This is a genomic window from Pseudomonas sp. NPDC087612 (genome assembly GCF_044743505.1).
Classification (GTDB): Bacteria; Pseudomonadota; Gammaproteobacteria; order Pseudomonadales; family Pseudomonadaceae; genus Aquipseudomonas.
In genome coordinates this window covers 194867-251247 of record NZ_JBIUWO010000008.1, presented here as the reverse complement: position 1 = coordinate 251247, position 56381 = coordinate 194867, and the positions used below count along the sequence as shown (strand labels likewise).

Here is a 56381-nt window from a genome sequence, read left to right as displayed (position 1 = left end):
CGTGCGGTTGAACATCGCCGCCATCATCAGCGCGGTGCGTCCATCGGCGGACGCGCCATCGACCTCGGCGCCCTTGTCCACCAGCAACTGGACCATCTCCAGGTTACCCTTGAAGGCCGCGCCGGCAATCGGCAACTGGCCCTTGTCATTGGCGATCTGCGGGTCGGCGCCGTGCTCGAGCAGTACCGCCACGGCATCCAGGTGCCCGTGGTAGCTGGCAAGCATCAGCAAGGTGTCGCCATTGCCATTGCGCAGGTTCACTGGCAAGCCGTTTTCCAGCAAGCGCCCGAGTATCACCGCGTCGCCCTTGCGCGCCCGGTCGAAGACCTCTTCGGCAAACGCTGCCGCCTCGTCGTCGTTCATCGGCGTTGGCCTGCGTTGGTCAGACATGGGGAACCTCCTGGCTATCGGAAAGGCCCAAGTCTTGATCAGGGAGCGCGGCGGGTCAACGGTGGATAAGTCATGGCCATGACAGAAGAAATCTATTGGCCAAGGCGATACTGCAAAATGCACTGTGCAAAATGCACGACCATGCAGAATGCACGGCACACCTTTCCCAACCAAATCCTAAGCCATTGATTTATAAAGATTTTCTAAAATCAAAAAGCTGGCACAGTCGCTGCACCTGTCACTCCATGTCTGCCACTAACAGTCAGGAGCTGATATGGACCTCATCCAGGAAAAATTCGCCTCGGTATTCTCCGCCTACGATGTCACCACCCAGGCGCGCCCCGATGGCGGAATTCTGCTGACCCTGCGGGCAGCCGACGGTACCCAGACCAAGCGCTCGATTTCTTATGCCCAGCTGCATAGCGCCGAACAACTGTCGTGGGCGATCAGTGCGATTCGCCGCGACCTGGCTGAACAGGCCAGTGAGCTGCCGGTGATTTCGATGCTGCAAAGCCAGCAGCGGTTTGCCTTGCCGACTTATCGGTAACTTCGCGGGGGCAAGCCCGCTCCTACCTGTAGGAGCGGGCTTGCCCCGTGATGGCGTTTATCAGTCGTCAAGCCGCGGGAACATCTTGGCAATCGAATCGCCAGTAAACCGTACAAGCCCACCTTCCGGCCGGTTGAACACCCGGATCGCCACGAACCGCGGCTCCTCGCCCATGTCGAACCAGTGCCGAACCCCTGCCGGCACGCCGATCAAATCGCCCTTCTCGCACAACACCGCATAGATGTAGTCCTCGATCCGCAGGCTGACCAGCCCGCGCCCGGCGGCAAAAAAGTGCAGTCGCTCTTCAGCACAGGTGTGCTCATCGCGCAGGCTGGTATCCGCTTCGCGGCTTACCTCGACACGGGCGTAACCGGTCTCGGCTTTTAGCGCATCGATACTGGCTTGATAAGCGCCGATCAGTTGCTGGTCGCTGGCGCCCGCCTGAATCGGCGCGCCAGCCTGCCAACGGGCAAAACGCACGCCCTGCTCTTGCAGGGTCGCGGCGATGTCCTCCAGGTGAGTCAGTACCTTGTTTGGGGTGTCCGGGGTGGACTGGTGATACACGCTAAGGCTGCTCATCGGGGCAACTATCCTCTTTCATTCGAAGCGCAATGATAACGGCTGCAGCCAGGGCTGCGATGCTGGCAATACTAAAGGTGGTAGCCGGCCCCAGCAGGTTCCAGCTGTAACCCGAATACAGGGCGCCCAAGGCGCCGCCAGTGCCGGCCAGTGCGGCATATAACGCCTGCCCCTGACCTTGCTGGCGGGCCGCGAAGCTGCGTTGCACGAAGGCGATGGCGGCCGCGTGAAAACTGCCAAAGGTGGCCGCATGCAAGAGCTGGGCGAGCAACAGTATGCCCAAATGTTCGGCAAAATTACCGAGCAACGCCCAACGCACTGCCGCCAGGGCAAAGCTGGCCAGCAGCACCCGGCGCAGCGATACCCGCGCCAGAATCCAGCTCATGGCCAGGAACATCAGCACCTCGGCCACCACCCCCAGCGCCCAGAGCATGCCGATGGTGCCGCGGCTGTAGCCCAGGTGCTCAAGGTGCAGAGTCAGAAAGGTGTAGTACGGGCCGTGGCTCAGTTGCATCAGCGCCACGCACAGGTAAAACGCGGCAACCCCGGGGCTGGCCAGTTGCTTGAGAAAGCCGCCGCCGCTGGCTCGCTCATTCTGCCCCGGCGGCTGGGCATTGGGCACCCAGAGGCTGGCCAGGACGATACCGGCCATGATAATCACCAGCGCCAGCGGGTAGATGTCCAGGCTCAGCCAGTCGAACAAGCGGCCAAGCCCGACTACGGTGAGGATGAAGCCGATCGACCCCCACAGGCGGATCTGGCTGTAACGCGCGGTCTGCCCCTGCAGATGGGCCAGGGTGATGACTTCAAACTGCGGCAATACCGCATGCCAGAAGAACGCATGCAGGGCCATTACCAGCGCCAGCCAGGCGTAGCTCTTGGCGAAGAAGATCAGCGAAAAGGTCGCCAGGGTCGACAACGCCCCCAGGCGCACGATCAGCAGGCGCTGGCCACTGCGGTCACCCAGCCAGCCCCACAGGTTGGGGGCCACGCAACGCATCAGCATGGGAATGGCGACCAGCTCGCCGATGCGCGCGCTGGAAAAACCCAGATGATCGAAATACAACGCCAGAAACGGCGCGGTCGAACCAAGCAAGGCGAAGTAGAACAGGTAGAAGCTGGACAGCCGCCAGTAGGGAATCGCCGCCACGGCTCAGCGAGCCGCAGCGCGATTGGCCGGGGCCGGCATTACAGCTGGCCCAGCACCGGGGTGTTCACGCGTACCTCGGCGTTCTGCCCGCGATGGCGCAGTAGGTGGTCCATCAGCACGATGGCCATCATCGCTTCGGCGATCGGCGTGGCGCGGATGCCCACGCACGGGTCGTGACGGCCCTTGGTGATGACCTCGACCGGGTTGCCATCGACATCGATGGAGCGGCCCGGGGTGGTGATACTCGACGTCGGCTTGAGGGCCAGGTGGGCAACGATCGGCTGGCCGGAGGAAATACCGCCAAGAATGCCGCCGGCGTTGTTGCTGAGAAAACCCTCTGGGGTCAGCTCGTCACGGTGTTCGGTGCCGCGCTGGGCGATGCTGGCAAAACCTGCGCCGATCTCCACGCCCTTGACTGCGTTGATGCTCATCAGCGCATGGGCAAGCTCGGCGTCCAGGCGATCGAAGATCGGCTCGCCCAGGCCCGGCATGACACCTTCGGCGACCACGGTGATCTTTGCCCCGACCGAATCCTGGTCACGGCGCAGCTGGTCCATGTAGGCCTCAAGCTCCGGGACTTTGTCCGGGTCGGGGCTGAAGAAGGCGTTCTGCTCCACCGAATCCCAGGTCTTGAAAGGGATTTCGATCGGGCCGAGCTGACTCATGTAGCCGCGAATGCGAATACCCTGGCTGGCCAGGTACTTCTTGGCGATGGCGCCGGCGGCCACGCGCATGGCGGTTTCGCGCGCCGAGCTGCGGCCACCGCCGCGGTAGTCGCGCTCACCGTACTTGTGGTGGTAGGTGTAGTCGGCGTGGGCCGGGCGGAACAGGTCCTTGATCGCCGAGTAGTCCTTGGACTTCTGGTCGGTGTTGCGAATCAGCAAGCCGATCGAGCAACCGGTGGTGCGGCCTTCGAACACACCCGAGAGGATTTCGACTTCGTCGGCTTCCTGGCGCTGGGTGGTGTGGCGGCTGGTGCCGGGCTTGCGCCGATCGAGGTCGTGCTGCAGGTCGGCCAGGGAAATTTCCAGGCCCGGCGGGCAGCCATCGACAATGGCGACCAACGCCGGACCATGGCTTTCGCCAGCGGTGGTGACAGTGAACAGCTTGCCGTAGGTATTGCCGGACATGCAGGACGCTCCGCGAATCAGCCAGATTTGAACAAGGCCGCCAGTATACGCAGGCTAACCATTCAGTTCATCCCTGACGGCGAACCTTCTGCGCTGGCCCCGGTCCAAACCGCACTCTCTCGATAGTGGCCTGATGATGTTGCGTATTGTTGCAGTAATCGCCCTGCTGTTCAGTGGTCTGGTCCAGGCTGCTGCCCCCGTCGTGTTCCAGCGCCCGCTCAGCCTCGATACCGGCAGCGGCGTGCTGCACGGCAGCCTGCTGTTGCCGCGCACCGAGCAGCCGCCACCGGTGGTGCTGATCATTGCTGGCTCCGGGCCGACCGATCGCGACGGTAACAACCCCTACGGCGGCAATACCGACAACCTCAAGCAACTGGCCCTGACCCTGGCGAAAAACAATATCGCCAGCGTGCGCTACGACAAGCGAGGCGTCGCCGCCAGCCTGGCTGCTACGCCGGATGAGCGTGACCTGACGGTGGAACGCTATGTTGCCGACGCGGTGGCCTGGAGCCAGAAAATCAAGGCCGACCCACGCTTCGGCCGCCTGGTCCTGCTCGGCCACAGCGAAGGTGCGCTGATCGCCAGCCTTGCCGCCGAGCACAGCGGCGCCAGCGCGGTGATCAGCATTGCCGGCAGCGGCTGGCCGATCGACAAGGCGCTGCGCGCGCAGATGTTTGACCGCATCCCCGGGCGCTACATGGCCAGTGCCCACGACATCCTTGACCGCTTGAAAAACGGCAAGACTTCTTCCCGCGTGCCGCTGCCACTGCAGGACGTCCTGCGCCCGAGTGTGCAGCCCTACCTGATTTCGCTGTTCCGCCAGGACCCGGCCGAGGCCTTCGCCAAGGTCAAGGTACCGGCATTGATCATCCAGGGCACCCATGACTTCCAGGTCGGTGTCGATAACGCCGAGATCCTCAAGGCGGCCAAGCCGGATGCCGAACTGGCGTTGATCAAGGGCATGAACCACATGCTGCGCATCGCCCCCGAAGAAATGAGCCAGCAACGCGACAGCTACCTTGACCCGCAACTGCCGCAAGCAGCCGAACTTGGCCAGCGCGTTGTCGACTTCATTCAGCGGTTGCCCGCCAGCTGAGGCCAATTCGCAGAAATTACGCCTCCAGTCCAGGCCAATCCTGCCGATAAAGCGGTGCTGGCATCGTCAATGCGACCAGCCCGCTGCGCACATGAGGATTGCCGTGATGACCGAAGCCGCCCCCCAGGACACCGCCGAGACGACTGCCGAGCAGGCAGCAGCGGAAGTTGCCCCCCTGCCCTGGGCCGATGTTACCCCCGAACATTTCCAGATGCTGCGCCTGGCGCCGTTGCCGACCGACCGCAACAGCGGTGCGCGGCCGCTGCGCTTTGTCCAGTACGGTTATGCCGAACGCCACAGCAAGCAGACCAGCCTGCTGCGCATGGCCATCCAGCTGCCGGCGCAAAAAGTGCGCAAGGAACAGAACCACCTCGATGTGTGGGTCGACCATGAAGAAAAGCATGTGACCTTCACGCCCGACACCGGCTTGCAGATCGAGCCGCTGAACCGCGGCCTAGGGCGCTTTCTGCTCAACCAGGCGGTGCAGTGGGCGCAGCGCAAGTGGCCGCACTACCGGGTCGAAGGTGCGGCCCTGCCAAGCAAGGATGCGCTCAACGAAGACACTCGCCTGCGCCGCGACCATGTGCTGCGCAGCCATGGCCTGGAGGTCGAGTACGCTGATGCCCAGCACCTGAAGGGGCGCTTCGTCGATGTCCAGGTTGGCGAGCTAAAAGGCGGCTGGAACACTGACAAGGTGCAGCGGGTCGAGATCCTCGATGCCGCGCAGATGCTGCAACAGGCCGAGCAGACCTTGCAGGAAAAAGAGGCGCAACTGCGCGAGCGTGACGAGCGGGTCAGCAAGTACCGCCGTGAAGACAGCGGGCTGCGTTTTACCATCACTTGCCTGGTGGCCTTTGCGGTGTTTCAGGCGGGGTTGTTGATCTGGATTGCGACTCACCGCTAAAAAGCATCGCTGGCAAGCCAGCTCCCACAAGGGCAATTGTGGGAGCTGGCTTGCCAGCGATAGATTCACTGCAAACCTGAAGCCTTACACCTTCGAAGCAAACAGCCCCTGGTGCTGGCGGCACTGCTCAGCCGTGAGCATGAACACCCCGTGGCCGCCGCGCTCGAATTCCAGCCAGGCGAAATCCACCTCCGGGTACAACGCCTCGACATGCACCTGGCTGTTGCCCACCTCGACAATCAGCAACCCTTTGTCGGTCAGGTGATCGGCCGCTTCGGCCAGCATCCGTCGCACCAGGTCCAGGCCGTCGTTACCGCAGGCCAGGCCCAGCTCCGGCTCGTGGTGATACTCCTCGGGCATGTCGGCAAAGTCTTCGGCATCGACGTACGGCGGGTTGGACAGGATCAGGTCGAAACGCTGACCCGGCAGGCCGGCAAAACCGTCGCCCTGCACGGTATACACACGCTCTTCCAGGCCATGGCGCTCGATGTTCTGGTTGGCGACTTCCAGTGCCTCGAACGACAGGTCGGCCAGCACCACTTCAGCCTCGGGGAACACTTCGGCGCTGACGATGCCGATGCAGCCGGAGCCGGTGCACAGGTCGAGGATGCGCGCAGGTTCGCTGGCCAGCCACGGTTCGAAGCGTTTTTCGATCAGTTCGCCGATCGGTGAGCGCGGAATCAGCACGCGCTCGTCGACGATGAACGACAAGCCGCAGAACCACGCCTCGCCCAGCAGGTAGGCGGTCGGCACGCGGTCTTCGATGCGGCGCTTGAGCATGCGCTGCAGGTTGACCAGCTCGTCGTCTTCCAGCTGGCAGTCCAGGTAGGCATCGGCGACTTCCCAGGGCAGGTGCACCGAGCCCAGCACCAGCAGCCGCGCTTCATCCCAGGCGTTGTCGGCACCATGACCGAAAAACAGGCCATGCTCGTGGAAACGGCTGACGGCCCAACGGATATGATCGCGCAGGGTGCGCAAGCGAGAAGTGATCACAACAGACTCCTTGAAAGACGACCTGCGATTCTAACAGCCCGGCAAAAGAAATGATCGGCAAAAACACCCTGTAAGGATATCGCCAGGGTGGCTGCAGGCCACTAACGACGCTGCTTGTACGCGAAGCGATTCACATAACTGCTCAGGCAGGGGACAATAGGGTAAAAGCCCTATCCAAAGGAGCCCTTGATGTCTGTTCCAACGACGATGTTCCACCTCAGCGGCCGCGGCTATCCGCCGGCCAAGCTGAACAACGCCAGCCTGGTGATTATCGATGCGCAAAAGGAGTACCTCAGCGGTCCCCTGGCGCTCTCGGGCATGGACGCGGCCGTGGCCAACATCGCTAAAATGCTCGAGGCGGCCCGCAAGGCCGGGCGCCCGATCATCCACGTGCGTCACCTGGGTACCGTCGGCGGCATGTTCGACCCGCAGGGCCCACGCGGCGAATTCATCCCGGGCCTGGAGCCTGTGGGCGATGAAGTGATCATCGAAAAGCGCATGCCCAATGCCTTCAAGAACACCACCCTGCACGAGACCCTGCAAAAGTACGGGCACCTGGACCTGATCGTCTGCGGCTTCATGAGCCACTCCAGCGTCAGTACCACCGTGCGCCGGGCCAAAGACTACGGCTACCGCTGCACCCTGATCGAGGATGCCTGCGCCACCCGCGACCTGCCGTTCAAGGACGGCGTGATTCCGGCGGCGCAGATCCAGCAGAGCGAGATGGCGATCATGGCCGACAACTTTGCCTGCGTGGCGCCAACCACCAGCCTGATCTGAGCGACCGCCCGGCAGCCGGGCGGAACCACCTCAAGGCTTTTCGGTCCAACGCCGGATATCCATAGAGGAAATCGGAATGAAAATATCCGATGGTTTTGATGCCAAACGCTTGCGCCCACGCACGCCCCGTAACTGGGGCATGCGCCTGGCGGCGGCGTTTTCGGCGTTGCTGGCAACCGCCGGCGTGCTCCTGGCCATGGCCGGCGCCGCCAGCCTGCTGGGCCACCCCGCTGCTCTGGGCGAGCTCAACGCCAACCCGGCCGGCGCCAGCGTCCTGCTGGGCCTTGGCCTGTTGCTGCTGTACCTGGGTGTGTGGTTCTGGCGCCGCAGCCGCTTGCGCCTGCGCCGCAGCCGCGAGCTCAATCTGTCACCGCACCTGATGAAAAAACACGATTGACTGCACGCTTTGGGGGAGTCGCGTAAACTACGCCGCCCTGGCGGAGGCTTACATGCAAGACGACGATTTTTCCCTGTTCAAAAGCGAGATGCGCGGCGTCAAGCCGATCACCCATGATCGCGCCGAAGTCGGCAAACCCAAGGCCGACCGCAAGAAACTGGCAAGCCTGCGCCAGGCCGCGACGGTCCGTAGCGACCAGACCGTGGTCGATGGCCTGTCGGACCAGTTTGTGATTGATGTCGGCCCCGAAGACGATCTGCACTGGAGCCGTGACGGCGTCCAGGAAAGCCAGATGCGCAAGCTCAAGCTCGGCCAGATCGGCTTCGAAGGCAGCCTCGACCTGCACGGCATGACCGTCGAAAAGGCCCGGGAAACCCTGTGGGCCTTCCTTGCCGAAGCCACCCGCTTCGAAGTGCGCTGCGTGCGCGTCACCCACGGCAAGGCAGTGCGCCTGGATGGCAAGCGACCGATGATCAAGAGCCACGTCAACACCTGGCTGCGCCAGCACCCGCAAGTGCTCGGTTTTACCTCATGTCAGGCCCGCCATGGCGGTACTGGCGCGGTGTATGTCATGCTCAAGCGAACCATGCTCGAAGGCCGTGACGAGTAACGCCGTACTTGCAGCGCCGCCGTCGCCGCCGTACCCTTCGCGTTTGCGATAAATCCCACAGGTAGATCCATGTCCCTGGAACAGAACTACACCGCGATCCTTGGCCAGCTTGGCGAGGATGTCTCCCGCGAGGGCCTGCTCGACACGCCCAAGCGGGCTGCGAAGGCCATGCAGTACCTTTGCCGCGGTTATGAGCAAACCCTGGAAGAAGTGACTAACGGCGCCCTGTTCAGCTCCGATAACAGCGAAATGGTCCTGGTCAAGGACATCGAGCTGTACTCGCTGTGCGAGCACCACATGCTGCCGTTCATCGGCAAGGCCCACGTGGCCTACATCCCTGACGGCAAGGTCCTGGGCCTGTCGAAGGTGGCGCGGATCGTCGACATGTACGCACGCCGCCTGCAGATTCAGGAAAACCTCAGCCGCCAGGTCGCCGAAGCGATCCAGCAGGTCACCGGCGCCCTGGGCGTTGCCGTGGTCATCGAGGCCAAACACATGTGCATGATGATGCGCGGTGTGGAAAAACAGAACTCGACCATGATCACTTCGGTGATGCTCGGCGAATTCCGCGAAAACGCCGCGACCCGCAGCGAGTTTCTCAGCCTGATCAAGTAATCGGGCCAGACTGCAAGCCGACCTTTCGTGGTCGGCTTTTTTTATCCTTTGGAGTTGCCATGATCGTCAAAGCACTGCGTGTGGGCCTCGGCCAGTTGATTGTGTTCGGTGACTGGATCAGCCGCCCGGCCAAGCTCAAACGCGACCCGGCCGCCCAGGCCCTGGTCGAGCAACAGGCCAAGGGCCTGAGCCTTTACCAGTTTCATGCCTGCCCGTTCTGCGTGAAAACCCGCCGCACCCTGCACCGCCTGAACGTGCCGGTGGCACTGCGCGATGCCAAGAACAACCAACAGGATCGCCAGGCCCTGCTTGCCGAAGGCGGCAAGATCAAGGTGCCGTGCCTGCGTATCGAGGAAGACGGCAAGACCACCTGGATGTATGAATCCAAGGTGATCATCGACTACCTCAACAAGCGTTTTGCCGCCTGATCGCTCAACCGAGCATGGTCACATGACGGGGATGGCTGGCCACACGCTCCAGCCATGCCTGGATGCCAGGGTAGCCGTCGAGGTCAAAGCCGCCCTGGTGGGCGACATGGGTGTAGGCGTACAGCGCGACGTCGGCGATCGAATAGCGATCACCCACCAGGTAAGGCGTTAGCTGCAGTTGCTTCTCCATCACCCGCAGGGCCTTGTAGCCGCCTTTGTGCAGGGTCTTGTACTCCTCCAGCCGCTCTTGCGGCAGCCCCAGGTAAAACTGGATGAAGCGTGCCACGGCGATGTACGGCTCATGGCTGTACTGCTCGAAGAACTGCCATTGCAGCACCTGGGTGCGCAAGCGCGGTTCGGTGGGCAGGAACTCGCTACCATCGGCGAGGAAGTTGAGAATCGCGTTGGACTCCCACAGGTAGGTGCCATCCTCGAGTTCCAGCACCGGCACCTTGCCATTGGGGTTCATGGTCAGGAACTCAGGGGTTTCCGTCTCGCCCTTGAGGATATCCACCGAATGCCATTCATAAGGCAGGTCGAGCAGGTGCAACATGAGCTTGATCTTGTAGCAGTTGCCCGACTGGTAGTCGCCGTAAACCTTGTACATCGCTCCCCCTCTTCGTAATGCTGAATCGAACCCGCGCCCATAGTTGGCGACTGTACGGCTAATTGCAATGCCTGCTGTATGGCAAAGATCAACAGTACGCACGGTAGTCTGAAAAAACTGCTTACATCCAGAACAAGGAATGCCCCCATGCCCGACGCCACGTCCGCGCAATTGCGCCCTTTGGCCGACTCCTCGCCGTCTGCGGTGGTGGCAGGCTTCATCGCCATGCTCACCGGTTATACCAGCTCCCTGGTGCTGATGTTCCAGGCCGGCCAGGCTGCCGGCTTGACCACGGGGCAGATCTCGTCGTGGATCTGGGCGCTGTCGATCGGCATGGCGGTGTGCAGTATCGGCCTGTCGCTGCGCTATCGCACCCCGATCACCGTCGCCTGGTCGACCCCCGGCGCGGCACTGCTGATCACCAGCCTGGGCGGGGTCAGCTACGGCGAAGCGATCGGTGCCTATGTCACCTGCGCGGTGCTGGTGGTGATCTGCGGCATGACCGGCAGTTTCGAGCGCCTGGTCAAACGCATTCCGGCCTCGCTGGCCTCGGCATTGCTGGCCGGGATCCTGTTCAAGATCGGCAGCGAGATTTTCATTGCCGCCCAGCATCGGACCGCGCTGGTACTGGGCATGTTCTTCAGCTACCTGTTGATCAAGCGCGTTTCGCCGCGCTACTCGGTATTGGCAGCGTTGGTGGTCGGCACGGTGCTGTCCGGGGCCATGGGCCTGCTGGATTTCAGCGGTTTCAGCCTGGAAGTGGCCACCCCGGTGTGGACCACGCCGAGTTTCTCTCTGGCGGCGACCATCAGCATCGGCATTCCGCTGTTCGTGGTGGCCATGACCTCGCAGAACATGCCCGGTGTCGCCGTGCTGCGCGCCGACGGCTACCAGGTGCCGGCCTCGCCGTTGATCACGGTGACCGGCCTGGCTTCATTGCTGCTGGCACCGTTCGGCTCCCACGGCGTCAACCTGGCCGCCATCAGTGCAGCGATCTGCACCGGCCCGCATGCCCATGAAGACCCCAGCAAACGCTACACCGCGGCCGTCTGGTGCGGGATTTTCTACGGCATCGCCGGGGTCTTCGGCGCCACCCTGGCGGCGCTGTTCGCCGCCCTGCCCAAGGAGCTGGTGCTGTCGATTGCCGCCCTGGCATTGTTCGGCTCGATCATGAATGGCCTGACCGTGGCGATGAACGAGGCCAGGGAGCGCGAGGCGGCGCTGATCACCTTCATGGTCACCGCCTCTGGCTTTACCCTGTTCTCGATCGGTTCGGCATTCTGGGGGATCGTCGCCGGGGTGCTGACCTTGATGATTCTCAACTGGCGTAAATAGTCGTAGGGACGCCGCTCCTACAGGCGAAAATGCCCGACCATCCCCTTCAAGTCATTGCCCAACTGCGCCAGCTCGATACTTGAGCTGGCGTTGCCCTGCATGGCCAGCGCCGACTGATCGGCGCTGCTGCGGATCTGGGTGACGCTGCGGTTGATGTCCTCGGCTACCGAGCTCTGCTGCTGCGCCGCTGCGGCAATCTGCTGGTTCATCTGCTGGATCAATGAGACTGCCGCGGCAATGCTGCCCAGGGCGCTTTCGGTGTGCAGGGCATCGCTGACGGCCAGCTTGACCAGCTCGGCACTGCCCTGGATCTGCGCCACCGAGGCCTGGGCACCGCTGCGCAAGCTGCTGACCAGGCGCTCGATCTCCTCGGTCGATTGCTGGGTACGCCGGGCCAGTGCCCGCACCTCGTCGGCGACCACGGCAAAACCGCGGCCCTGCTCGCCGGCCCGCGCGGCCTCGATGGCGGCGTTGAGCGCCAGCAGGTTGGTCTGCTCGGCGACGCTCTTGATCACTTCCAGCACCTGACCGATGTTCTGCACTTCGCTGCTGAGGTTGTCGATGCTCTGGCTGGCTGATTCAGCAGAGCTCGCCAGTTGCTCGATCCGCTGCATGCTCTGGCGCACCACCTGCTGACCGCTCTCGACCTTGTCGTCCGCCGTTTGCGCCGCCAGGGCAGCCTCTTCGGCGTTGCGCGCAACATCATGCACGGTAGCGGTCATCTGCTGCATGGCGGTAGCTACCTGCTCGGTCTCATCCTTTTGGCTGTTGACCTCGCGGTTGGTCTGCTCGGTGACTGCCGACAGCGACTGAGCGTTGCTGGCCAGTTGTTCGATACCGTTTTGCAGGCCACTGACGATGGCGCTCAAGCCCGAGCCCATCTGCTGCATGGCCAGCATCAGCTGACCGACCTCATCACGCCGATCGATACTGATTTCACCACGCAGGTCACCGGCGGCTATCTGCTGGGCGCGGCCCATCACCTGGCGCAGCGGCCCGACCACCGCACGGGTGATCAACCAGGCCGCCAGCACCCCGACCAGCAGCGCCATCAGCGCAGCGCCAAGGATCAGCACGGCATTGCGCTGCAGCTCGCCTTGCATGGCCTGGTCTTCAGCGATCCGGGCCTGGTCGACCTGGCGGGTGACCTGTTCGGCACGCGCTTGCAATTGCTGCTTGAGCTGCTGCTCACGGCCAAGCAGGTCGGTGTATTCAGCAAGTTTTTCAGTGAAACTGGCGATGTGCGTGCTGACCTCGCCGAGCACGGTCTGATAGCCAGCGTCGGTCACCGCGGTTTTCAATTGCTCGACCAGTGCTGCTGCCTGCTCGGTCTGTTCGATGCGGCCCTGGCGGGCATCGTCGGCGCCCTTGCGATTCTGCTCAAGACGCACGCGCGCTTCGTCCATGGCCTGCAGCATCAGCCGTGCGACTTGTGCCACCTGCCCGGCTTGCTCGACGAACTCGGCGCCCTGCTGGCCCTGGGTGTCCTTCAGGGTATAGGTGCCGTCGTCGGCGAGCCCGGACTGCAGCACATCCAGGTTGTTGGCCACGCTTGAGACCGACCAGCTGGCCATGTCCAGCGCCAGCTCCTTGGCCTGGGTCAGTTCGACGAACTGGTCAAAGGCCTGGCGGTAGTCGTTCAGCGCCTGTTCGACGCCGCTCAGTTGCACCAGCGTCCGGGCTTGCTCTTGCAGGGCGTCGAGGCGCTGGTGCACCGCGTCTACCGACTTGGGATCGGAGCGCAGGGCGAATGCCTGTTCCTGCAAGCGGGTATCGAGCAGTGCGGTATTGAGCGCCGCCATCTGCTTCAAGCCATCGAAGCGCTGCCCGACGCCGTGCAGGGCGGCAACCCCCGCTGCCGCCACCACCGCCGTCAGCAGTAGCACCAGGGCAAAGCCCAGCCCGAGTTTGCGGGCCATGCCCAGGTTGGCGAAAAAACCACGCTTGGCCGAACTCATCGCACTACCCCCTGCTGCCCGCAAATGCATCAAGCCTCAAGAGTGGCAATGGCACGGCCAGCGGCACAAGATCCCGGCGTCGGAATAATGGCAAAAAGCTACAGTTGCGTCGTTTTCAGGACTGCCGAGGTCGTCCGGCGCGCTGAAAGAACGCCTGCGCGCGCTGGTCCTGGGCATAGGCGACATTAATCCGCAGCCAGTCACAGGCAGCGCCCTGGGGGTCAAAGGCACTGCCCGGCGCCAACAGCACCGAACAGGCCTGGGCCTCGCGGCTGAGCTCGGCAAAACTGCGTCCCGGGCAGCGCGCCCAGACAAACATGCCGCCATAGGGCTCGGTAAACACCTCCCAGCCATAGGCCTCCAGTTGGCCCAGCGCCTTGGCCATGTGCTGGGCCAGGCGCAGGCGCAGACGCGCCGTGCTTTTGCGGTAGCTGCCGTTGCCGAGCATTTGCGCCACCACCTGCTCGGTAAACCGCGAAGTCCCCAGGCCACTGACCATTTTCAATTCCGCCAGGCGCGCAACCAGTTCCGCCCTGGCCACCAGGTAGCCAACCCGCAGCGAACTGCTCAGGGTCTTGGAAAAGCTCGCCAGGTAAATCACCCGCTGTTCAGCGTCCAGGGTTGCCAGACGCGTCACCGCACCGTCCTGAAAGTCCGCGTAGATGTCGTCCTCGATGATCAGCAGGTCATGTTCGCGTGCCAGCTCCAGCAAGCGATAGGCGACCTTGGGCGACAGGCTGCTGCCGGTGGGGTTCTGGTACAGGCTGTTGATGTACAGGCAACGTGGCCGGTGCTGCTTGAGCAGCGCCTCCAGCACCTGCAGATCAGGCCCCTGCGGGGTACGCGGCACTTCGAGCATGTCGACGTGATGCTGGCGCAACAGGCTGTAGAGGTTGTAGTAGCCCGGGCTTTCCACCAGCACCTTGTCGCCGGGCTTGAGCAACGTGCGCACCAGCAAATCGAGGGCATGGCTGGCGCCCTGGGTGGTGAGGATCTGCTCGGGCGCGGCGTCGATGCCGATCTGCCCCAGGCCCTTGTGCAACTGGGTACGCAGGCTGGCCAGGCCCAGCGGCGGGCAATAGTCGATCAAGTCCTCGACCGCGCCGCGGCTGACCTGGCGCAGCGCCTGGGCAATAGCTTCGGTAGCGCGCCAGCTGGAAGGTACCCAGCCACAGCAGAGCTTGAGCAACTCGCCGGGGTCATCGGTGAACTGCTGCCAGCGGCTGTCGAAGGCCTCGTCATGGATCGGCTGATCAACCAGCAGCACCTGCAGGCGCTGTTCGGCGACGAAGAATCCGGCGCCATGGCGCGCCTGCAGCCAGCCCGCCGCCACCAACCGGTCGTAGGCTTCGATCACGCAGGACTGGCTGACACCCTGCTCGCGGGCCAGTCGGCGAATCGACGGCAAGCGGCTACCCGGGCGCAGGCGCTGGTGTTCGATCCAGGCCTGCAATTGCTCACTCAGTTGCTGCACGAGCGGGCGGGAGGAGTGGCGATCAAGGCTCAGGTGCATGGCAAAGTGTTCGCTGATTTTGTCCGAACAGTTAACCACAAAACCCTCGCCAGTGTGCCTTGTGACGCCCAGGCGATCACCGGATAGTCGGCCCATCGACAAGGAGCCGAACCATGCCCACCCCGCGCCACCCCGCCCTCCTGGCCTTCGCCCTGTGCCTGATCACTTTTGCGGTCAACCTGCAGGCACCGCTGTACACCGCTTACGCCGAGCTTTCCGGTGAGGGCGCCGGGGCCACGGCCATGGCCTTCTGCGGGTATGTGCTGGGGGTAATCCCGGTACTGCTGTTGCTCGGTGGCCTGGCCGACCGGGTCGGGCGGCGGCCGCTGATCCTCATCGCCCTGGCCCTGTCGATGCTTGCCACCTTACTCATGCTCTTGGCGCCGGGGCTAAAGACCCTGGGCCTGGCGCGCCTGCTGCTGGGCACCGGCACTGCGCTGGCGTCGGCCACCGGCACTGCCTACATGGGCGAACTGATGCACGGCGGCGACAACCGCCATGCCGCCACCTGGGTCACCGCCAGCACTTCGCTGGGCTTTGGCCTCGGCGCGGCGCTGACCAGCCTGTTCCTGCTCAATGGCCCAAGCCTGACCCCGGGCAGCTTCTATCTGCACCTGGCGCTGGCCTGCCTGGCGATGCTGGCGGTATGGCAATTGCCCGACCGGCGCCTGGCCCCACCTGCCGCGCTGTTGCGCCTGCCCTGCTACCCGGCCGGCAGCCTGCCCTACGGTTTGGCAATTCTGCTGGCCTGGGCCTGTGTCGGCCTGGTGATTGCCTTGCTGCCGTCGATCCTCAAACAGCATGGCCTGGCCAACTGGTCGGGGTTCTCGACCTTTTGCGTGATCAGTTGCGGGTTGTTGTTCCAGCCCCTGGCCAAGCGCCTGGCGCCGGTGCGGGCCACGGCCATTGGCCTGGTGATCTTGCCCTGCAGCTACGCGCTGCTGGCCTGGGGCGCCGACAGCGGCGCGCTGGCGGCAGTGCTGCTGGGCACCATCGCCGCCAGCAGTGCCTGTTATGGCTTTATTTACCTGGGCGGGCTGTCAGCGGTGAACACCCTGGCGGGCGAGGAAAAAACCCGCGCCAGCGCAGGCTTCTTCCTGTTGGCCTACATGGGCTTCAGCCTGCCAGTCATCCTTACCGGGCTGCTGGTCGATCGCCTCGGCCCGGGTAATGCCCTGCTGGTGTTCGGCCTGGTGTTAGTGGTTGGCTGCCTGCTGGTGGGCCTGGCCCTGGCACGCAGCCACAAGGCGCTCGCTCTGCCTGCGCTGGCAGGCGTCAAATAGCCGTGGCGCCGCCATCGACTGCCAGGGCCTGGCCCGTTGTAAACGCCGCACCATCGCTGCACAGGTAAAGCACCGCACTGGCGATCTCCTCGACCTTGCCGATGCGCCCGACCGGGTGCATGGCGGCGGCGAACTCGGCCTTGCGCGGGTCGGCCTCATAGGCGCGGCGGAACATGTCGGTGTCGATCACCGCCGGGCACACGGCGTTGACGCGAATCTTCTTCTTGGCGTACTCGATGGCCGCCGATTTGCTCAGGCCGATCACCGCATGCTTGGAAGCGCTGTAGATGCTCATCTTCGGCGCGGCGCCAAGGCCGGCCACCGATGCCGTATTGACGATGGCGCCGCCGCCCTGGGCGAGCATCAACGGCAACTGGTACTTCATGCACAACCACACACCCTTGACGTTGACGCCCATGATCGCGTCGAACTCGGCCTCGCTGCCTTCGGCCAGGCGGCCCTGCTCGATCTCGATGCCGGCGTTGTTAAAGGCGTAGTCCAGGCGCCCGTAAGCCTCGACCGTGCGCCCCATCAACTGCCGCACATCGGCCTCGCGGGTGACGTTGCAACTGACGAACAGCGCCTCGCCGCCGCTGTTGCGGATCAGCTCGACCGTGCCTTCGCCACCTACGGCATCAAGGTCGGCCACCACCACTTTCAAGCCCTCGGCGGCAAACGCCAGCGCCGTCGCCCGGCCAATCCCCGCAGCACCACCGGTGACCAGGGCAACCTGGCCAGAAAAACGCATGCTCATCGCTAGCTCCTGCAACAAAGTGAGGTCAGTGATCAGGAGTCTAGGCAGCGATCCGCGCCATTGGGCAGCATCATCAGGGCGCCGGTTGGTGCACTATCGGCCTGGGTGATTGTCTTCCCCAGTATCAATCAGCGCAGTGGATTACCGTGCATTCGCCAGGCGGGTAAACCTTGCCGCCTGGCCAAACAAGGTCTATCAACAAGCATTGCCCTTCAATCGAGAGCCTTGCCATGACTGTCCAGACCAACCGCCGCTTCCTGCTCGCCAAACGCCCGACCGGCGCCGTGACCCGCGACGACTTCAGCTACGAACAGGTGCCGGTGGCCGAACCTGGCGAAGGCCAGATCCTGGTAAAAAACCTGTATCTATCCCTGGACCCGGCCATGCGCGGCTGGATGAACGAAGGCAAGTCGTATATCCCGCCAGTGGCCCTGGGCCAGGTGATGCGCGCCCTGGGCGTCGGCGAGGTGATTGCCTCGAAACACCCGGGCTACGCCGTCGGCGATCACGTCAACGGCGCCCTGGGTATCCAGGACTATTTTGTCGGCGAGCCCCAGGGCTTCTACAAGATCGATCCGAAACTGGCGCCGCTGCCGCGCTACCTGTCCGCGCTGGGCATGACCGGCATGACCGCCTACTTCGCCCTGCTCGACGTCGGCACCCCGAAAGAAGGCGATACCGTGGTGATTTCCGGTGCTGCGGGCGCGGTCGGCAGCATTGCCGGGCAGATCGCCAGGCTCAAGGGCTGTCGTGTAGTGGGTATCGCCGGCGGCAGCGAAAAGTGCCAGTACCTTAAAGATGAACTGGGCTTTGACGGGGTCATCGACTACAAGGCAGAGGACGTCCTGGAAGGCCTCAAGCGCGAATGCCCGAAAGGCGTCGATGTGTTTTTCGACAACGTCGGCGGCGAGATTCTCGATGCCGTGCTCAGCCGTCTGAACTTCAAGGCGCGAGTGATCATCTGTGGCGCCATCAGCCAGTACAACAACAAGCAGGCGGTCAAGGGCCCGGCCAACTACCTGTCACTGTTGGTCAACCGTGCACGCATGGAAGGCTTCGTGGTCATGGACCATGCCGCCAACTACGGTAAGGCGGCACAGGAGATCGCCGGCTGGCTGGCAACCGGCAAGGTGAAGAGCAAGGAGGATGTGGTCGAAGGCCTGGAAACCTTCCCCGAGACACTGTTGAAGCTGTTCAGCGGGGAAAATTTCGGCAAGCTGGTGCTTAAGCCCTGATCTCGGCGACCACTGCTGCCAGCGCCTGGGCAGGGTCGGCGGCCTGGCTGATCGGGCGACCGATCACCAGGTAGTCGGAGCCGGCATCCAGGGCCTGGCGCGGGGTCAGTATGCGGCGCTGGTCGTCCTGGGCGCTGCCGGCCGGACGAATGCCCGGGGTCACCAGTTGCAGTGACGGGTGCGCAGCCTTCAGCGCCGGCGCTTCCAGTGCCGAGCACACCAGGCCGTCCATGCCGGCCTTCTCGGCCAGAGCCGCCAGGCGTAGCACCTGCTCCTGCGGCTCGATGTCCAGGCCAATACCGGCCAGGTCTTCGCGCTCCATGCTGGTCAGCACCGTCACGCCGATCAGCAGCGGCTGCGGGCCGCTGCGCTGGGCCAGCACCTCACGGCAGGCCGACATCATGCGCAGACCACCGGAGCAGTGCACGTTGACCATCCACACGCCCATCTCCGCGGCGGCCTTGACGGCCATGGCGGTGGTGTTGGGGATATCATGGAACTTCAGGTCGAGGAACACTTCGAAGCCCTTCTCGACCAGGGTTTCGACAATGCCCGATGCGCTGCTGGTGAACAGCTCCTTGCCGACCTTGACCCGGCACAGGGCGGGGTCGAGCTGATCGGCCAGCTTCAGGGCGGCGTCACGGGTAGGGAAATCCAGGGCGACGATGATGGGCGTCTGGCAGGCGGACATGGGCGGGTCTCTTGGCAAGTCTTGAACGGCGCGCATTGTAAACGAAGCGGCGGCCCGTGGGGGGCCGATGATCGCGAAATGGCCGCGGCCCACCCCTGCCCCTATAATTGAACCAATGAATGATGCTTTGGCTCCAATTTAGTGAAGCAGTGTCATGTGCTGTTTAAAAGGAGAATTACATGCCCTGGTATGCCTGGTTGATTCTGGTGCTCGCAATCGGCTCCATCGTCGGTGGCCTGATGTTGCTGCGCGATACCGCGAAAAAGCTGCCCTTGACCGAGGAGCAGCTCAAACGTGTGCATGAGCGCAATGCCGAGATGGATGCCAAGGATGCGCAAGACCGCTGAGCCTTCTGCACGGCCCGGCAACGCACGGCGTTACTTGTAGCGCGCCGCCGCCGAACTGCGCGAAAGATTCGGCCCCAGCGCATCCCGCGCCTTGATGTACGCCTGCCAATCCGCCGCTTGCGGCAATGAAGGAATGGTTACCAGCTCGTTCTGGTCCAGCCCGCTCAGTGCCGCGTCAACCATCTCCCCTACTTCCATCACCATCTGCGGGTCGATCTGGTTCACGTCAAGGCCTGAACGCTCGAAGATTTCCGTACGGGTCACCCCGGGCAGTACAGCCTGAACCTGTATCCCCTTGTCTTTCAACTCACCGCTCAGCGTCTGGGTCAGGCTCAGGACATAGGCCTTGCTCGCGCTATAGACGGCGTTGAACATTTCCGGCGCCAGGGCCACGACTGAAGCGATGTTGATGAGGGTCCCCCGGCCGGCGTTGGCGAACTGTGTCGCAGCAGCAGAAGCCAGGCGGGTGACAGCGACGATGTTGAGTGCGACCACTGCATCGATCTGTTGCGCGGTAACCTCCGCCAGGGTGCCATGCAGGGCGATGCCAGCATTGTTGACCACTACCGCAATGCTGTGGTCGTCACGCAGACGCTTCTCGACCCGGGCAAGGTCGGCGGCTTCGACAAGGTCCGCAGTCAGCACTTCGACACTTACGCCATGACGAGCCTGCAACTCATTCGCCAGCGCCTGCAGGCGTTGGCCGTCCCGTGCGACCAGAAGCAGGTCGTGCCCGCGTGCAGCCAGGCGCTCGGCGTAGACAGCACCGATTCCTGACGATGCACCGGTGACCAGTGCCGTAGTGGTTAATGAAGAATTCGACATGACAGTGATCTCCAAAGGCTCGACGAAAGAGAGGAACAACTGCGCCAGATAAAAATATTATGACCATAATATTTTATCAACCCGAGCCGACCAAAGGCATCGCACAGCCAAGAAAAAGCCGGTCAATGACCGGCTCCTTCCCTGTGGGTGATCAATTGACCGTGAGCTTGTCCCGATTGCGATCCAGCAGTGCCTTGCCAATACCCTTGATTTCGAGCAGTTCATCCACCGAGGTGAAGGCGCCGTGCTCATCACGGTAGGCGACGATGGCTTCGGCTTTGGTTTTGCCAATGCCGGTCAGGGTGGTTTGCAGGGTTGTGGCATCGGCCTGGTTCAAATCGAGCTTGGCAACCGGCAAAGTGACCATGGCGGCCGTCGGCTCGACTTGTGGTTGCGCCGCCATTGCCGAAAGCGAGACGGCAGTAAACAGTGGCAGAAAGAGGTACGACAGGACGGTGTTGCGCATGGGGAAACTCCTTGGCTATGAATTTGCAGAGCAGCATTTCCTTGGCTGCTACCGAAACCTAGACCGGCAAGAGAGTCGGCGCAAATGTGTCCACAGCGGATTGTTTTACCAAACAAGTCTCAACAGTATTCGAGCGTAGCTGTAGCACAAACGCTTGTGCAAACGCGCCCCACTACAACAGATGTAGTAAACTCCCGCGCACTTTGTGAGGGGGAGTCAAATGCGTAGAAGGGAATTTATTGTTGGCCTGGGCGTGGTTGCCCTGGCAGGGATCGCCACGAAAGTTATTGTTTCGGGTTCGTCGAATGCACTTAAAACACCAACCGGCATGGACTGGCTGCCGTTTGACTTGCTGGCCCTGAATGCCGATGGAACCGTTACAGTAAGTAAAGACGCGGCCAAGATCATGGACAAGATTTCCATGCTGCCGTCGGCCGATGCCGAGTCGCTGGCAGCCGGCGCGCATGATCCTTTCCAGATCCGCATCGACAACGGCTCGGGTGCCAGTGCTCGCAGTTTCATTGGCGCCAGCAATCCAAACCAAGGCCCGTTTGACCTGAGCAAGCTGACCGTCATCCGCGCGCCGGGGCCTGAGCCCAAAGCGCTCGACTGGGCCCAGGGCGGCAAGTTTTACCGCGCGTTGATTCCGGCCGGCTCCGATCCACGGGCCGTTACTGTATCGAATGTGCTGGACGAATACTCCCGGCCAAAGCCGCTGCGCGAGTTCGCCGACCTGGAACAGGCTGGCGAGGAAGGCTGGTTCTTTGATCAGAAAGAACGCACGCTCTATGTCAGCAAAAAACTTGCAACTAATGTCAACGCACTGAAAGATATCCTCGGCATTGTGTATCGCCAGCCCGGCACTACTACAATGCGCGTACAAGGCGGTGAAGCCTATTTCGAAAACCTATTGTTCCTCGGTGTCCTGCCGTGGGTACTGAATGCCTCTGGCCTGGTGTCCAAGGCGGTCTTCAAGAACTGCGCGTTCTGGTATTCCCCGGGTTCAGGTATCGCCAACGAAGGCGGCTATGTTGTTCTCGATGGCTGCGAAATCTATCGTAGCCGCGACCATGGTTTGGTCTCACGTAAAAGCGGTGATACCCAACCCAAGCACATCGTTATCAATACCAAGGTTAGGTACGCCGGCGATGTAGATACATTCGGCTCCACGCGTAACAGCCAAAGCGGTTTATCGATGAACGATAGCGGGCTGGCCGTCATCATGGGCTGTGACATTCGTAAATCGTTTGGCCCTAATATCGTCGACAGCGGTGCCGGTGCCGGTAGTCAAGGCATCTCCTGGTGGTATGGCGTGCACTGCGAGGAAAGTCTGGGGACGCATCCGATGAACTTCGGAGCTCAAGGTGTACGCACCGTCTGGATGGAACATTGCAGTGAAGGCAACACCAAGGGGACGTCAGTGCGGGTTGCCGGTGAAGGCACGGTACTCCATCACGCCAATAATACAGTCGGCAAGTTTGTAAGCGATAAAGGCGGTCAAGTACTGCATTTCAGCGAAGTTTAAGTAGTTCGGTACATGCGTATAAAAAAGTCGCCTGCGGGCGACTTTTTTATACCAACAATATCGACAGTCACATTGACTTCAGTTGTTCTTGGCGCAACGTTCAAGCCCTCTGCCCCGCTGGGTAACGGCAAGCAGTACCGCCAATGGCAGCCAGACAATAGTCCAGTAATCCCCTGGCCGCGTGTAGATCCTTTCTACGTCTGTAAGCATGACAATCAGCGCATAGCACAACGCTGGCAACGCCAGACATACCAATGGATCATGGCGCATTTTCCAGGCTTTTTTCATAACGCAGCCGAGTCCCGCCAATAAAAGCCCCACTGCAACCAACCCGCTGTCATACACCTGCTGTAGATAAAGGCTGTGGGCATGGGGTGAGACTGTCTTGCCGTCCGGCCAATGGTAAGCAAAGGGCGTACCGAGCCCATGGCCTGCGATCCATGAGCCTGACATGCTCGAAAAAAAATACTCCCAGATGGGGCTACGACCAGAAAGCCGGCGCGTCAGAAGCTCGTTTAGCAAGTGATCTTTCCAGATAAGAGCAGCCACCAGCCCGACAGCCAGGCCCACGCTAAACAGCCACCACCCTAGCCTTGAGCGCTGGAGGAGGATTGCCAACAAGCAACTTGCCGCCAGCGCAATCCACGCACCTCGTGCATAGGTTAAGAGCACATAGGCCGCAAGCACCATAAACACCAGCATCCAGACAACGGCCTTGCGTAGCGACGCCGTTCTATCAACAGCGAGGGCAAACGCCCAACTGGCGATGGCACCATGGAACATCCCGGCGGCCACAGGATAACGGTAATTGGCAAATTCACCGATCCCCAGTCGATCCAGCCGAAAAGCACGGTAGTGAAAGGAGCGATCAAGCCAGTAAAACTGAAAGTACAGGGTCGCCAAGGCACCGAGTGCAACCACGATCACCGCACCAGATAACACCCTGCGAAACACCTGAGGCGAACTATCGACAAGCATATGTACCGCGACCATGAACAACGCTATAAATAGGCCGCGCTTGGCTAACGCGAGGGCATCCACTTCACTGCCCGATGACCACAGTCCGGAAAGCGCCACCCAAACCAGGTAACTCGCCCACACCCAATAACACACACCTGGCAGCCGGGCCCTTCTGGTCGCGACAACGGCCACCAGGTAAATCAGGGCTGGCAACAGCAAGAAGAAATACACCTGACTGTTACGCGCGCTCCCTGAGGTCAACCATACCTTGCCACTGATCAGCACGAACAAGCCCAGTGCCAACACCCAGCCTGTCAGGTACCGCCAACGACTGTCATCATTCCAGTAGCTACCCATGGTCAGCACTCACATCAAACCGCCTTCTAGAACGCATTTCTGTTGATGAACCCCTTGAACACGGTGCTGGCAATGATCTTCAGGTCCAGCCACAGCGACCAGTTATCGATGTACCAGAGATCATGCTCCACCCGCTTCTGCATCTTCTCGAGGGTGTCGGTTTCACCACGAAAACCGCTGACCTGAGCCCAACCGGTGATACCCGGCTTGACTTTGTGCCGCTGCATATAAGACTCGACCAGGTCCTTGTAATACTCGTTATGTACCAGTGCATGAGGACGTGGCCCGACCAGAGACATGCGCCCCTGAAGGACATTGAAGAACTGTGGCAGTTCGTCAAGGCTGGTGCGCCGCAAGAACGCGCCCACTTTGGTCACACGCATATCGTTGCGCGTCGCCTGGGTTACGTCCTTGTCATCGTGGACGACCATCGAACGGAACTTGTACACCTTGAAGCGCACCCCATTGATCCCGGTGCGGTACTGCTTGAACAACATCGGGCCAGGCGAGCTGAGCTTGACCACAATGCCGATGACGGCACATACCGGCAGGATCATCAGACTGATCAGGCCGCCGACCACCAGATCTTCCAGGCGCTTGACGATCTGCGCCGGCCCGTCGATCGGACTGCAGCTCAAGTCCAGCGAATACAGCCCGGCAATGTAGCTGACACGATGATTGAGCAAGCGGATATCGCCCCACTCCGGAATGAAGCGTACTGCCACCGTGTGATGCCTCAAGGCGTACATTACCGCCTGAATACCGCCGCCCTCGCTAAGCGGCAAGCACAGCCAGACTTCATGAGCCCCATGCCTTTCAACTTGTTCGACCAGCTCGGCCAACCAGCTTTCGTCTGCCCGATAGTTGAAGGACGTCGCCACCTTGAAGCCAAACTCGTTCAACTTGCGTGTACGGTTCAGGCGCCGTGCCGTTTCACCACCGGTGTCTACCAGCAAAACAGACTTCAGGTTCATCCCCGAAGATCGCAGCTGGCGCAAGACCAGATAAACGATCACACGAAACGACAGGCTAAATACTGCGCCCAGAATCAAGGTCGAAGAAAACCATATCCGCGAGTAATTACCCGACACTTTCAAGAAGAATGACAGCGACAACAAGATACCCGCAGCAAGACACCAGCACGCCAGAAGGATGCCCAATTGCCGCCAGATGGACACGCCGCGTTGCGACCCATAGCCGCCGCCAAAGGTAATACACAGCACAACGACTGCCGCAATGAGCAAAGTCGTGGTGTTATAGCGCCCTGCCATGTCAAACGTTGTAAATCGATAATCGTGGGCAAGCAAGGAGGCCACAATAACAATCAACATATCCAGCAACGCTACAACGAACGGTACCGGATAGCGCTCTGAAAACGTGGGCTGATAACGATTGATCAGTTCCATACCCTACACATCCTCCCCCATTCCGGAGCCTGACGGCCTCTTGGCCGCGCCCCGGAAGTCCTATAAAAATGTTGCTTGTTATTGCCCTATGGCGCCTGGGTTCTTTGCCCACGATCGCCATCGATACAGCCAACCTGAGTTGACTGACTGCTGGCCTGCTCCCGACAGTGCCAACCCTCATCACACGCTATTGAAGATGCTTCCAGCCAGCGAAAAACGCCTGACACTTGTCATCGACAAAACGTTTGAATTTGTCCCGAAAAACCTCTGGTGCAAATTGTTCGGCGTGCGCACGAATGGTTGTCGGATCAAAATCCTCAGCGCTTTCAAACTGGCTGATAGCTGCGCAAATCGCAGCCTCGGTCTGCTCATAGAAAAACATCCCGGTTTTCCCCTCGACGACGGTTTCGAGAGCGCCGCCCTTACCGAAGGCAATGACCGGTGTGCCACAGGCCTGGGCCTCGACCGGGGTGATGCCAAAGTCTTCCTCGGCAGCAAACACAAATGCCCGACAGCGTTGCATATGGTCACGCAGGACCTCGAAAGGCTGATACCCCAGAACCCGCACATTAGGCCCTGCCGCCTGTTTGACTTTATCGAACTGCGGCCCGTCGCCAATCACCACCAGTTTCTTGTCGGGCATGGCACTGAAGGCCCTGACAATCAGGTCCATTTTTTTATAGGGGACCATGCGCGAAGCGGTCAGGTAGAAGTCTTCCTTGTCAGGCGTGAAAGCAAAGTCCTGAACATCCACCCCCGGGTAGATGGTGGTCGCCTCACGTTTGTAGACCTTGCCGATGCGACGGCCGATGTAATTGCTGTTGGAAACGAAATGCTCGACGTTGTTGGCCGTGCGCGCGTCCCAGTTGCGAATTTTGAACAGCAGGTAACGGGCCAGCCAGCCCTTGAGCCCTTCACTCTTGTTGGACTCGATCAGGTACTGGTTCTGCAGGTCCCAGGCGTAGCGGATCGGTGAGTGGCAATAACAGATGTGCAACTGGTCAGGCCCAGTCATCACCCCTTTGGCCACCGCGTGGCTGCTGCTGATGATCAGGTCATAACCCGACAGGTCCAGTTGTTCAATCGCCAGTGGCATCAACGGCAAGTACAGTTGATAGCGTTTGCGGGCCTGTGGAAGACGCTGGATGAAGGTCGTCGTGGCAACTTTGCCACCGATCTTCTTACGCTCGGCGTCAGAAAAGAAATCCACCACAGAGAACAGATCTGCCTGAGGCCAGAGACTGATAATTTCAGCCAACACCTTCTCTGCACCCGCGAATGTCACCAGCCAATCATGAACAACCGCTACCCTGATATTCACTACATCACCATCGCAAATTTTCAAAAAATCAATGTATTGCCGCGACTGCCTGTTACACCGCGTCAGACGCTTTGAACAGCGTTGAATAGAACACGCGGAGTATCAATCCCAGGAGTACTGCGGCAATCATTGCGTACTGTCCGATACCACTGACAAACAGATTGACGACCAGAAAGAACGGCAAGAACGAACAAAAAATCAGGTACATCGGCAACCAGGCCAGACGCCGATACCGCAGGGCCCTGGCGACCAGGCCGAGCACGGACGCAAAAACCACACAGGCCAACGCCCCGCCCCAGATGCCAAAATCATATACCACAGGCCCGAAGAGCGTCGTGTAAACACCGGGGCGGATAACTCCAGCGCTTAACACATCCTCAATATCACCTTTGCCGAGAGCGGCCATGACAATCTTGGCGGGAATATAAAAACTGTGCAGCCCATAAGTACTTGCGCCATCAACCAATGAGGTGAGATAGAAAAACTCATATAACCCATGGGTGATGTACTGGGAAAAATGGGTCAACGCATAGACCAGACCAGCGAGCCCCGAACTATCGTTTTGTCCGAGGTAGTCCACCACTTGCGCGCTGGCCGGAGCGAATCGCGCATACCCGGAAAGCTCCATTGATGCCACCGGATCCATGCCCATTTGCTGGGTCCGGATCCAGAAAACCATGCCACCCAACCAAATAAAGGCGATCGCTACAACTACCCCGAGAACCAGATTCCTGAGAGACAAGCGGACATATCCCGTCATCAATGCTGACATTAGCGAAGTCGCCATAAATACCACCAAAATGCTTCGCGAGCCCTGAATCACCATGTCGAACACGGCGAATAATAGGCAGCAAAACAACATCGGAAAATGATACCAACGGCGAGCACCAGCCACGCGCATCATGCAGATAAAGATGGGCAAGAACAGAAAGAATGACGATAACACCCCACCTAACAAGGCAAGACTGCCTGAACCTCCAGAGGCAATCAGCTCACGGTTCTCCATGAAATCTGAACTTAGGTTTCCACCGGCCCGCATAAAGATCCGCTCAATAACACGCAACAGCAACCCGATACTTCCGAGGCCATAGATAAGCCAGACCAGGCGGCTAATCGAACCTGCCTCGCATTCAAAAGTCAGTACCCGCGCCCGCATCTGCCCGCACGCAAAAAACAACGTCAGGAGAAACAGATACACATATGAGAGCAGGATAAAAAGCGACGATGGTCCTGCCTCGTACGAGTAATCAATAGGGGCACACAACCAGATCAACACACAGCACAAACCGCCCCACAGGAAAATCCGATAAGGCGGAAACACCGCGAGCCTTATGAACAATGGCGTCATCGCGACCCCACTTTCACTGCATTTCTCCGGGTGAAGGCGAACAGCCCCAATTTCATTACCCAGCGTAACTGCATTAACACGATCGATAAAAATCCGATAATCCAAGCGAGCGAAACCAGCCACTTGAAGTCAGTGACTCCGAGACAGACTCCAATACCTGTGAATGCCAAAAAGGTAGTGCCTCCCATGGCCACACTAAGCGTTTGCAGGCCTGGGCGGGCTGCACTTCCGAGGACACCCTCCAGACTTGCGCTAGCGGCCCAGAACACCATCACCAATGCCATAGTTGCGATCAGCCAGCGGTCCTCGAACAATGGCCAAGGTAATCCCAATTGCTCCCCGGGGATAAACACAAGCGCCATTGCAATTATCAACGCAGCGAGCCCAACCAGTGTCACACTGGCCATGATCGCCGTGCTTCTGTACTTCACCGCACCGCCGTAAACGCGTTTGAAAAATACAGTATTGATGAACTGGTGAACGACAATCGCGATGGATAGCCAACGGAACACGATCGAGAACGTAGCCACAGCGGTTTCGTCGTCGAGCAGTCCAAGCAAAATTCTTGGCCCCCCCATAAACGCGGCCATTAGGACGCCACCAATCAGAAACTTGTAACTCTGCAGGAGTGCACCTTTCATCGCCCGCACATTCAACGCATCGCGCTGAGGCCGTGGTGAAATCCAGAGCAGAACTCCCCCCATCACCCCACCGCACAGGGTCATGATCTTGACGTAAACATTCAGGAAGTCCATCCCCAGCCAGTGGGCTGCCAGGCCCACTAACAGGGTAAGGTACACTGTGCTTTCGAACAACGACGCCACAGCACCTTTGCCCAATGCTTTCATTCGGGCCGAGATAGCTAACTGCAACACTACAATGGCACTTTGCAGACCAATAACGGTGGCAAAAATTAGCCATTGCTGCGAAGCCAGATGAAACACTGAACAACTCACTACAATGGCCATCGTGCTAGCCACAAGGACATAAGCGGTAGCGCTACTGAGGTGTTGCGTCAAGGATCCGCCCAAGGTCCCATACGCGATCACCCCGTGCATACCCAGCGCGAGCACAGGTCCGACTACCATCGAGACCGAAAGCCACCATTCGACAGCGCCGTACTCGCCTGTACTCAAGCTCCAGGCGGCAAAAAACGGCGCGAGCAAGACCGCTGATTTCGACAGCGCAAAAATGCTTGCCTGGGCAAACAGGTGCTTGGCATGTCTGAGCAAGACTAAATCCCCGGTTTCTTGTGATAGACCCGCTCTACCAGCCCTTTGACCTGCACTTTGGAATGGCGAGTCTGAGCTTGCTCATAGTCCAGGGCAATCCAGCGCAAAGGCTGTGCCACATACAGACCGGGTTTTGGCAAGGACTTGGAAACACAAGATGCAGCACCTACAGTCACTCCGTTGCTGATGCTGACCGCAGCATTAATCACCGACATCGAACCGATATACACGTTGTTACCGACCCGTACACTGCCATCCACGCGGAATCGATCAAGCCCTTCAGGCGCATGCATGTAGCCATGAGTCCAGATCTGACTGGCAGACCCCGCCAAAATCGAGTAATCGCCAAAGCGAACACTTCGCGTGCAGTCGACCGTATGCCGCGAGGTGATTTTCGAGTAGATCCCCAGCCTGAAAACAGCTCGCCCCCAGGTCACACCACGGCGTCCCCGGTACACTTTGTTGAAGTTTCCAAGAGCGGCATTGGCCAGCAGAAACACCCAGATGTCGCCTTTGACCTGATTAAAGTATTGGATGTATGAAGCCGGGCGCATCACCAGGCTTTTACAAACGATGTAATTACCATGGCCAATAGAAACGCGTTCACCCAGCACAATCGAATCAGCGCGAATCCAGGAAAATCCGATCCGACAGCCTGATCCAATTTGCCAACCCAATGCGCGCAATATCAGGTTTTTCAGCCCACTGGCAGGCAAACACAGGCCCAATAGCGATGCACATACCTGTTTCATTCGCATCGCTCCGCCACTTGCAGCAAGTTACGCGCAATGGTCTGGACGTTGCTCGGATCAAGAACGCTTGGCAATGATGCAGGGTCAGAAACCAAACCGGCGAACGTCGAGGTGAACAATTTTTTGACCAAGTGCGTTCGGGCGGCGTCATCTGCAAGAGGGAATGCTCCAGACTCAACGTCGCTGATCACCTGCGAAATGCATTCAACGTTTTGCAGTTGAACATATCCAGGCTCACCAGAGAGAATGCCGGGACCGAATTGAACCAGTGGCTTGCGCGAAAGAACCGCTTCCACGGCAATGGTGCCGGTAACGGTGCAGATCATCGTTACGTGCTCAAGCAATTCCCCCATCGCCACTTCGTAAGGTACTGGAACAATGTTGTCCCTGCGCATGACTTGCTCAAGCAACGCGTCATCCAGTTCGTACTTGGTCTTGGGGTTCAACTTGACCAGCAGCTTCCAGTTATCCGGTATCGCCTGGGCCAAGGCGCCGATTAAATCAGCCTGATTGCGGAACGCCTGCCCCCACAAGTCCAGATTGGACTCCGGTTGCATCTGCATGGGGTAAAGCAGGTAGTGTTGTTCAGCTTGCAGATGGAATCGCTCGCTACTTATCTGGGCCCAACGAGCCAGGCGGGTTTTGACCGCCTTGTCCAATCGCCACTTTTTCAGCGGCGACGGCGTATTGAAGCGCTCCCCACTCAGGTAACTTTTTATCAGTGTCAGCCGATTGGGCCAGGATCCATGAATCGGAAACACTCGCCCTGGGTCCGAAGGCAACGAGGGACGCATGTAATCCGGGACTTTCTCCCGCTTGCGTATGGCTTCGGCAAGTGCAAAACAGTCTTCATCGGTCGGGCAATCCGTCGACACACCGATCGCCTCTTTGCTATCCCCTGCATAGATGCTGTAACGCCCGCCCGGATAGCCTGGCATGGACGGGTGGAAAAATGGTACCTGATGCTGCTTGCACCATTCTACCGCCAACAACTCATGAAAAAGCGTAGCCTCCCCAATGACCAAGTCGGGCTTGGCCTGATCCAGCGCCTGCCAGATGGCGGACTTGTAATAGTTGTAATGGGTTGGTTGGCCGCCAAAATAGTTGAGCAAACGATCCGACTTGCATGTACGGGTACAGACTTCATCGTTTGCTAATGGGGTGAGGTTGCTGCCCCGCGGGAACGCGATCACCGTGGCTTGGCCATGGATCGGGGTGAATAGCGGATTCTGCACAACCCAGCGGACAGTGTGTCCATCAGCAATAAACTGCTGCGCCAGCGCATCCCAGAAATAGGTTTTGTACCTATTCTCTACCATTAGAATGTTCATAGGTCAGCAGAAGCCTTTAAGCGCGATAGACTGCGCAGTGGGAAAACCCGTCCCACGATTTTTTTCAACTTGTTCCCAACCATTTCTATCTCCTTGGTCCACGGGTTTGAACCCAGCGTTGACTGCGTCAATCACAGGCCTTCTATATTTGCGAAGTCCACGGGGGTATTGGCCTCTACTGCCGCCTTCACGTATTTACCAACAACGTCATCGAAGTATTTCGGCGCAACACCACGCCCTGGACGGACGCTGCGGATCGCATCGGCAGTAACCACATCACCTGCGGCCAGTGACTTGACGAAGTAGAGCGAGCGACGGAACTGCACATTGCCCTGCTCGCTGGATTTGCGCGCGTAGTTGACGTCACCCAGTGCCGCCCACGCGGTTTTGCTGTCCTGACACAGCGCCTTGAGCTCCAGTGGCTCCAGCGAGAAACTGTCGTCCGGTCCTCCACCCTTGCGATCCAGGGTGAAATGCTTCTCGACGATCGAAGCGCCCAAGGTAACGGCGGCAATCGCAGTGGTGTTGTCCAGGGTGTGATCGGAAAGCCCGGTGACCAAACCAAAACGGCGAACCATGTCGGGAATGGTGCGCAAGTTGTATTCCGCAGCCGGCGCCGGATAGCCGCTGACACAATGAAGAATTGCCAGCTCCTTGCAGCCGCCCTCACGCGCGGCCTCGATCGCTTCGCTGATCTCTTCGGCATCGGCCATGCCGGTAGAAATGATCATGGGTTTGCCAGTGCCAGCCACATATTTGATCAATGGCAGGTCGATTGCCTCGAAGGAGGCAATCTTGTAAGCCGGGGCATTCAGGCTTTCCAGCAAGTCGACGGCAGTAAAGTCAAAGGGCGAACTGAAAATGGTGATACCCAGTTTGCGGGCATGCTCGAACAACGGCTGGTGCCACTCCCAGGGCATCTGCGCCTCCAGATAGAGGTCGTACAGGGTACGGCCATCCCACAGCCCCCCGTGAATGCGGAACTCTTCAGCATCGCTGTTCAGCGTGATGGTATCTGCGGTGTAGGTTTGCAGCTTGACCGCATCGGCGCCGGCTTTCTTCGCTTCCTCGATGATCCTCATTGCTGTTTCGAGCTTGCCATTATGGTTGGCAGACAGCTCGGCAATGATGTAAGGCGCATGCGCGGCACCGATTGCCCGCCCTGCAATGGATATCATCGGATTCATCATTGGCCTCGAATTAATTTATTCAGTTTTTCTTGCATGACATCACGGTGCATATCCCACTCACGGGACAGCAGCGCCAGCCTGTATACATCGACGTACGCGTCGTCCACACGGTGCTGCTCGCGAAAAATACCTTCCACCTGGAAGGCGAACTTCTGGTGAAGCTTGATGACGGCACTGTTGAATGCCAGCACCTCGCAATTGAGCTTGTTCAGCTGCAGCACGTTGAACGCATGCTCCAGCGCGAGAAACTCCATACGGCTGCCAGTGCCCTTGGCGGCATCCGGGGCGGCATAGAACGCCCAGCTGGCATTGGCGCTGTGGGTGTCGATGTCGGTGAAGCCGACAATCCCCGCAGCCCCCCCCTGCCACTCGTACATGAAGTACTGCTGGTCCTGGCGCTGCTGCAAGCGTTGCCACCATGCCAGGTGTTCCTGCTCGCTGATTACATGCCGGGTGTACATGTTGGCCCGCACGGCGGGTGCGTTTCGCCACTCAAGCATCAGGCCGACTTCGTCAGCCTCGATATTTCGCAGTTTTCCAAATGCCTGCACGTGTTCAATCCTTTTCCGATTCAGCCATAACCTGCGCGACGACCCGGCAGCCGGAGCCGTCGACAACCTTTCGTGCCTGCTGGCTCATTTGTTCCAACATGGACGGATCCCCACTCGCCTGTTCCAGATACCGGGCAAGGTCGCGGCCCAAAGTCTCATCCAGCGCCAGCGTCAGCACGGCGCCGGTAGCTGCCAGTTGTCGGGCGGCAAATACCTGGTTTTCCGCCAGCACAACCATCAGCGTCGGCAAACCCAGGCAGCAACGCTCCCATGAGGTTGCACCGGCCGCACCGATAGCAAGGTCAGAGGCAGCCATCAGCTCTGCCATGTTGCTGACATTGGTCTTGACCTCGGTGCTGAATGGCAGGGTCCGGGCTTGGGCACGAACCTCTTCGAGCCAGGGCGCGGTAGCCCCCATCACTACGGTTACCCGGGAGATAGTGGCCAGGGAAAGCGTTTCCAGGACCGATAAAATGCGTCCCGTGACGTTGTCCTTATCGACGCCACCCATGGTGATCAACACGTTCCTGAGGGCAAATGCCGCCCGGCGCTGCAGGCTATCGCCCCGCAACGCGGAAAAATCCGGTCGCAGCAATGCATGCTGTACACCGCACAGTAACCTGCAGTGCGCAGGCACCCATCGGCAATAATCCTGAGGCGAACGTCCCAACGACTGATCAAGCAACAGGTCGCACTGATGGGCTCGATCGGCTAGGTCGTCTATGACCATCAACTTGCGGGACAACCCCGCAATACTGCCCTCCCATTGCTGGTCCAGAGCGTAATGATCAACAACCAGCCAGTCCGGCCTGATGCTTTCAAGCAGCGCAGCACACGCAGCCGCATCCTCTGCCTGGCTGGCCCCCAGCCAATAACCGTAGATTCCGCGGTCCGCCCCCGGATTGCCGGCAATGCCGGTCACCACTTGCAGCGGATGGACCTGATAGCCGCGGGACCTGATCTGCTCGATCAGATTCCCGGTATGCGCCCGGCAAATGAAGTGACAGTGCGCGCCCTGTGCGGTCAGCTCATCGGCCAGGGTCAGGCAGCGCATGACATGCCCGATGCCAATCTCGACGGAGGCGTCTGCACGGAACACAACTTTCAATCGATCCACCCGCCTACCTCAATGATCTTACGCAGCATCACAACAACCCTGGCAACTTACCCTGAAAGCCCTTTCGCGACTCCTGAGCCGGATCAAGGTTTACCGGTTCATTTCCCGGAACATCCATTCAGCCCGAACCCAATCTTCAAGCGTGTCGATATCCTGGACCCTGTGGCCTGGCAGCACTACCGGTACCGAGCCGGGCCCAAACACGGGCTTGCCCAACCGCCAGGCCTGCGTACGCCCCCAATAGAACTGGCCAGCGTCATGAAAGGTTTCCTGTAGATCTTGCGAGCGGGTATTGAATTGCTCCGGATAGATCATTTCAATCCGGCCCTGGGTGTTGATCCGTACTGCCCGCTGGACAGGAAATGCATAGCGGGTAACGGCAAAGGCAAAATCGCATTGTTCACGGATCAAGGCGTCGAGCCCTGCCTGCAAATCCTCGGGCCTTACAAAGGGTGCCGTTGCGTAAAGGCAGCACAGGTAATCGATCTGCTGCCCGTCCTGTTCGAACCACTCAATGGCATGCTGAATCACCGGCACTGTGCCGCTGTGATCGTCAGCCAGTAGCGCGGGACGGATAAATGGCACCTGTGCCCCGGACTGGCGGGCCACCTCGGCGATCTCCAGATCGTCGGTCGAGACGATCACCCGGTCAAAAACACCGCTATTGAGGGCGGCCTCGATCGACCAGGCGATCATCGGCTTGCCGCAGAACATCTTGATGTTCTTGCGCGCAATACGCTTGCTGCCGCCACGGGCGGGAATGACCGCCAGTTTCATGCCTGCAAGGCCTTGGTCAGTGCAGCGACGACCACGTCCTGCTGAGACTCGCTCATGGTCTGGAACATCGGGATGCTGATGGCGTCCCGGTAATAGGCTTCAGCTTCAGGGAAATCGCCGCGGGCAAACCCCATGGCGGTGTAGTAAGGCTGGGTATGTACCGGAATGTAGTGAAGATTGACTCCGATACCCTGCTCACGCAACGACTCGAAAACCTGGCGATGGGTCTTGTCGATCTTGTCCAGTTGCAGGCGAATCACATACAGGTGCAATCCGGAATAACTGTCTGGATGCTGCCACGGCAGGGTCAGCGGTAATGCTGCCAGCAGTTCATTGTAGCGCGCCGCCAGTTCATGCCGGCGAGCGATGAACTGATCGAGGCGCTGCATCTGGCTCACACCCAAGGCCGCCTGCAGTTCGGTCATGCGGTAGTTGAAACCCAGATCGATCTGCTGGTAGTACCAGGGCCCATCAGCTTCATGGGTCATCTGTTGCGGGTCGCGGGTGATGCCATGGCTGCGCAGCAAGGCCATCTTTTGTGCCAATGCGTCGTCGTTGGTGACCGCCATACCGCCTTCGGCGGTGGTGATGATCTTCACCGGATGGAAGCTGAACACAGTAATGTCACTGTACTTGCCGTTACCGATGAACTCGCCCTGGTATTGGCCACCAATGGCATGCGAGGCATCTTCGATGACTTTGAATCCGTATCGCACGGCCAACGCATGGATCGCCTGCATGTCGCAGGGCTGACCACAAAGATGCACCGGGACCACAACCTTGGGCAGCGTCCCCGCTTGCTCCGCCAGCTCCAACTTGCGCGCCAGGGCTTGTGGGCAGAGGTTATAGGTGCGTGGGTCGATGTCCACGAAATCGACCTGCGCCCCACAGTACAAGGCGCAGTTTGCCGATGCGACAAAAGTAACCGGGGTAGTCCACAAACGATCACCAGGCCCCAGCCCCAGGGCCAGGCAGGCAACATGCAATGCCGACGTTGCACTATTGAGCGCAAGTGCGTGACGCGCGCCTACATGCTGTGCAACCCGCTGCTCGAACTCCGGCACCATTGGGCCCTGAGTGAGAAAGTCGGACTGCAGGACGCTGACGACAGCGTCGATATCAGCCTGGCTGATGTCCTGGCGACCATAAGGGATCATGGCTCAGATGCTCCCGATTTTTTCTTTGTTGATGGTGATCCACTCTTGCAGATCGGCATCACTCATCCACTCCGTGTTGTTGTCACTGGCGTAGACGAAACCTTCCGGCACTTTCTTGCCGTCCTTGATGCGCTTCTCGCAGTTGGCCCAGTCATTGATGACCGGCAGGATCTTGAAGTGCTCGGCATACTCGTAGGTGTAATAAGCGTCTTCAGCACTGATCATTTGTTCATGCAGTTTCTCGCCCGGGCGGATACCGACGACTTTCTGCCGAGCCTCGGGAGCGACAACCCGTGCCAGGTCGGTCACCTTCATGGACGGGATCTTCTTCACATAGATTTCGCCGCCTTCCATATCTTCGAAAGCATGCCAGACCAGTTCCACGCCCTCTTCCAGGGAGATCATGAAGCGCGTCATACGCTCATCGGTGATCGGCAACTCACCCTTGTCCTTGATCGACATGAAGAACGGGATGACCGAACCACGCGAGCCCATCACGTTGCCGTAACGGACCACCGACATGCGCGTGTCATGGCCGCCAGCGTAGGAGTTACCGGCAACAAACAGCTTGTCGGAAGCCAGTTTAGTGGCGCCGTACAGGTTAACCGGGCTGCTGGCCTTGTCGGTGGACAACGCCACGACCCGCTTCACGCCCTTGTCGATGCAGGCGTCGATCAGGTTCATTGCACCATTGATGTTGGTCTTGATGCATTCGAACGGGTTGTACTCCGCAGTCGGAACAATCTTCGTTGCCGCCGCGTGCACCACGTAATCGACGCCATCCAGCGCCCGGTACAGACGATCCTTGTCACGCACGTCACCAATGAAGAAGCGCACGCGGGAATCACCTTCGAATTTCTTCGCCATGTCCCACTGCTTCATTTCATCACGCGAGAAGATGATGATCTTCTTGGGGTTGTACTTGGCCAGTGTCATCGGCACGAACGTGTTGCCGAAGGAGCCGGTACCACCGGTGATGAGAATGGTCTTGTTAGTGAACATGTAACGCGTCCCTATGTAAAATCTGACCAGTTGGTCTTGATGAACTGAATAATGCTGGCCGCGGCCCTTCAAGAAAGCCGTCTGCCGTGCACATTAACTTGAGAAGTAACCATGCCCCTTTCACGGAGCCAGGCAGCGGACCTGCCCGCAGCCCGTACAAGGGCTGCGAACCGGTGTTGACTTACTGGGGATTGCCCAATGGCTCGCCGCCCTTTGCCACCTTCGTCATCCGCAAGACGACAAAGTAACGAATGATCGCCAGCAACACCCCCAACATACCCCCCACGGCCAGGCCCGCTAGAATCATCAGCGACTTTTTCGGCCAGACGGGTTTGAGTGGCTCCAGCGCGTACTGGTCAATGGTGACCAGATTCAAGCGCATCACATCGATATCGAGCTTTTTCAAGCGGGCCATTTCAGAACGCAACGGTTCGATGTTCTGCAAGAACACATCTTCGTTCTCTCGCTGTTTCAATGATTCGATCCGGCGATTGTTCTTCAGCAGCATGAGTTCTTTGCCGATCTGCGCCACCCGCGGGTCGGTGAAGTCATCGGAAGTTCGCTGACGGAGGGCCTTGCGCTCGGCCTCCAGGGCATCGGTACCCATGAAGTACAGCGGGATCTGCTGGTTATTGACCTCAGTACGGATCACATTGCCACCAGACTCGCCTTCGCTGGCCATGGCCGAAGGGGTAGACGGCTTCTTCAAGCCCAGCGAACGGGCGATGCTGATGGCTTCATCCAGCTGGGCGATTCGGTCGGCACGGCGCGCCTTGAGCTGAACGCGCAGTGCCCGAAGTTCATCTTGCAGTTGCGCGCGCGTGAGATTGTCCTTCTCCAGCAGCGTGGCAATTTGTGACTCCTTGCCTGCTTCATATCCAGCACGGGCTGCGTCGAGCTTGCCATCCAGTTCATTCAAGCGGTTCTTGATAATGACCGACAAGTCCGAGGCCACTTGCTGGCGCTCGCTTTCAATGGCGTATTTAACGAAGCCGTTGAGGATCTCGTCACCGTCGACATTCTTTGGATAGCGCAACTCCATGCCAATGTAGGCGCTGAGCAGGTCAACCTTCTTTTTGGGGTCCGGCTGCACCAGCTTGATGGAATTGCGGTTGAACTCTTCGAAAGCTTGTTCGTCGGTCTGGCCAGGCATGCGCAAAGGAGCGAAAAGCTGAGGATTGGCGCGGAAGTAACCCAGGCGCACATCGTAGGAATCAAGCGCGGCGCCGACGCGGGTGAGCGCCTGCTCACGCGGCAGCGAGTAAACACCAGAGCGGTTCAGGGCATCCAGATCGTTGAGCGCAGCAGGGCGCAGCGTGGTGCTGACCTGATACTCGGGAGTGGTGAGGAAGGCATAGGCTCCCGCCGCCGCCCCAACTGCCAGAGTGACAGCAACGATCAGAAATTTCTGCTTCCAGAGGCTTTGAACCACGGCAAAAAAATCGATATCGCTACTTTGGCTTACGGGGGGTATACGGGAAATGCTGGTCACGCACATGCCTGCCTGGTCGAGTAACAATGGCTCCAACGACAAGCGAGGTGTCACCAAAATCCTGGTAAGCAGCGCTCCCTGCCCCATTGACTCGATCCCGGAGAAACTTCCCTGTCATCAGACGAGAAAGGCGCGCATTGTGACAGTTTATGCAAAGGCAAACCACTCTCTGGCCAATCTTTGTAGGAAAAGTTCCCGACCAAAAGGTCGCAAAGCCCAGCAAAATAGGCACTTTTTCGGGTTTGCCCGTCAGAAACAGACGAACGGCAGGCAAGGTATTCCAGCACAATTGATCGACAATATCCTGGCGCGCCAGGGCGGCGTGTTTTGACTCAGGGTGTCGACAGGTACTGCGTTTCCAACTCGAGCAGGCCCTTGTTGCGATTCTTGATTCGCTTTGCCGGGATTCCGAAATAGATACCCCAGGCTTCAGTGGATTTGGTCACCAGGGTCATCGCCCCGACAGAACAGCCATCCTCGACGTTGACTCCGGGCACTACGATCGAGGAGGTGCCGATGATCACGTGACGACCAAGTCGGACCGCGGCCTTGGTTTCGCCCTTGAACTGCGCGGGGACCGTGGGATTGGTCATGGTCTTGCCGGAATAGTCATCGGACTGGGCAAATACATGACAGCCATAGGCCAGGCCGGAAAAATCTTCCAGGGTGATACCTGGCTCGCCCCCGGCAACATTGCAGAAAACGGCGATATGCACATTGCGACCGATCGACACCTTACCGGAGACGACACAGAAATCGTCAATTCGGGAGTTATCGCCGATCTCGATCTGGTCGCAGTTGTAAATAGAGGCCTTGTCACTGATCAGTACGTTGGAACCCAGTTTCTTGAACCCTTTTGACGCCAGTTCAGCAGGTGTAAGGAATGCCATTAACGCCTCACCGTTTTATACGCTTCACGAAGAACCACCCTATCAACACTCCCAGATGAAGACAAGGCAGCGCGCGGCTCACAATTTAATGGTACAGATCACGGATCCAGGCGGCGCTGCTGATAGATCCAGTCGACAATTTCACCGTCCGGCGTATAGCCACTAACGGTTTCACGCAGCAACTGGCGAACCCGCCCGTAGTCATCACCGGCAACCGCCGCCAGTAGCCGGTGCAGACGCTCCTTGAGCGTCTCCCAAGGCAGATGATCTTCGGCAGCGCTCATGATCATCGGGTGTCGGGTAGCAACGACGTTGTCACCGATCAGCAATTCTTCATAGAGTTTCTCGCCTGGACGCAGCCCGGTGAACTCAATAGCAATATCGCCGTGCGGATTCTTTTCAGAACGCACGCTTAGCCCGGAAAGGTGGATCATTTTTTCCGCAAGTTCGGCAATGCGGACCGGCTCGCCCATGTCCAGCACGAACACATCCCCACCCTGCCCCATGGAGCCGGCCTGGATAACCAACTGGGCCGCCTCGGGGATGGTCATGAAGTAGCGAGTGATCTTCGGGTGGGTGACCGTCAGTGGCCCGCCCGCCTTGATCTGCTTGTGGAACAACGGAATCACCGAGCCTGACGAGCCCAGCACGTTGCCGAACCGCACCATGGTAAAACGCGTCTTGTTGACCTGGGAGACTTTGTCCGAGTCACCAAACAGAACCGGCGCGAGCTCCTGGCTGAGCGCCTGCAGGGTCATTTCCGCCAGACGCTTGGTACTGCCCATGATATTGGTGGGACGAACCGCCTTGTCCGTGGAGATAAGGACAAAGTTGGCAACTCCGGCCTGCAATGCGCTTTGCGCCGTATTGAGCGTGCCGATGACGTTGTTCAACACGCCTTCGGCGATATTGTGCTCAACCATGGGAACATGCTTGTAGGCTGCAGCGTGATACACCGTATCGACACTCCAGGTCTTCATGACATCCAGCAACTGCGCCTGATTACGGATGGAGCCAAGAATAGGCAAGACCCTTACCGGCAACGAAGACCTGCTGATGGTCTGTTCCAGCTCGCTGAGAATGGTGTAGAGGTTGAACTCACTGTGCTCGAACAACAGCAAGGTAGTAGGTTGCGACTTGAGGATCTGCCGGCACAGCTCCGAACCGATCGAACCACCGGCCCCGGTCACCATTACCGACTGCCCCTTGATGCAACGTTCGATCAGGTCATCCTGTGCCGGAACCGCGTCGCGGCCCAGCAGGTCGGCGATATCCACTTCCTGGATATCATCGACCTTGACCCGGCCACTGGCCAGATCCATGAAGCCGGGCACACTACGCACATGCAGCGGGAAGCCTTCCAGGTAACTGAGTATCTCCCGCCGGCGCGCGCGCGTGGCAGACGGAATGGCCAGGAGAATCTCCTGGGCGCCAGTCATATCGACCATGCGCTGGATATGCTTGGACTTGAAAACCTGCAGACCGGAAATCGTCCGGTCAGTGATGCTGGCGTCATCATCGATGAATGCAACCGGACGCATCACCTTGCCCATGCGCAACGCGGCCACAAGCTGGTTGCCCGCAGCCCCGGCACCGTAGATGGCTACCTTGGGCAAACCATCGTCACGGTTGGTAAAAGGTACATTCTGAATGCCCGCGAACCAGTCACCGAGAAAATACTGACGCATGGCCAGGCGCAAGCCTCCGACCATGATCAGACTCAGCCACCAATAGTTGAACACGATCGAACGGGGGATCACGACTTGATGGTTGCTGTACCAGTAAACCGCTACGCCCAGTATCAGCGAGGACAGGCTCACCGCCTTGATAATGGTCACCAGCGCATCGTTGCCGAAGTAGCGCATCACCGCACGGTACATGCCGAAACGGATAAACAGCGGAATGGCAATCAACGGCGCGGTAACAAATATCCACAGGTGCGTGGTGAAAGGGTTGATGGCTTCTTCAATACCCAGGCGAACGACAAACGCCATCCACAGCGCAATCCAGACCAGTACCACGTCTGCCGCGACTTGAATCAACCGTTTGTAACGGCGCGGCAATGAAACCAGCCAGAGCCGTAGCCTATCGTATTTCACCATCTTCAAACTCCACTACGCCTGAGCCGACACTGCCATTGCTGCAGCATTCCATGTTCATACACCCCGTTCCCGGCGCTCCAGCGGTGGCAACAATTCATCACCACCCTGTGATTTACCAGGGTAACGGCTACCTCATCGAGAAACGATCTTTGCAAGTGTGGCAAAAATGATCTTGATATCGGTCACCACACCATGTTGCTCGACATACTCCAGATAGTACTTCTGCTTGATTGGCAGAATTACATCAATATAGGCCTGCCGAGGATCCGGGTACTGGCCCAGGATCAAACTTTCATCAACCATCTCGATGGATGCCCGATCAGTGATCCCTGGGCGCACCGAGAGCACTTTGCGGCGCACCGATTCTTCATAGCAGTTCATGAATTCTGGTACTTCCGGGCGCGGTCCGACCAGGCTCATGTCCCCCAGCAACACGTCGATGAGCTGCGGCAGCTCATCGATCTTGGTGCGACGTAAAAAACGACCGGAGCGGGTAATACGCGAATCTTCGCCAATGGTCAGGCGCCCGGCACTTTCCGCGTGCAGCTTCATGGTCCGGAACTTATGAATCCTGAACAGATTACCGAAACGTCCGACACGCTCCTGTCGAAAGAATACCGGCCCGGGCGAATCCAGCTTGACCCACAGAAAAATCGCCAACAGCAACGGCGACAGCACCAGGAGACCCAGCGCAGCACAGACAATGTCAAAGAGCCGCTTAAGCATTGGCCAACACCGATCGCACCGCCGCAATCACACGTTCCTGATCGGCTTCGGTCATCTTGGTGTAGAGCGGGATCGAAACCTCCTGCTCGAACAGGCTCTGGGCTACCGGGAACTGCTCGGGACTCAGGGCACAGCTTTCACGCCAGTAGGGTTGCAGGTGCAGCGGAATGAAATGCACCGAGCAACCAATGCCCAGTTCGGCCATCTTGATGATGAAGTCGTCGCGCTTGATATTTGCCTCTGCGCGCAGACGCAGCGGGAACAGATGCCATGCATGCATGTCGCCAGCAGCGGCCACAGGCGGCAACACCAATGGCAGATCGCTCAGCGCCTCAAGATAACGCTCGGCCATGGCCTGACGCTTGAGTTGGAAGCCTTCAAGACGACGCAACTGGTGAATGCCCATGGCGGCGGCGACGTCGCTCATGTTGTATTTGAAACCGGGAGCGACAATTTCGTAGAACCAGGCCGGCGTCTTCGACACATAACGATCGAAGGCATCGCGACTGATACCGTGCAGGCGCATGATCCGGCAGCGCTTGGCCAGTTCCGCATTGCGGGTCACCAGCATGCCGCCTTCACCGGTGGTCATGGTTTTGTTGGCGTAGAAACTGAACACTGTGATATCGGACTCGAGGGTACCGATCTTGCTGCCTTTCCAGGTGGTTGGCAGTGCATGCGCAGCATCTTCCACCACCTTCAGGCCATGGCGACGGGCAATCTGCAAAATCGCATCCATGTCACAGCTCAGTCCGGCGAAGTGCACAGGCATGATCGCACGGGTCTTTTCGGTAATCGCCGCCTCGATCGCCGCCGGATCGATATTGAAGGTCTCTTCCAGCACATCCACGATAACCGGCGTGCCGCCCAGATACCGGACAACCTCGGCAGTTGCCGTGAAGGTATAGGACGGCAGAATGACTTCATCGCCTGGGCCGATACCAATGGCTTCCAGCGCCAGGTGCAGCCCGGCGGTTGCCGAGTTCACGGCAATGCTTTCAACATCACCACCAAGAAAACTGGAAAAGTCCGCTTCGAATTGCTTGGCTTTTGGCCCGGTGGTCACCCAGCCGGAACGCAGGGTGTCGACAACTTCATTGATTTCCTCTTCACCCAGTTCAGGAAGAGCGAAGGGCAGGAACGGAGTATTCTGCATAGGTTCACCGCAAGCGTTTGATGTAACGGTTCATGATGCGATTGCCACTTTTCTTCAGCGTGGACTCCAGCACATAACCATTGCGTTGATAAAAACCGTTGACCTCGACATTGGCATCGCGATCAGTTGTCAGGTACACAAAAGCGGCGCCGGATTCGGCAGCCCACGCCTCTACTTCTTGCAGCAGTTGCCTGCCCACACCCTGCCCCTGCGCCTGCGGCGACACCGAAATGGTGCTCAGCAGCACCGCATTCTCGGTATCGAGACTCTCGACCTGATCGCCTCGATAAAACACCGCCGCCCATAATTTTTTGGCGACGAACAACGGGTTCTTCAGCAAGCTCGGCAAGGCGCGCAAGGCAAATGCCAGCCAATGCTTGGCAAACAGGTCCTTGTAGAACAGCGATGGCTGGCGAATGGCAACCGCCAACCCCTTGGGCGCCCGGCCTGCCGAATCATCAGAGGCAAGGATGCAGGCGCACTGTTCGGACTGCAGGTAATGGGTGTAGAGCAAGGCCAGAAACTTCGGCCCCAACTGACTGAGAAAAAAGCCTGGAAACGCCTGAACATGCAAGTCGGCAAATGCCTGGACCTGAGCACTGTCAACCAACCTAACCCGTTCAAGCTTCATAGACATCCTCAACAATTGCCTTCAGTTTGGGCACTGCTCGCTCAGCCGAGTAAAACTCCTGGGCGTATTCACGACCGTTGCTTCCCATTGCGGCCAGACGCTCAGATGAGGCATTGAGCAAATAGTTCATCCCCTCCAGCACTGCCGCATTGGTACGCACGCCAATGGTATGGCCCGCATCCGATTTGCCCAGCTCGATTGCCGACTCGCTGCGCTCATCGGCCAGCAACAGAATGGGCCGGCCAGCCAGCATATAGGTGATCAGCTTGGAAGGCACTGAGGCGAACTCCTGACCTGCGGCGGTTGGCAGCAACAAAGCATCTGCGGCACCGAACACTGCCGGAGTCAGTTCGAACGGCCAAGGCGAAAGGAAGTGGCAACGGGACTCCAGACCGCGGGCCTTTAGCAACCGCTTGAGCTCCGGCACCAGCGATCCGTCACCTGCAAACAGGAACACTGCCCGTGGATCGACGCCATCCAGATAACCCATGAACTCATCCAGGCCGGAAGCGACGCCCATATTGCCGCCATACACGAAAAGAAACTGCTCAGGCGCCAGGCGCAAACCCATCACCTTCTCAAGCTCCCCTCGCGCCTGCTCCTTGGGTAAGGCCTGAATCTGACTGCCTTGAACCCAGTTTCGGACAAGCGTCACCTTCGATGGATCGATTTTTCGCGTCTCGGTATAAGCACGATGGAATCCATCGGAAATCACCACCAAGTGATCGCAGTTACGCGCGATGAGCGTATCAAGCTTGAGCAGGCCGCGATAAATGCCACCGGTTTCCTCGATACGCTTTTGCACGGCCAAGGACTCCGGATACAGGTCCTGGACACTGGCGACCACCTTGATGCCCTTGAGCCTGGCCGCCATCAGCAGCAGGCCGAGGGAAAACAACGGCCACACGTTGGCGTAGATCACATCAACCTTGCGCTGACGCAAGATGAAGAAAAATACTGACAACCCGAAAGAGATGTTCTCCAGAAATCGTGAGACGAAGCTGGATTTTTTCGAAGAAAAGGCAAACAGGCGTGACACCGGAAACGGCATGTTCAAACCGGCGATCTTCTCATCCAGCCCTTCGGCGGCGACGTTGCGGGTTGGTGTCGGACATGCCACCAGCACCTCATGTCCTTGGGCATGCAGGTACTGGGCGACATCAGCACTGGTTCTGGCACTCACCACCGGCTCGGGCGGAAAAACACAACTCGCAACTAAGACTTTCAACCGCAACCCCTCGCTTACGCCCGCCCGTAGATATCTTCGAAACGAACAATGTCGTCTTCACCCAGATAAGAACCCGATTGCACCTCGATCAGCTCGAGGGGCACTTTTCCTGGGTTCTCCAGGGCATGCACCTGACCGATAGGAATATAGGTCGACTGGTTTTCGGTCACCAGATAGGTTTCCTTGCCATTGGTGACCTTCGCCGTACCGCTGACCACGATCCAGTGCTCGGCACGGTGATGATGCATCTGCACCGACAGCTTGGCGCCCGGCTTTACAGTGATACGCTTGACCTGATAGCGATGCCCCTGGTCTATGGCCTCGTAGCTACCCCACGGGCGATACACTTCGCTGTTGCAATGAAACTCCTGGCGCTGCTGGGCCTTGAGGTTCTCAACGATTTTCTTGACCCCCTGGACCTTGTCCTTGTGCGCTACCAGCAGAGCATCCTTGGTCTCAACGATGATCAGGTCGCGGACCCCTACGGCAGCCACCAGGCGGCTGGTCGACTTGATGTAGCTGTGCTCCACTTCATCAGCCATGACATCGCCGCTGACGACGTTGCCACTTTCATCCTTCTGGCCAACATCCCACAAGGCGGACCAGGAACCGATATCGTTCCAGCCGGCATTCATTGGCACTACTACCGCATCGGCAGTCTTTTCCATGACGGCGTAGTCGATGGAGTCGCTCGGGCAGCGTGCAAAGGCCTCGGCACCGACGCGGGTGAAATGCAGATCACGGGAACTTTGCTCCAGGGCTTCGGCGCAACAAGCATGGATCTGCGGAGCAAACGCCTTGACCTCGTCAAGCAGACGGCTTGCCTTGAACAGAAACATACCGCTGTTCCACAGGAACTTCTTGCTGGCCAGATAGCGTTGGGCGGTGGCCAGGTCAGGCTTTTCGACAAACCGTGCAATCGCATACCCAGAACCCACGGCCGGCCCCTGTTCGATATAGCCGTAGCCGGTTTCCGGAGACAGCGGCTGGATGCCGAAGGTGACTAGCTTGCCTGCCTGAGCCAGCGGCAATGCGCTGCGAACGCACTGCTGGAAAACTTCGGCATCACTGATCAAATGATCTGCCGCCAGTACCAACAGGAGCGGATCCTGACCGTCCTGTACGGCCTTCAGGGCAGCAAGCGTAATAGCAGCGGCGGTGTTGCGCGCCACAGGCTCGAGAAGTAGCTCGCAATCATCGAAACCCAACTGGCGCATCTGTTCCGCGGCAACGAAACGATGGGCTTCGTTGCAGATGATTTGCGGCTTCAGATCGGTAAGACCGGACAGGCGCTCGACCGTCACCTGGAGCATGGTGTGCTCATCTGCCAATGACAGGAATTGCTTCGGGTTGAGCTCACGGGACATTGGCCACAAACGCGACCCGGAGCCGCCAGCCATCACAATAGGTAAAATCATAAGCCACCCAGGACCGAAGTATACGGTTGCACAAAGCCTAGGACTTGCAACACATAGATGATTTGGAATGTTGATACTGCGAGCATCCCTGCAGCGCCGACAACGCGACCAAACAGAATGGCGTACGCAAGCAGCGAGAATACCATGAAATGATTGAAAATATCCGATATCCGGTAGGCCACAACCTGGGCATCGTGCAACGCCAGCAAGATCAGCAAGCCACTTAGATGGAGGATCACCGAGTAAGCAATAAAGGGCTGTTGGCGCTGTATACGAGCAAACATAAAGACCAACGGCGATAACAGCGCAAAATGAAATATCGCCCGAAAAAAGTTGATCGAACCACCCTGACCACTAAGAATATTATTAATATAAAAGTCGAGCCTAGGGTTCTCCAGCAGCGACAAGAGCTGTAAAAACCCTTTAAGCACACTGATGTCCAGCAAGTAGAGTGCAAACAGCGCGCAGCAACACAAATATATATAAAATACCGTACGCACCCCGGCTGCGCGGAGCAACATAAAGGGCAGAAACAGAATGGCCGAATAATGAAACAACACGGCCCCACACAAGACCGCAAGACTTTTCGACCACTGCCCGTTAAACACCAAGTAAGCTGAACACATTACCAAGCCGGTGGCCACACCGATACGAATCTGCGTGAAGTCCTGCAGCAAGAAGAAGTAAGACAGGTAAATTGCAACACTCAACCAACGATACGGTGTTGCCCGCTCCATCACATAAAATTTGCTACCGACGCCCAAAACCGCGTAAAAAACAAACAGCAGTATCGCTGAACCCGTCAGTAGCGAAGACAGCTTCGCCAGAACGAAAAAAGTTGGCTCGACAAAAAACGGCCCAAATTCACCAGAAACAATACCTGCATAATAATCAAGGTAGTTCCCGTGATCGTCCGATACCCCGGGCGCCTGGAAGGCACACATGGCAATCAGCAAGGCGGCCAAGCCCCAGTAGCAAAGCTTGCGCTTGCCACCCAGCAACGAGAGTAGCGCCGAAACCATGAAAGGCAGATAGTAGAAAAGCATACGACGCAACCCTAGACAGAACCCCGAGCGACCATGTGAAACAGAGCAACTGCCCGCTTCGCTTAACCCTCAGCCCTGATCGAAATAGTCCAAGACATGCTGATGCACGCGCAACGAAGTTGTGCGCACGTCGACCCAGCGATATTCAGCATGCTGCTCACGTGGCAGGCTTTCAAGTGCCGAATCTGCCAGTAACAGGGTATAGGCGAGTACCACATAGTGAGTGCCCGAATCGTGCTCATCTGCCGAAAAGTAACTATCGCGGTAGAAGTGTTCGTACACACCGCGAAACGTCGCGCTCGCCATTAACAGTTGCACCCCGAGCTCGGAGTGACTGATGCGGCGAAACGCCTGTTCCAGTGACTCGTTCTTGCGCACCCGCCCCCCGGGGGTAAACCAGTATCCCTGGGCGGGACGATTCAAACGCTCGCCCAGAAGCACTTGCCCGTGCTCATTCAACACGAGCAGGTCAATCGCTATCAGAGGCGTATGCATGACGACTGTGCGGAATGCATCCGCCTGCAGATAGCCGGCCATTAGCGTCTGGCCGAACTTTCGTGATCGACAAACCACTGATAGGCATCGACCAGGCCATCTTCGAGACTGATAGAGGCCTGCCAGCCGAGGTTCTTCAAACGAGAGACGTCCAGCAGCTTTCTTGGCGTGCCATCAGGCTTGCTGGCATCAAAGCCAAGACGCCCCTGATAACCGGTCACTCGACAAATGGTTTCAGCCAGCTCACGAATAGTGCAGTCGACGCCTGTCCCCACGTTAATGTGTGACAAGGTCGGCTGGGTATGTTGCTGATACACCTGCGACTCCATGTTCATGACATGCAGGCAGGCCGCCGCCATATCATCTACGTGCAGAAACTCGCGCATCGGTGTGCCGCTGCCCCAGATGACCACCTCCTGGTCACCCCGCACCTTGGCTTCATGAAAACGACGAATCAGCGCCGGAATCACATGGCTGTTTTGCGGATGATAGTTGTCATGAGGACCGTACAGGTTGGTCGGCATGACACTGCGGTAATCCACCCCATACTGGCGGTTGTAACTTTCACACAGCTTGATACCGGCAATCTTGGCGATGGCGTAAGGCTCGTTGGTAGGCTCCAGTACGCCAGTCAACAACGCTCGCTCTTCAATTGGTTGCTCAGCGAACTTTGGATAGATACACGAAGACCCGAGAAACAGCAGCTTTTTTACGCCGCTGGCGTACGCGCCCTGAATGATGTTGGCCTCAATCATCAGGTTTTCATAAATGAACTGAGCTGGGTATTCATTGTTGGCATGAATACCCCCTACCTTGGCCGCTGCCAGGTAAACCTGATCGATCTGCTGCTCGGCAAAGAACGCACTGACCTGGCGCTGATCCAGCAGGTCGAGCTCTTCCCGGGTTCGCGTAACGATGTTGGTGTAGCCCTGCTGCTTCAATGCACGCATCAATGCCGAGCCGACCATACCGCGGTCACCGGCAACGAAAACCGTTTCTTTGCTCACGATTAACGCTCCACCGCTACATGCACGTCATGACCATGGGACTTGAGCAGCGCGTGGCGCTGGGCCACCTTGAGATCTTCGCTGACCATTTCCGCACACATTTCCTGAACGGTAATTTCCGGCACCCAGCCCAGCTTCTCTTTTGCCTTGGCTGGATCGCCCAGCAAAGTTTCTACTTCCGCAGGACGGAAGTAGCGCGGGTCGACACGCACAATGACATCGCCAACCTTCAGCGCTGGCGCCTTGTCACCTTCGATGGCGGAAACGATCGCAACCTCATCAACACCCGTGCCTTCGAAGCGCAACGAGACACCCAACTCCGCTGCTGACCACTCGACGAACTGGCGAACCGAGTACTGCACACCCGTAGCAATGACGAAGTCATCAGCAACTTCCTGCTGCAGCATCATCCACTGCATGCGAACGTAGTCCTTGGCATGCCCCCAGTCACGCAGCGCGTCCATGTTGCCCAGGTACAGGCAATCTTCCAGCCCCTGACTGATATTGGCCAACGCACGGGTAATCTTGCGGGTCACGAAAGTCTCGCCGCGACGCGGCGACTCGTGGTTGAAGAGAATACCGTTACAGGCATACATACCGTAGGCTTCACGGTAGTTGACCGTGATCCAGTAGGCATACATCTTCGCCACCGCATAGGGCGAGCGCGGATAGAACGGCGTGGTTTCACGCTGCGGCGTCTCTTGGACGAGGCCATACAGCTCAGAGGTCGACGCCTGATAGAAGCGGGTTTTCTTTTCCAGGCCGAGCAAGCGAATGGCTTCGAGAATCCGCAGGGTACCCAAGGCATCGACATCCGCGGTGTACTCAGGCGACTCAAAACTTACCGCAACATGAGACTGGGCGCCCAGGTTGTAGACTTCATCAGGCTGAACTTCCTTGATGATGCGGGTCAAGTTGGAAGCGTCGGAAAGATCACCGTAGTGCAAAACGAAATTCTGATTGGCAACATGTGGATCCTGATAGATATGGTCCACACGCTGGGTATTGAATGAAGAAGCCCGGCGCTTGATTCCGTGAACTTCGTAACCTTTTTCCAGCAGCAATTCGGCGAGATAAGAACCGTCTTGCCCGGTAACGCCAGTAATTAAAGCTTTCTTTTTCATTTCAATTATCCAGTTCTATATTTCAGCCGAAATCAAATCAGAAACCCTGTCAGCCCAGTGCAGATGGCTGAACACACGCGCTGCGCGCTCGTGAATGACGCCGGGTTGCTCGAGATCAGGCGCTTGCGCCCGGTAAACACTGAGGATACGTGCTGCCATTTGCCGGACATCAAGCCGGTCGACGATAAAACCATTGCGACCTTCTTCCACGAGCTCCGTGGCGATGCCGACATCAAATGCCACTACGGGTACGCCACACATTAGCGCTTCCCCTACCATCATAGGGCCAGCATCTTCGATTGACGTACTGACAAACAGATCAGCCTTACGATAAAGCGCCGCCAACGCGGCATCGCCTTGACAGTAGTCGAATTGGATCACTTTAACACGCTCAAGACCCAGATGAGAGAAGCGATCCGGCGCCAGGCACAGGAGACCAATCTCCTCCCCCGCGAGCAGCTGCTGCTCCAGACAGACGAGCACTAGGGAGAGGTATTCAAAACCCTTGCGCGGGTCGTCAGCATCATTGGCATTGGTAAGCATCCGGAACTGCACCGAACGCTCCGGAGCACGCTGCGCCAGTTCTGGCTTGAACAGGTCGGCGTCCAGCGGCAGCGACAACAGCTGATGGTCAGCATATTGAATGGCAGAGCGCTTTCCGGCCTCATGAATGCGCTGGCTACCCGACAATAATGTCGCCTTCATCTGCAGAATATTCACCGACTTGGCGCGCAACTGATAAGCCGCATAATTTTTCTGGCGCTGATCGAGCGCCGGACAATCAGAGCAATCGACCTGGAAACCCGTGCACTGCCAGTAGTAGTGGCAGCCACCGGTCAGGTGCGCCATGTCCATTGAGGTGTAATACACCTTGCAACCAGTTTTTCTCTGGATCTGCAGGACATCGAAGCTGTTGGCAAAGCCCGCAACCCAGTGCACAAAGAGCACATCTGCCGAGGTAATACGCTGAACCAGCTCGGGATTGATGCCTTGAACCGCGGACTCGCCGACAGAAAAGAACAGGTACTTTCTTTTTGCCGAAAATCGCTCGCGAGCGGCAAAGTGGGCCCGCACCCTGGAGAACACTTTTGATGGCAAGTGCTTCCTGGCAAACGCCTTGATACGGACCTTGAACAGTTCGCTCACCACCCGCGTTACCGCCGGCACGGTATGGGACGATCGGGATTCAGCCACAAACAATTGCGAGTCGTGCCCGGCTGCCAGCAAGGACGCGTGAAAGCGCAAAGCCGCACTGCCGGCACCACCAAAATCATTGGTAGACAAGTGAATGACCCTGGCTCTGAGCGCTTGCTGCGCCCGCTCGGACGCACCGGTTTCCTTGAGACTCAACGCTGCTTCCTCATATAAACCCGCAAACCGATCAAGCAAATAACGAAGTACAGGATATAAGTAACAACGTATGCTTGCATAACACTTTCAACGCCCACCTGAGCGCGACTCATCAGCCAGGCACCCAACAAAAACAAACCGCCCTGGAGCACCTCGGCAATAATATATAACTTCGTTGCCGCCTTCGCCACGGCGATAAAACCGATGACATAGGCCGATATTTTGAAAAAGTCCCCCAGCAACTGATAAATAATCAGGTCGGCCAGCGGGCTAAACTCTTCGGAAAAAATAAGCTTTATGAAGAACGTTCGCCCCAGGTACAGCGTCCCCGCACCAAGGACAAAAATAGCCTGAACCAGATACAGGTGCCGGAGTGTCATCTTCACCACGACAGTACTGTTCTGTTCAGGGGAAATCCGTGGCACAAAATAGAAGGCCAGGAACATGGTAAAGAAACCCAGGTACGCCGCAGAAAAGCGAATCGCCGCCTGCCAGATCCCCGCATCGTGATAGCCCACCTGGGAAATCAACATGCTGCGCACAGTGATTTCTACCAGCGGGAATGCCAGCGTGCTGACCACCAGCATTGTGGTATAGGCAAACAATTGCCGGAACGACAGCCCATCAATCTTGAATAGGCGAATCCGCCCCCAAAAAGGTGAGCGACGGTAAAAGTACAGTGCTGGTAGCGCGCACAAGGATGAAGCCAGAACGATGGAAACCCCGGCCCCATACTCTAGATAACGGGAGATACAGAACCATAACAAAGGGACCGCCAGGACGTTGCCAAGAATCTGGCTGTAGGCGAAAACGTGGGTTACACGCAAGCCATTGGTGACACCGAAAACAACATTTGCAAACGCCAGTGCCAACTGGGCAATGGCCAGCAGAATGATGATCGACTGATAGTCATCGACACCAAATACAAACAGTGAAAGCGACCGTGAAAGCACTATCCCCGCAATACAAACCAACAGGGAGAATAACAGGGCATAGGTGACCGCAGCCGAAATGAAACGCAGCAGTTTCCTGGGCGTCTGGTGGTACTCAGAACAGTACTTGACCAACGCATTGATGATGCCGCCTCCGGAAAGAATCGTCAGCACACTGACAACACTCATCAGGTGCCCGAGCTTACCCACGCCCTCCGGACCAAGATAAACAGCCATGACCTTAAGAAGGATGAAGCCCATGAGCACTTTCGATGCATGGGCGCCACCCGTGAACAGGGCTGAACGGACAGCACTCATTGAATTGAACTCAGCCCCTCGAGCGCTGCATCAATGACGGTAGCCACCATGGCATCCGTCATGTTGAACCAGACCGGAAGGCGAACCAGTCGTTCACTGTCACGAGTCGTTACTACGTCGTCACCGACAAACCTGCCGAACTGCTGGCCTGCAGGGCTGGCATGCAGAGGGATATAGTGGAATGGCGTCAAGATTTCGCGCTGACGCATATGGCTGATGAACTTCGCACGCTGGTCGAGCGACTGGAGTTTCAGGTAGTACATATGGCCATTGTGCTCGCAGCCCTCCGGAACCTGGGGACGCTGAACCAGCCCATGCAATTCCGAAGCCGCAAAGGCCTGGTGATACATATCCCAGATTTGCAGTCGACGGGCATTGATCTCTTTCGATTTTTCCAACTGTGCATAGAGGTAAGCAGCCTGCAACTCACCCGGCAAGAAACTTGAGCCAATGTCACGCCACGTGTACTTGTCGACCTGCCCACGAAAGAACTGCGAGCGGTTCGTACCTTTCTCACGAATGACTTCTGCACGCAAAACAAAGCGCTCGTCATTAATCAGCAGCAAGCCCCCCTCACCACCGCTGGTATAGTTCTTGGTCTCGTGAAAGCTGTAAGCCGCCAAATGCCCAATGGTGCCCAGCGGCCGTCCTTTGTAGGTCGACATCATGCCTTGAGCCGCATCTTCGACAACGAACAGGCCGTACTTCTCGGCAATGGCCATCAACGTGTCCATTTCGCAGGCAACACCGGCATAGTGCACAGGAACGATCGCTTTTGTTCGTTCGGTAATCGCCTGTTCAACCAAGGTTTCGTCGATATTCATGGTGTCAGCCCGAACATCAACAAAGACAATTTTGGCACCGCGCAAAACAAAGGCGTTGGCGGTACTGACAAAGGTATAGCTTGGCATGATGACTTCATCGCCAGGGCCAATATCCAGAAGCAGTGCTGCCATTTCGAGCGCCTGGGTACAGGACGGCGTTAACAACGTGCGCAAGCAAGCAAAGCTTGTCTCAAACCACTGTTGGCAGCGTTGACTAAACTCGCCATCTCCGGACATTTTATCGCTGCGCATCGCCGCAATAACGTACTGATCTTCCGCACCGGTGTAAGGTGGTTTGTTGAACGGAATCATGCTACACCCTCGAAAATTCGCTTTCAGGCCGCCTTGCTGCACGATAGCAAAGCGGGCCTCACGATAAAACAGAGCCTGCCCCGGAAACACCAAAAGCGGCGCCGCCGCTTTTGGAGTCATGACCGAGCACTTTAATTATTGCGGTCGAACCGGCCGCCGGCGCATCGCTGCTGCCAACAGGACATAGCCTACACCCAGGAGCAATCCAGCCAGCGCAGCCATGGCCAGCACCACAGATTTTCTTGGCTTGATCGGGGCGTCAGGCTGTTCTATAGGACTGTCGATGCGAAAAACCGCTACACTCTCAGGGTTGACTTCAACACTCATATAGAACGCATACCGGGCCTGCAGGTCACGCAAACGGGTAATGAACGGATCGTCAGACCTGCGCTGCTCGAGGTTCTGAATCTCCGCCTCCAGCGCCTTGGTACCACGCATGTAGCTCAAGTGCCCATCCATACCCGCAGACACTTCGGTAGACAAATTCCCACTGATAATCGGCGGCTCTTTCAAACCAATTGCACGCGCAACATTCAGCGCCTCGCGCAACTGAACAATAAGGTCCTCGCGCACCTTCTGCCCACCTTCGCGCAAACGATCAATCTGTTGAGCCAGATTCCTCGCGCGAACTTCTGCTTCGCGGGTGACGTTCTTTATCATCTCTTCACGAGCCGAATCACCGGCGCGCATAACGTAAGTCTTGGCCCAGGCGACCACACGCTGTGGATCCTCGCCTTGCACTGTCAAGGAATAGCGATCAGGGGAGTCTTTTCCACTGGGTGAAATCACCAACTCACGAGAAAATTTTTCGTAAAGTCGAGTTTGCGAACCCGCACGCTCTGACTCGCTGAGCGATGGCAGATAAAACTCTTCAAAAAAACTACGGCGCAACGATTCCGCTTGAAGATCACGCAAAAAAACCTCGTACACATCCTTGACCGAGTACGGTTTCAGCTCAGCCTCGGCAGTACGACCGTAGTTGAAATCGGCGATACCATTCTGGGTCGGCGGAATGACAAAAACCCGGGCTTCATAAACAGGCTTGGCGATGAACAGATAAATCACAGCGGCCAAGACGGCGAGGAACATGACTGACAAGATAATCAGTTTTTTCGCCCAAAGGCTTCCAAGTAACTCAAGCACGTCCAACTCTGGATCTAACCGATTACTCTCGGGGGTGTTGCGCATTTATAATTCAGTCCTTATCAGGTTTCGCTGCGCTCTTATCGTTGAGCGTTTTTACATCTATATCAGCCACGCCCTTGCCATTGGCAATCGCCAAGCAGGCTACGAAAATCAAACTTTAGCTCGCCCCCGCCCTTCTTTGCCAAGCAATCGGCCGGCCAGCACCAACAAGGGGCCCACAGCCAGACCAACCAGCAATGCGATGAGTACAAATACAGCCAACGGCAGGGAAGGCAGTGTCCAGGCCATGAAATGCAATGACGCCGGCTGCTGATTATCCAGCACAAAAATCAGCACCATCGCTGCTAGCAGCAAAAGAAATACGACCAAAATCAACCGCTTGAAGTTCCGCACGGAGGCTTCCTTTTATCCGATTAGTGTTCTTGGGACTCTTCCTCATTCACCCGATCCCGCAGCTCCTTGCCTGGCTTGAAGTGTGGCACAAACTTGCCATCCAGGCTGACGGACTGACCGGTTTTTGGGTTGCGACCTACGCGGGGGGCACGATAGTGCAGGGAGAAGCTGCCAAAGCCGCGGATTTCGATGCGATCGCCAGTGGCCAGGCACTGGGACATTTGCTCAAGCATGGTCTTGATGGCCAGCTCGACATCCTTGGATGAGAGCAGCCCTTGATGGGTGACAATACGTTCGATCAGCTCCGACTTCGTCATATTTTTCCCTTCTTTATCAAGCAGCTAGATCATTGCTCCGTTGTTTTTAGCATGACCTGAGGGATTTGAACAGGGCGGTTCTTGACTTAATCGGATTTTGAAGAAATACGCCTTGGCGTAATGGATGATAGCTGTTTGCCATTGATTACGCCGAAGCTCACTGGCGTAAGGGTTTCAGCCGCAAGCAAGAATCGCAGGCATAAAAAAGGGCGACCGAAGTCGCCCTTTTTTAACACCAGCAGAACTTAGTTCTGTTTGGCCATTGCCTGACGCAGCAGCGCAGCCATGGTGGTGTCAGCAGCAGCTTCCGGAGCGGATTCTTTCAGGCTCTGGATAGCTTCTTTCTCTTCAGCGTCGTCTTTCGACTTGATCGACAGCTGGATGACGCGCGATTTGCGGTCAACGCTGATGATCTTCGCTTCGATCTCTTCGCCTTCCTTCAGGACGTTACGCGCGTCTTCAACGCGGTCACGGCTGATTTCGGAAGCTTTCAGAGTGGCTTCGATGTCGTCGGCCAGGGTGATGATGGCGCCTTTGGCGTCAACTTCTTTTACAACACCCTTGACGATTGCACCCTTGTCGTTGCTAGCAACGTACTCGGAGAACGGATCGCTTTCCAGTTGCTTGATACCCAGCGAGATGCGCTCGCGCTCTGGGTCAACCGACAGGATGACGGTGTCCAGCTCGTCGCCCTTCTTGAAGCGACGTACGGCTTCTTCGCCGACTTCGTTCCAGGAGATGTCCGACAGGTGAACCAGGCCGTCGATGCCGCAGTCCAGAACAAAGAAGATACCGAAATCGGTGATCGACTAGAT

At 58.1% G+C, this 56381-nt stretch carries 57 protein-coding genes and 2 pseudogenes (1 of these 59 cut by a window edge); 14 read left to right on the top strand and 45 right to left on the bottom strand.

Annotation, left to right across the window (positions count from 1 at the left end; translation table 11 throughout):
- Positions 1 to 390 carry the 5' portion of an ankyrin repeat domain-containing protein gene (locus ACIOVF_RS18460; RefSeq protein WP_045195295.1) on the bottom strand. Its footprint begins 135 nt before the window's first position, so only the first 390 of its 525 coding nucleotides appear in the window; it begins with the start codon at positions 388 to 390; the stop codon falls past the left edge of the window.
- A gap of 274 nt (positions 391 to 664) precedes the next feature.
- On the opposite strand from ACIOVF_RS18460, the gene ACIOVF_RS18455 reads away from it, so the two are divergent.
- Positions 665 to 937, top strand: a complete 273-nt coding sequence (locus ACIOVF_RS18455; protein ID WP_045195296.1) for a DUF3509 domain-containing protein — start codon at positions 665 to 667, stop codon at positions 935 to 937.
- Positions 938 to 997: 60 nt separating this feature from the next.
- Here the strand turns inward: ACIOVF_RS18455 and ACIOVF_RS18450 are convergent, their stop codons facing one another.
- From ACIOVF_RS18450 to aroC, 3 genes are read right to left on the bottom strand one after another with little or no spacing between them, the layout of a single operon-like run.
- Positions 998 to 1516 carry an acireductone dioxygenase gene (locus ACIOVF_RS18450; protein WP_258594499.1) on the bottom strand — a complete coding sequence of 173 codons (519 nt, stop codon included), beginning with the start codon at positions 1514 to 1516 and terminating at the stop codon, positions 998 to 1000.
- Positions 1503 to 2666, bottom strand: coding sequence for an MFS transporter (locus ACIOVF_RS18445; RefSeq protein ID WP_401291342.1), 1164 nt, complete (start codon positions 2664 to 2666; stop codon positions 1503 to 1505). The genes ACIOVF_RS18450 and ACIOVF_RS18445 overlap by 14 nt, the downstream gene beginning before the upstream one ends.
- A gap of 38 nt (positions 2667 to 2704) precedes the next feature.
- A complete protein-coding gene (gene aroC / locus ACIOVF_RS18440; protein ID WP_401291339.1) occupies positions 2705 to 3796 on the bottom strand; it encodes a chorismate synthase in 1092 nt (363 codons plus the stop codon).
- Positions 3797 to 3929: 133 nt separating this feature from the next.
- Between aroC and ACIOVF_RS18435 the strand changes: the two genes are divergently transcribed.
- Together ACIOVF_RS18435 and ACIOVF_RS18430 are read left to right on the top strand one after the other, a co-directional pair.
- On the top strand, positions 3930 to 4892 hold the full coding sequence (locus ACIOVF_RS18435) for an alpha/beta hydrolase (RefSeq protein ID WP_045195303.1): 963 nt from the start codon (positions 3930 to 3932) through the stop codon (positions 4890 to 4892).
- Positions 4893 to 4998: 106 nt separating this feature from the next.
- Positions 4999 to 5796 (top strand): hypothetical protein, encoded by a 798-nt coding sequence (locus ACIOVF_RS18430; protein WP_045195305.1) that lies wholly within the window; start codon positions 4999 to 5001, stop codon positions 5794 to 5796.
- A gap of 84 nt (positions 5797 to 5880) precedes the next feature.
- On the opposite strand, the gene prmB is transcribed toward ACIOVF_RS18430, so the two are convergent.
- A complete protein-coding gene (prmB, locus tag ACIOVF_RS18425; protein WP_045195306.1) occupies positions 5881 to 6789 on the bottom strand; it encodes a 50S ribosomal protein L3 N(5)-glutamine methyltransferase in 909 nt (302 codons plus the stop codon).
- A 189-nt stretch (positions 6790 to 6978) separates the two neighbouring features.
- Between prmB and ACIOVF_RS18420 the strand changes: the two genes are divergently transcribed.
- From ACIOVF_RS18420 to ACIOVF_RS18400, 5 genes are all read left to right on the top strand, one after another.
- The gene (locus tag ACIOVF_RS18420; RefSeq protein ID WP_093380478.1) at positions 6979 to 7569 is read left to right on the top strand and encodes a cysteine hydrolase family protein; all 591 of its coding nucleotides are present in this window, start codon (positions 6979 to 6981) and stop codon (positions 7567 to 7569) included.
- 76 nt (positions 7570 to 7645) lie between these two features.
- The gene (locus tag ACIOVF_RS18415) at positions 7646 to 7966 is read left to right on the top strand and encodes a hypothetical protein (protein WP_045195308.1); all 321 of its coding nucleotides are present in this window, start codon (positions 7646 to 7648) and stop codon (positions 7964 to 7966) included.
- 52 nt (positions 7967 to 8018) lie between these two features.
- Positions 8019 to 8576, top strand: coding sequence for a Smr/MutS family protein (locus tag ACIOVF_RS18410; protein ID WP_038994072.1), 558 nt, complete (start codon positions 8019 to 8021; stop codon positions 8574 to 8576).
- Between the two features lie 69 nt (positions 8577 to 8645).
- Complete coding sequence (folE, locus tag ACIOVF_RS18405; protein WP_045195310.1) at positions 8646 to 9191, top strand: GTP cyclohydrolase I FolE; 546 nt, start codon at positions 8646 to 8648, stop codon at positions 9189 to 9191.
- 59 nt (positions 9192 to 9250) lie between these two features.
- The gene (locus ACIOVF_RS18400; RefSeq protein WP_045195311.1) at positions 9251 to 9619 is read left to right on the top strand and encodes a glutathione S-transferase N-terminal domain-containing protein; all 369 of its coding nucleotides are present in this window, start codon (positions 9251 to 9253) and stop codon (positions 9617 to 9619) included.
- 4 nt (positions 9620 to 9623) lie between these two features.
- Here ACIOVF_RS18400 and ACIOVF_RS18395 read toward each other — a convergent pair whose 3' ends face one another.
- Entirely contained in the window at positions 9624 to 10226 is a 603-nt protein-coding gene (locus tag ACIOVF_RS18395) for a glutathione S-transferase family protein (protein WP_045195312.1), read from the bottom strand.
- Between the two features lie 147 nt (positions 10227 to 10373).
- Here ACIOVF_RS18395 and ACIOVF_RS18390 point away from each other — a divergent pair, with 147 nt between their 5' ends.
- Complete coding sequence (locus ACIOVF_RS18390) at positions 10374 to 11561, top strand: benzoate/H(+) symporter BenE family transporter (RefSeq protein ID WP_045195313.1); 1188 nt, start codon at positions 10374 to 10376, stop codon at positions 11559 to 11561.
- Positions 11562 to 11578: 17 nt separating this feature from the next.
- Here the strand turns inward: ACIOVF_RS18390 and ACIOVF_RS18385 are convergent, their stop codons facing one another.
- The 3 genes and pseudogenes from ACIOVF_RS18385 to ACIOVF_RS18375 form a co-directional block, all read right to left on the bottom strand.
- Positions 11579 to 12442, bottom strand: coding sequence for a methyl-accepting chemotaxis protein (locus tag ACIOVF_RS18385; protein ID WP_401291430.1), 864 nt, complete (start codon positions 12440 to 12442; stop codon positions 11579 to 11581).
- Positions 12440 to 12613: pseudogene (locus tag ACIOVF_RS18380) on the bottom strand (HAMP domain-containing protein); the annotation flags it as partial. The pseudogene ACIOVF_RS18380 and the gene ACIOVF_RS18385, both read right to left, overlap by 3 nt.
- 1021 nt (positions 12614 to 13634) lie before the next feature.
- On the bottom strand, positions 13635 to 15032 hold the full coding sequence (locus ACIOVF_RS18375; RefSeq protein WP_401291427.1) for a PLP-dependent aminotransferase family protein: 1398 nt from the start codon (positions 15030 to 15032) through the stop codon (positions 13635 to 13637).
- A 113-nt stretch (positions 15033 to 15145) separates the two neighbouring features.
- Here ACIOVF_RS18375 and ACIOVF_RS18370 point away from each other — a divergent pair, with 113 nt between their 5' ends.
- Positions 15146 to 16315 (top strand): MFS transporter, encoded by a 1170-nt coding sequence (locus tag ACIOVF_RS18370; protein ID WP_401291331.1) that lies wholly within the window; start codon positions 15146 to 15148, stop codon positions 16313 to 16315.
- On the opposite strand, the gene ACIOVF_RS18365 is transcribed toward ACIOVF_RS18370, so the two are convergent.
- Positions 16308 to 17069, bottom strand: coding sequence for an SDR family oxidoreductase (locus tag ACIOVF_RS18365; RefSeq protein ID WP_045195319.1), 762 nt, complete (start codon positions 17067 to 17069; stop codon positions 16308 to 16310). The genes ACIOVF_RS18370 and ACIOVF_RS18365 overlap by 8 nt on opposite strands.
- A gap of 230 nt (positions 17070 to 17299) precedes the next feature.
- On the opposite strand from ACIOVF_RS18365, the gene ACIOVF_RS18360 reads away from it, so the two are divergent.
- Entirely contained in the window at positions 17300 to 18304 is a 1005-nt protein-coding gene (locus ACIOVF_RS18360; protein ID WP_401291328.1) for an NADP-dependent oxidoreductase, read from the top strand.
- On the opposite strand, the gene pyrF is transcribed toward ACIOVF_RS18360, so the two are convergent.
- Positions 18294 to 18995: an orotidine-5'-phosphate decarboxylase gene (gene pyrF, locus ACIOVF_RS18355; protein WP_038994059.1), complete on the bottom strand. Its 702-nt coding sequence runs from the start codon at positions 18993 to 18995 to the stop codon at positions 18294 to 18296. The two genes, ACIOVF_RS18360 and pyrF, sit on opposite strands and share 11 nt — an antisense overlap.
- Positions 18996 to 19174: 179 nt before the next feature.
- Between pyrF and ACIOVF_RS18350 the strand changes: the two genes are divergently transcribed.
- The gene (locus ACIOVF_RS18350) at positions 19175 to 19342 is read left to right on the top strand and encodes a DUF2897 family protein (RefSeq protein ID WP_010224101.1); all 168 of its coding nucleotides are present in this window, start codon (positions 19175 to 19177) and stop codon (positions 19340 to 19342) included.
- Positions 19343 to 19372: 30 nt separating this feature from the next.
- On the opposite strand, the gene ACIOVF_RS18345 is transcribed toward ACIOVF_RS18350, so the two are convergent.
- Together ACIOVF_RS18345 and ACIOVF_RS18340 are read right to left on the bottom strand one after the other, a co-directional pair.
- A complete protein-coding gene (locus ACIOVF_RS18345) occupies positions 19373 to 20167 on the bottom strand; it encodes an SDR family oxidoreductase (protein WP_045195323.1) in 795 nt (264 codons plus the stop codon).
- Between the two features lie 151 nt (positions 20168 to 20318).
- The gene (locus tag ACIOVF_RS18340) at positions 20319 to 20633 is read right to left on the bottom strand and encodes a helix-hairpin-helix domain-containing protein (RefSeq protein WP_045195325.1); all 315 of its coding nucleotides are present in this window, start codon (positions 20631 to 20633) and stop codon (positions 20319 to 20321) included.
- A gap of 220 nt (positions 20634 to 20853) precedes the next feature.
- Here ACIOVF_RS18340 and ACIOVF_RS18335 point away from each other — a divergent pair, with 220 nt between their 5' ends.
- On the top strand, positions 20854 to 22158 hold the full coding sequence (locus tag ACIOVF_RS18335) for a right-handed parallel beta-helix repeat-containing protein (protein WP_401291323.1): 1305 nt from the start codon (positions 20854 to 20856) through the stop codon (positions 22156 to 22158).
- 78 nt (positions 22159 to 22236) lie between these two features.
- On the opposite strand, the gene ACIOVF_RS18330 is transcribed toward ACIOVF_RS18335, so the two are convergent.
- From ACIOVF_RS18330 to ACIOVF_RS18265, 14 genes are all read right to left on the bottom strand, one after another.
- Entirely contained in the window at positions 22237 to 23475 is a 1239-nt protein-coding gene (locus ACIOVF_RS18330) for an O-antigen ligase family protein (protein ID WP_401291320.1), read from the bottom strand.
- Between the two features lie 26 nt (positions 23476 to 23501).
- Positions 23502 to 24881 carry an undecaprenyl-phosphate glucose phosphotransferase gene (locus tag ACIOVF_RS18325; RefSeq protein ID WP_401291317.1) on the bottom strand — a complete coding sequence of 460 codons (1380 nt, stop codon included), beginning with the start codon at positions 24879 to 24881 and terminating at the stop codon, positions 23502 to 23504.
- A 187-nt stretch (positions 24882 to 25068) separates the two neighbouring features.
- Positions 25069 to 26196, bottom strand: a complete 1128-nt coding sequence (locus ACIOVF_RS18320; RefSeq protein ID WP_093387380.1) for a glycosyltransferase family 4 protein — start codon at positions 26194 to 26196, stop codon at positions 25069 to 25071.
- 58 nt (positions 26197 to 26254) lie between these two features.
- The gene (locus tag ACIOVF_RS18315; protein ID WP_401291315.1) at positions 26255 to 27550 is read right to left on the bottom strand and encodes a hypothetical protein; all 1296 of its coding nucleotides are present in this window, start codon (positions 27548 to 27550) and stop codon (positions 26255 to 26257) included.
- Positions 27547 to 28782, bottom strand: a complete 1236-nt coding sequence (locus ACIOVF_RS18310) for a hypothetical protein (protein WP_093380450.1) — start codon at positions 28780 to 28782, stop codon at positions 27547 to 27549. Before ACIOVF_RS18310 ends, ACIOVF_RS18315 begins: the two co-directional genes overlap by 4 nt.
- A 2-nt stretch (positions 28783 to 28784) precedes the next feature.
- Positions 28785 to 29534 (bottom strand): hypothetical protein, encoded by a 750-nt coding sequence (locus tag ACIOVF_RS18305; RefSeq protein WP_143013266.1) that lies wholly within the window; start codon positions 29532 to 29534, stop codon positions 28785 to 28787.
- On the bottom strand, positions 29531 to 30865 hold the full coding sequence (locus tag ACIOVF_RS18300; RefSeq protein ID WP_401291312.1) for a hypothetical protein: 1335 nt from the start codon (positions 30863 to 30865) through the stop codon (positions 29531 to 29533). The genes ACIOVF_RS18305 and ACIOVF_RS18300 overlap by 4 nt, the downstream gene beginning before the upstream one ends.
- Before the next feature lie 131 nt (positions 30866 to 30996).
- Entirely contained in the window at positions 30997 to 32055 is a 1059-nt protein-coding gene (pseI, locus tag ACIOVF_RS18295) for a pseudaminic acid synthase (protein ID WP_052676496.1), read from the bottom strand.
- Positions 32052 to 32606 (bottom strand): UDP-4-amino-4,6-dideoxy-N-acetyl-beta-L-altrosamine N-acetyltransferase, encoded by a 555-nt coding sequence (gene pseH / locus ACIOVF_RS18290; protein WP_230090889.1) that lies wholly within the window; start codon positions 32604 to 32606, stop codon positions 32052 to 32054. The genes pseI and pseH overlap by 4 nt, the downstream gene beginning before the upstream one ends.
- Before the next feature lie 4 nt (positions 32607 to 32610).
- Positions 32611 to 33705 carry a UDP-2,4-diacetamido-2,4,6-trideoxy-beta-L-altropyranose hydrolase gene (gene pseG, locus ACIOVF_RS18285; RefSeq protein WP_401291423.1) on the bottom strand — a complete coding sequence of 365 codons (1095 nt, stop codon included), beginning with the start codon at positions 33703 to 33705 and terminating at the stop codon, positions 32611 to 32613.
- 108 nt (positions 33706 to 33813) lie between these two features.
- Entirely contained in the window at positions 33814 to 34500 is a 687-nt protein-coding gene (gene pseF / locus ACIOVF_RS18280; protein WP_093380444.1) for a pseudaminic acid cytidylyltransferase, read from the bottom strand.
- Complete coding sequence (gene pseC / locus ACIOVF_RS18275; protein ID WP_045195345.1) at positions 34497 to 35657, bottom strand: UDP-4-amino-4,6-dideoxy-N-acetyl-beta-L-altrosamine transaminase; 1161 nt, start codon at positions 35655 to 35657, stop codon at positions 34497 to 34499. The genes pseF and pseC overlap by 4 nt, the downstream gene beginning before the upstream one ends.
- 3 nt (positions 35658 to 35660) lie before the next feature.
- On the bottom strand, positions 35661 to 36659 hold the full coding sequence (gene pseB, locus ACIOVF_RS18270; RefSeq protein ID WP_045195347.1) for a UDP-N-acetylglucosamine 4,6-dehydratase (inverting): 999 nt from the start codon (positions 36657 to 36659) through the stop codon (positions 35661 to 35663).
- A gap of 181 nt (positions 36660 to 36840) precedes the next feature.
- Entirely contained in the window at positions 36841 to 38151 is a 1311-nt protein-coding gene (locus ACIOVF_RS18265; protein ID WP_052676505.1) for a Wzz/FepE/Etk N-terminal domain-containing protein, read from the bottom strand.
- Here ACIOVF_RS18265 and ACIOVF_RS18260 point away from each other — a divergent pair.
- Positions 38141 to 38482, top strand: a complete 342-nt coding sequence (locus tag ACIOVF_RS18260) for a hypothetical protein (protein ID WP_195886046.1) — start codon at positions 38141 to 38143, stop codon at positions 38480 to 38482. The two genes, ACIOVF_RS18265 and ACIOVF_RS18260, sit on opposite strands and share 11 nt — an antisense overlap.
- A 1-nt stretch (position 38483) precedes the next feature.
- Here ACIOVF_RS18260 and ACIOVF_RS18255 read toward each other — a convergent pair whose 3' ends face one another.
- The 18 genes and pseudogenes from ACIOVF_RS18255 to ACIOVF_RS18170 form a co-directional block, all read right to left on the bottom strand.
- Entirely contained in the window at positions 38484 to 39041 is a 558-nt protein-coding gene (locus tag ACIOVF_RS18255; protein ID WP_093380442.1) for an O-acetyltransferase, read from the bottom strand.
- A 98-nt stretch (positions 39042 to 39139) separates the two neighbouring features.
- Positions 39140 to 41143 (bottom strand): nucleoside-diphosphate sugar epimerase/dehydratase, encoded by a 2004-nt coding sequence (locus ACIOVF_RS18250; protein ID WP_045195352.1) that lies wholly within the window; start codon positions 41141 to 41143, stop codon positions 39140 to 39142.
- A gap of 132 nt (positions 41144 to 41275) precedes the next feature.
- Entirely contained in the window at positions 41276 to 41869 is a 594-nt protein-coding gene (locus ACIOVF_RS18245; RefSeq protein ID WP_045195354.1) for a sugar transferase, read from the bottom strand.
- Positions 41862 to 43025: a DegT/DnrJ/EryC1/StrS aminotransferase family protein gene (locus tag ACIOVF_RS18240; RefSeq protein ID WP_123567185.1), complete on the bottom strand. Its 1164-nt coding sequence runs from the start codon at positions 43023 to 43025 to the stop codon at positions 41862 to 41864. The genes ACIOVF_RS18245 and ACIOVF_RS18240 overlap by 8 nt, the downstream gene beginning before the upstream one ends.
- A 4-nt stretch (positions 43026 to 43029) precedes the next feature.
- Entirely contained in the window at positions 43030 to 43656 is a 627-nt protein-coding gene (locus ACIOVF_RS18235) for an N-acetyltransferase (RefSeq protein ID WP_184959555.1), read from the bottom strand.
- Positions 43646 to 44839 (bottom strand): glycosyltransferase family 4 protein, encoded by a 1194-nt coding sequence (locus ACIOVF_RS18230; RefSeq protein WP_177329143.1) that lies wholly within the window; start codon positions 44837 to 44839, stop codon positions 43646 to 43648. The genes ACIOVF_RS18235 and ACIOVF_RS18230 overlap by 11 nt, the downstream gene beginning before the upstream one ends.
- 59 nt (positions 44840 to 44898) lie before the next feature.
- Positions 44899 to 46302 carry a mannose-1-phosphate guanylyltransferase/mannose-6-phosphate isomerase gene (locus ACIOVF_RS18225; protein WP_045195362.1) on the bottom strand — a complete coding sequence of 468 codons (1404 nt, stop codon included), beginning with the start codon at positions 46300 to 46302 and terminating at the stop codon, positions 44899 to 44901.
- A complete protein-coding gene (locus tag ACIOVF_RS18220) occupies positions 46299 to 47348 on the bottom strand; it encodes an EpsG family protein (RefSeq protein WP_045195365.1) in 1050 nt (349 codons plus the stop codon). The genes ACIOVF_RS18225 and ACIOVF_RS18220 overlap by 4 nt, the downstream gene beginning before the upstream one ends.
- 69 nt (positions 47349 to 47417) lie before the next feature.
- A complete protein-coding gene (locus tag ACIOVF_RS18215; RefSeq protein ID WP_045195367.1) occupies positions 47418 to 47885 on the bottom strand; it encodes a GDP-mannose mannosyl hydrolase in 468 nt (155 codons plus the stop codon).
- Positions 47885 to 48850, bottom strand: a complete 966-nt coding sequence (locus ACIOVF_RS18210; RefSeq protein ID WP_093380434.1) for a GDP-L-fucose synthase — start codon at positions 48848 to 48850, stop codon at positions 47885 to 47887. Before ACIOVF_RS18210 ends, ACIOVF_RS18215 begins: the two co-directional genes overlap by 1 nt.
- 2 nt (positions 48851 to 48852) lie before the next feature.
- The gene (gmd, locus tag ACIOVF_RS18205) at positions 48853 to 49974 is read right to left on the bottom strand and encodes a GDP-mannose 4,6-dehydratase (protein ID WP_045195372.1); all 1122 of its coding nucleotides are present in this window, start codon (positions 49972 to 49974) and stop codon (positions 48853 to 48855) included.
- 15 nt (positions 49975 to 49989) lie between these two features.
- A complete protein-coding gene (locus ACIOVF_RS18200) occupies positions 49990 to 51324 on the bottom strand; it encodes a glycosyltransferase (protein WP_045195374.1) in 1335 nt (444 codons plus the stop codon).
- Positions 51321 to 52574: an O-antigen translocase gene (locus tag ACIOVF_RS18195; protein ID WP_401291297.1), complete on the bottom strand. Its 1254-nt coding sequence runs from the start codon at positions 52572 to 52574 to the stop codon at positions 51321 to 51323. The genes ACIOVF_RS18200 and ACIOVF_RS18195 overlap by 4 nt, the downstream gene beginning before the upstream one ends.
- Positions 52571 to 53710: a dTDP-4-amino-4,6-dideoxygalactose transaminase gene (rffA, locus tag ACIOVF_RS18190; RefSeq protein WP_123567182.1), complete on the bottom strand. Its 1140-nt coding sequence runs from the start codon at positions 53708 to 53710 to the stop codon at positions 52571 to 52573. The genes ACIOVF_RS18195 and rffA overlap by 4 nt, the downstream gene beginning before the upstream one ends.
- Positions 53711 to 53845: 135 nt before the next feature.
- A complete protein-coding gene (locus ACIOVF_RS18185; protein ID WP_401291294.1) occupies positions 53846 to 54898 on the bottom strand; it encodes an LPS O-antigen chain length determinant protein WzzB in 1053 nt (350 codons plus the stop codon).
- Between the two features lie 108 nt (positions 54899 to 55006).
- A complete protein-coding gene (locus ACIOVF_RS18180) occupies positions 55007 to 55249 on the bottom strand; it encodes a lipopolysaccharide assembly protein LapA domain-containing protein (RefSeq protein ID WP_045195379.1) in 243 nt (80 codons plus the stop codon).
- A gap of 20 nt (positions 55250 to 55269) precedes the next feature.
- Positions 55270 to 55566 carry an integration host factor subunit beta gene (gene ihfB, locus ACIOVF_RS18175; RefSeq protein WP_045195381.1) on the bottom strand — a complete coding sequence of 99 codons (297 nt, stop codon included), beginning with the start codon at positions 55564 to 55566 and terminating at the stop codon, positions 55270 to 55272.
- 245 nt (positions 55567 to 55811) lie between these two features.
- Positions 55812 to 56381 (bottom strand): annotated as a pseudogene (locus tag ACIOVF_RS18170) (S1 RNA-binding domain-containing protein); the annotation flags it as partial.

Coding starts and splice junctions, on each gene's coding strand:
- ACIOVF_RS18455 (WP_045195296.1), top strand. CDS start 665: ATGGACCTCATCCAGGAAAAATTCGCCTCGGTATTCTCCGCCTACGAT.
- ACIOVF_RS18450 (WP_258594499.1), bottom strand. CDS start 1,516: ATGAGCAGCCTTAGCGTGTATCACCAGTCCACCCCGGACACCCCAAAC.
- aroC (WP_401291339.1), bottom strand. CDS start 3,796: ATGTCCGGCAATACCTACGGCAAGCTGTTCACTGTCACCACCGCTGGC.
- ACIOVF_RS18435 (WP_045195303.1), top strand. CDS start 3,930: ATGATGTTGCGTATTGTTGCAGTAATCGCCCTGCTGTTCAGTGGTCTG.
- ACIOVF_RS18430 (WP_045195305.1), top strand. CDS start 4,999: ATGACCGAAGCCGCCCCCCAGGACACCGCCGAGACGACTGCCGAGCAG.
- ACIOVF_RS18420 (WP_093380478.1), top strand. CDS start 6,979: ATGTCTGTTCCAACGACGATGTTCCACCTCAGCGGCCGCGGCTATCCG.
- ACIOVF_RS18415 (WP_045195308.1), top strand. CDS start 7,646: ATGAAAATATCCGATGGTTTTGATGCCAAACGCTTGCGCCCACGCACG.
- ACIOVF_RS18410 (WP_038994072.1), top strand. CDS start 8,019: ATGCAAGACGACGATTTTTCCCTGTTCAAAAGCGAGATGCGCGGCGTC.
- folE (WP_045195310.1), top strand. CDS start 8,646: ATGTCCCTGGAACAGAACTACACCGCGATCCTTGGCCAGCTTGGCGAG.
- ACIOVF_RS18400 (WP_045195311.1), top strand. CDS start 9,251: ATGATCGTCAAAGCACTGCGTGTGGGCCTCGGCCAGTTGATTGTGTTC.
- ACIOVF_RS18395 (WP_045195312.1), bottom strand. CDS start 10,226: ATGTACAAGGTTTACGGCGACTACCAGTCGGGCAACTGCTACAAGATC.
- ACIOVF_RS18390 (WP_045195313.1), top strand. CDS start 10,374: ATGCCCGACGCCACGTCCGCGCAATTGCGCCCTTTGGCCGACTCCTCG.
- ACIOVF_RS18385 (WP_401291430.1), bottom strand. CDS start 12,442: ATGGGCTCGGGCTTGAGCGCCATCGTCAGTGGCCTGCAAAACGGTATC.
- ACIOVF_RS18375 (WP_401291427.1), bottom strand. CDS start 15,032: ATGCACCTGAGCCTTGATCGCCACTCCTCCCGCCCGCTCGTGCAGCAA.
- ACIOVF_RS18370 (WP_401291331.1), top strand. CDS start 15,146: ATGCCCACCCCGCGCCACCCCGCCCTCCTGGCCTTCGCCCTGTGCCTG.
- ACIOVF_RS18365 (WP_045195319.1), bottom strand. CDS start 17,069: ATGAGCATGCGTTTTTCTGGCCAGGTTGCCCTGGTCACCGGTGGTGCT.
- ACIOVF_RS18360 (WP_401291328.1), top strand. CDS start 17,300: ATGACTGTCCAGACCAACCGCCGCTTCCTGCTCGCCAAACGCCCGACC.
- pyrF (WP_038994059.1), bottom strand. CDS start 18,995: ATGTCCGCCTGCCAGACGCCCATCATCGTCGCCCTGGATTTCCCTACC.
- ACIOVF_RS18350 (WP_010224101.1), top strand. CDS start 19,175: ATGCCCTGGTATGCCTGGTTGATTCTGGTGCTCGCAATCGGCTCCATC.
- ACIOVF_RS18345 (WP_045195323.1), bottom strand. CDS start 20,167: ATGTCGAATTCTTCATTAACCACTACGGCACTGGTCACCGGTGCATCG.
- ACIOVF_RS18340 (WP_045195325.1), bottom strand. CDS start 20,633: ATGCGCAACACCGTCCTGTCGTACCTCTTTCTGCCACTGTTTACTGCC.
- ACIOVF_RS18335 (WP_401291323.1), top strand. CDS start 20,854: ATGCGTAGAAGGGAATTTATTGTTGGCCTGGGCGTGGTTGCCCTGGCA.
- ACIOVF_RS18330 (WP_401291320.1), bottom strand. CDS start 23,475: ATGGGTAGCTACTGGAATGATGACAGTCGTTGGCGGTACCTGACAGGC.
- ACIOVF_RS18325 (WP_401291317.1), bottom strand. CDS start 24,881: ATGGAACTGATCAATCGTTATCAGCCCACGTTTTCAGAGCGCTATCCG.
- ACIOVF_RS18315 (WP_401291315.1), bottom strand. CDS start 27,550: ATGACGCCATTGTTCATAAGGCTCGCGGTGTTTCCGCCTTATCGGATT.
- ACIOVF_RS18305 (WP_143013266.1), bottom strand. CDS start 29,534: ATGAAACAGGTATGTGCATCGCTATTGGGCCTGTGTTTGCCTGCCAGT.
- ACIOVF_RS18300 (WP_401291312.1), bottom strand. CDS start 30,865: ATGAACATTCTAATGGTAGAGAATAGGTACAAAACCTATTTCTGGGAT.
- pseI (WP_052676496.1), bottom strand. CDS start 32,055: ATGATGAATCCGATGATATCCATTGCAGGGCGGGCAATCGGTGCCGCG.
- pseF (WP_093380444.1), bottom strand. CDS start 34,500: ATGAAACTGGCGGTCATTCCCGCCCGTGGCGGCAGCAAGCGTATTGCG.
- pseC (WP_045195345.1), bottom strand. CDS start 35,657: ATGATCCCTTATGGTCGCCAGGACATCAGCCAGGCTGATATCGACGCT.
- pseB (WP_045195347.1), bottom strand. CDS start 36,659: ATGTTCACTAACAAGACCATTCTCATCACCGGTGGTACCGGCTCCTTC.
- ACIOVF_RS18260 (WP_195886046.1), top strand. CDS start 38,141: ATGCTGGTCACGCACATGCCTGCCTGGTCGAGTAACAATGGCTCCAAC.
- ACIOVF_RS18255 (WP_093380442.1), bottom strand. CDS start 39,041: ATGGCATTCCTTACACCTGCTGAACTGGCGTCAAAAGGGTTCAAGAAA.
- ACIOVF_RS18250 (WP_045195352.1), bottom strand. CDS start 41,143: ATGGTGAAATACGATAGGCTACGGCTCTGGCTGGTTTCATTGCCGCGC.
- ACIOVF_RS18245 (WP_045195354.1), bottom strand. CDS start 41,869: ATGCTTAAGCGGCTCTTTGACATTGTCTGTGCTGCGCTGGGTCTCCTG.
- ACIOVF_RS18240 (WP_123567185.1), bottom strand. CDS start 43,025: ATGCAGAATACTCCGTTCCTGCCCTTCGCTCTTCCTGAACTGGGTGAA.
- ACIOVF_RS18235 (WP_184959555.1), bottom strand. CDS start 43,656: ATGAAGCTTGAACGGGTTAGGTTGGTTGACAGTGCTCAGGTCCAGGCA.
- ACIOVF_RS18225 (WP_045195362.1), bottom strand. CDS start 46,302: ATGATTTTACCTATTGTGATGGCTGGCGGCTCCGGGTCGCGTTTGTGG.
- ACIOVF_RS18220 (WP_045195365.1), bottom strand. CDS start 47,348: ATGCTTTTCTACTATCTGCCTTTCATGGTTTCGGCGCTACTCTCGTTG.
- ACIOVF_RS18215 (WP_045195367.1), bottom strand. CDS start 47,885: ATGGCCGGCTATCTGCAGGCGGATGCATTCCGCACAGTCGTCATGCAT.
- gmd (WP_045195372.1), bottom strand. CDS start 49,974: ATGAAAAAGAAAGCTTTAATTACTGGCGTTACCGGGCAAGACGGTTCT.
- ACIOVF_RS18195 (WP_401291297.1), bottom strand. CDS start 52,574: ATGAGTGCTGTCCGTTCAGCCCTGTTCACGGGTGGCGCCCATGCATCG.
- rffA (WP_123567182.1), bottom strand. CDS start 53,710: ATGATTCCGTTCAACAAACCACCTTACACCGGTGCGGAAGATCAGTAC.
- ACIOVF_RS18185 (WP_401291294.1), bottom strand. CDS start 54,898: ATGCGCAACACCCCCGAGAGTAATCGGTTAGATCCAGAGTTGGACGTG.
- ihfB (WP_045195381.1), bottom strand. CDS start 55,566: ATGACGAAGTCGGAGCTGATCGAACGTATTGTCACCCATCAAGGGCTG.